General features: G+C 40.4%; 46 protein-coding genes and 1 tRNA gene (1 of these 47 running past the window's edge). 30 read left to right on the top strand and 17 right to left on the bottom strand.

Annotated elements, in window-relative coordinates; translation table 11 throughout:
• From H6G05_RS11280 to H6G05_RS11230, 11 genes are all read left to right on the top strand, one after another.
• On the top strand, nt 1-2,240 hold the 3' portion of the coding sequence (locus H6G05_RS11280; RefSeq protein WP_190578269.1) for a two-partner secretion domain-containing protein. 223 nt of this gene lie to the left of the window's left edge; the window shows 2,240 of its 2,463 coding nt (coding positions 224-2,463); the start codon falls outside the window, past its left edge; its stop codon occupies nt 2,238-2,240.
• A 15-nt stretch (nt 2,241-2,255) separates the two neighbouring features.
• Complete coding sequence (locus H6G05_RS11275; protein ID WP_190578268.1) at nt 2,256-4,898, top strand: CHAT domain-containing protein; 2,643 nt, start codon at nt 2,256-2,258, stop codon at nt 4,896-4,898.
• A gap of 543 nt (nt 4,899-5,441) precedes the next feature.
• The gene (locus tag H6G05_RS11270) at nt 5,442-6,110 is read left to right on the top strand and encodes a DUF928 domain-containing protein (RefSeq protein ID WP_190578267.1); all 669 of its coding nucleotides are present in this window, start codon (nt 5,442-5,444) and stop codon (nt 6,108-6,110) included.
• Nucleotides 6,100-7,806, top strand: a complete 1,707-nt coding sequence (locus H6G05_RS11265; RefSeq protein WP_190578266.1) for a CHASE2 domain-containing protein — start codon at nt 6,100-6,102, stop codon at nt 7,804-7,806. The genes H6G05_RS11270 and H6G05_RS11265 overlap by 11 nt, the downstream gene beginning before the upstream one ends.
• A 262-nt stretch (nt 7,807-8,068) precedes the next feature.
• Complete coding sequence (locus H6G05_RS11260; RefSeq protein WP_190578265.1) at nt 8,069-9,760, top strand: ABC1 kinase family protein; 1,692 nt, start codon at nt 8,069-8,071, stop codon at nt 9,758-9,760.
• Between the two features lie 414 nt (nt 9,761-10,174).
• Nucleotides 10,175-10,915, top strand: a complete 741-nt coding sequence (locus tag H6G05_RS11255) for a Stp1/IreP family PP2C-type Ser/Thr phosphatase (RefSeq protein ID WP_190578315.1) — start codon at nt 10,175-10,177, stop codon at nt 10,913-10,915.
• Nucleotides 10,916-10,977: 62 nt separating this feature from the next.
• A complete protein-coding gene (locus H6G05_RS11250; RefSeq protein WP_190578264.1) occupies nt 10,978-11,568 on the top strand; it encodes an eCIS core domain-containing protein in 591 nt (196 codons plus the stop codon).
• A gap of 195 nt (nt 11,569-11,763) precedes the next feature.
• Nucleotides 11,764-12,360, top strand: a complete 597-nt coding sequence (recR, locus tag H6G05_RS11245) for a recombination mediator RecR (protein WP_190578263.1) — start codon at nt 11,764-11,766, stop codon at nt 12,358-12,360.
• Nucleotides 12,361-12,497: 137 nt separating this feature from the next.
• A complete protein-coding gene (locus H6G05_RS11240) occupies nt 12,498-13,019 on the top strand; it encodes a YdcF family protein (protein WP_242025429.1) in 522 nt (173 codons plus the stop codon).
• A 199-nt stretch (nt 13,020-13,218) separates the two neighbouring features.
• Nucleotides 13,219-13,291: transfer RNA gene (locus H6G05_RS11235), tRNA-Phe, on the top strand.
• 238 nt (nt 13,292-13,529) lie between these two features.
• Nucleotides 13,530-14,048, top strand: coding sequence for an FKBP-type peptidyl-prolyl cis-trans isomerase (locus H6G05_RS11230; protein ID WP_190578262.1), 519 nt, complete (start codon nt 13,530-13,532; stop codon nt 14,046-14,048).
• Between the two features lie 86 nt (nt 14,049-14,134).
• Here H6G05_RS11230 and H6G05_RS11225 read toward each other — a convergent pair whose 3' ends face one another.
• The 6 genes from H6G05_RS11225 to H6G05_RS11200 form a co-directional block, all read right to left on the bottom strand.
• A complete protein-coding gene (locus tag H6G05_RS11225) occupies nt 14,135-14,863 on the bottom strand; it encodes a hypothetical protein (RefSeq protein ID WP_190578261.1) in 729 nt (242 codons plus the stop codon).
• Nucleotides 14,860-15,753: an ABC transporter permease gene (locus H6G05_RS11220; protein ID WP_190578260.1), complete on the bottom strand. Its 894-nt coding sequence runs from the start codon at nt 15,751-15,753 to the stop codon at nt 14,860-14,862. Before H6G05_RS11220 ends, H6G05_RS11225 begins: the two co-directional genes overlap by 4 nt.
• A 124-nt stretch (nt 15,754-15,877) precedes the next feature.
• Nucleotides 15,878-16,432: a hypothetical protein gene (locus tag H6G05_RS11215; RefSeq protein ID WP_190578259.1), complete on the bottom strand. Its 555-nt coding sequence runs from the start codon at nt 16,430-16,432 to the stop codon at nt 15,878-15,880.
• Nucleotides 16,433-16,450: 18 nt separating this feature from the next.
• On the bottom strand, nt 16,451-17,851 hold the full coding sequence (locus H6G05_RS11210; RefSeq protein ID WP_190578313.1) for an NAD(P)(+) transhydrogenase (Re/Si-specific) subunit beta: 1,401 nt from the start codon (nt 17,849-17,851) through the stop codon (nt 16,451-16,453).
• 18 nt (nt 17,852-17,869) lie between these two features.
• Entirely contained in the window at nt 17,870-18,160 is a 291-nt protein-coding gene (locus tag H6G05_RS11205) for an NAD(P) transhydrogenase subunit alpha (RefSeq protein ID WP_094533598.1), read from the bottom strand.
• Between the two features lie 100 nt (nt 18,161-18,260).
• Nucleotides 18,261-19,406, bottom strand: coding sequence for a Re/Si-specific NAD(P)(+) transhydrogenase subunit alpha (locus tag H6G05_RS11200; protein WP_190578258.1), 1,146 nt, complete (start codon nt 19,404-19,406; stop codon nt 18,261-18,263).
• Nucleotides 19,407-19,772: 366 nt separating this feature from the next.
• Here H6G05_RS11200 and cobT point away from each other — a divergent pair, with 366 nt between their 5' ends.
• Nucleotides 19,773-20,843, top strand: a complete 1,071-nt coding sequence (cobT, locus tag H6G05_RS11195) for a nicotinate mononucleotide-dependent phosphoribosyltransferase CobT (RefSeq protein ID WP_190578257.1) — start codon at nt 19,773-19,775, stop codon at nt 20,841-20,843.
• Here cobT and H6G05_RS11190 read toward each other — a convergent pair.
• On the bottom strand, nt 20,836-21,993 hold the full coding sequence (locus H6G05_RS11190) for a glycosyltransferase family 4 protein (protein WP_190578256.1): 1,158 nt from the start codon (nt 21,991-21,993) through the stop codon (nt 20,836-20,838). The two genes, cobT and H6G05_RS11190, sit on opposite strands and share 8 nt — an antisense overlap.
• 4 nt (nt 21,994-21,997) lie before the next feature.
• A complete protein-coding gene (locus H6G05_RS11185; protein WP_190578255.1) occupies nt 21,998-22,945 on the bottom strand; it encodes a GDP-mannose 4,6-dehydratase in 948 nt (315 codons plus the stop codon).
• A 51-nt stretch (nt 22,946-22,996) separates the two neighbouring features.
• Between H6G05_RS11185 and H6G05_RS11180 the strand changes: the two genes are divergently transcribed.
• The 14 genes from H6G05_RS11180 to H6G05_RS11115 all read left to right on the top strand — a co-directional run bounded on the left by H6G05_RS11180 (nt 22,997) and on the right by H6G05_RS11115 (nt 36,685).
• Nucleotides 22,997-23,821 carry an ABC transporter permease gene (locus H6G05_RS11180; RefSeq protein WP_190578254.1) on the top strand — a complete coding sequence of 275 codons (825 nt, stop codon included), beginning with the start codon at nt 22,997-22,999 and terminating at the stop codon, nt 23,819-23,821.
• Between the two features lie 149 nt (nt 23,822-23,970).
• The gene (locus H6G05_RS11175) at nt 23,971-24,741 is read left to right on the top strand and encodes a Uma2 family endonuclease (RefSeq protein WP_190578253.1); all 771 of its coding nucleotides are present in this window, start codon (nt 23,971-23,973) and stop codon (nt 24,739-24,741) included.
• A gap of 41 nt (nt 24,742-24,782) precedes the next feature.
• On the top strand, nt 24,783-25,205 hold the full coding sequence (locus H6G05_RS11170) for a DUF29 domain-containing protein (RefSeq protein WP_190578252.1): 423 nt from the start codon (nt 24,783-24,785) through the stop codon (nt 25,203-25,205).
• A gap of 19 nt (nt 25,206-25,224) precedes the next feature.
• On the top strand, nt 25,225-25,368 hold the full coding sequence (locus H6G05_RS11165; RefSeq protein WP_190578251.1) for a hypothetical protein: 144 nt from the start codon (nt 25,225-25,227) through the stop codon (nt 25,366-25,368).
• Nucleotides 25,369-25,407: 39 nt separating this feature from the next.
• Complete coding sequence (locus H6G05_RS11160; protein WP_190578250.1) at nt 25,408-26,676, top strand: ABC transporter ATP-binding protein; 1,269 nt, start codon at nt 25,408-25,410, stop codon at nt 26,674-26,676.
• An 87-nt stretch (nt 26,677-26,763) separates the two neighbouring features.
• The gene (locus H6G05_RS11155; RefSeq protein WP_190578249.1) at nt 26,764-27,996 is read left to right on the top strand and encodes a glycosyltransferase family A protein; all 1,233 of its coding nucleotides are present in this window, start codon (nt 26,764-26,766) and stop codon (nt 27,994-27,996) included.
• 25 nt (nt 27,997-28,021) lie between these two features.
• Entirely contained in the window at nt 28,022-29,245 is a 1,224-nt protein-coding gene (locus H6G05_RS11150; protein WP_190578248.1) for a glycosyltransferase, read from the top strand.
• 29 nt (nt 29,246-29,274) lie between these two features.
• Nucleotides 29,275-30,141 (top strand): dTDP-4-dehydrorhamnose reductase family protein, encoded by an 867-nt coding sequence (locus H6G05_RS11145; RefSeq protein ID WP_190578247.1) that lies wholly within the window; start codon nt 29,275-29,277, stop codon nt 30,139-30,141.
• 25 nt (nt 30,142-30,166) lie between these two features.
• On the top strand, nt 30,167-31,225 hold the full coding sequence (locus H6G05_RS11140; protein WP_190578246.1) for a polysaccharide biosynthesis protein: 1,059 nt from the start codon (nt 30,167-30,169) through the stop codon (nt 31,223-31,225).
• Between the two features lie 37 nt (nt 31,226-31,262).
• Nucleotides 31,263-32,234 (top strand): class I SAM-dependent methyltransferase, encoded by a 972-nt coding sequence (locus tag H6G05_RS11135; protein ID WP_190578245.1) that lies wholly within the window; start codon nt 31,263-31,265, stop codon nt 32,232-32,234.
• A 34-nt stretch (nt 32,235-32,268) separates the two neighbouring features.
• A complete protein-coding gene (gene wecB / locus H6G05_RS11130; RefSeq protein WP_190578244.1) occupies nt 32,269-33,348 on the top strand; it encodes a non-hydrolyzing UDP-N-acetylglucosamine 2-epimerase in 1,080 nt (359 codons plus the stop codon).
• A gap of 27 nt (nt 33,349-33,375) precedes the next feature.
• On the top strand, nt 33,376-34,860 hold the full coding sequence (locus H6G05_RS11125; RefSeq protein WP_190578243.1) for a glycosyltransferase family 2 protein: 1,485 nt from the start codon (nt 33,376-33,378) through the stop codon (nt 34,858-34,860).
• 5 nt (nt 34,861-34,865) lie between these two features.
• Nucleotides 34,866-35,801, top strand: a complete 936-nt coding sequence (locus tag H6G05_RS11120; protein ID WP_190578242.1) for a glycosyltransferase — start codon at nt 34,866-34,868, stop codon at nt 35,799-35,801.
• Nucleotides 35,756-36,685, top strand: coding sequence for a glycosyltransferase (locus tag H6G05_RS11115; protein WP_190578241.1), 930 nt, complete (start codon nt 35,756-35,758; stop codon nt 36,683-36,685). Before H6G05_RS11120 ends, H6G05_RS11115 begins: the two co-directional genes overlap by 46 nt.
• On the opposite strand, the gene H6G05_RS11110 is transcribed toward H6G05_RS11115, so the two are convergent.
• Entirely contained in the window at nt 36,671-36,829 is a 159-nt protein-coding gene (locus tag H6G05_RS11110) for a hypothetical protein (RefSeq protein ID WP_190578240.1), read from the bottom strand. The genes H6G05_RS11115 and H6G05_RS11110 overlap by 15 nt on opposite strands.
• Before the next feature lie 290 nt (nt 36,830-37,119).
• Between H6G05_RS11110 and H6G05_RS11105 the strand changes: the two genes are divergently transcribed.
• Entirely contained in the window at nt 37,120-38,277 is a 1,158-nt protein-coding gene (locus tag H6G05_RS11105; protein ID WP_190578239.1) for a coiled-coil domain-containing protein, read from the top strand.
• A 78-nt stretch (nt 38,278-38,355) separates the two neighbouring features.
• Here the strand turns inward: H6G05_RS11105 and H6G05_RS11100 are convergent, their stop codons facing one another.
• The gene (locus tag H6G05_RS11100) at nt 38,356-40,770 is read right to left on the bottom strand and encodes a PAS domain S-box protein (RefSeq protein ID WP_190578238.1); all 2,415 of its coding nucleotides are present in this window, start codon (nt 40,768-40,770) and stop codon (nt 38,356-38,358) included.
• Nucleotides 40,771-40,807: 37 nt separating this feature from the next.
• Between H6G05_RS11100 and H6G05_RS11095 the strand changes: the two genes are divergently transcribed.
• Nucleotides 40,808-42,088 (top strand): FAD-dependent oxidoreductase, encoded by a 1,281-nt coding sequence (locus H6G05_RS11095; RefSeq protein WP_190578237.1) that lies wholly within the window; start codon nt 40,808-40,810, stop codon nt 42,086-42,088.
• A gap of 117 nt (nt 42,089-42,205) precedes the next feature.
• Here H6G05_RS11095 and H6G05_RS11090 read toward each other — a convergent pair whose 3' ends face one another.
• The 3 genes from H6G05_RS11090 to H6G05_RS11080 form a co-directional block, all read right to left on the bottom strand.
• Nucleotides 42,206-43,414: an Era-like GTP-binding protein gene (locus H6G05_RS11090; RefSeq protein WP_190578236.1), complete on the bottom strand. Its 1,209-nt coding sequence runs from the start codon at nt 43,412-43,414 to the stop codon at nt 42,206-42,208.
• Between the two features lie 7 nt (nt 43,415-43,421).
• Nucleotides 43,422-44,003, bottom strand: coding sequence for a Uma2 family endonuclease (locus H6G05_RS11085; protein ID WP_190578235.1), 582 nt, complete (start codon nt 44,001-44,003; stop codon nt 43,422-43,424).
• Nucleotides 44,004-44,156: 153 nt separating this feature from the next.
• The gene (locus tag H6G05_RS11080; RefSeq protein ID WP_242025427.1) at nt 44,157-45,779 is read right to left on the bottom strand and encodes a photosystem II high light acclimation radical SAM protein; all 1,623 of its coding nucleotides are present in this window, start codon (nt 45,777-45,779) and stop codon (nt 44,157-44,159) included.
• A gap of 413 nt (nt 45,780-46,192) precedes the next feature.
• Between H6G05_RS11080 and H6G05_RS11075 the strand changes: the two genes are divergently transcribed.
• Complete coding sequence (locus H6G05_RS11075; protein ID WP_190578234.1) at nt 46,193-46,555, top strand: DUF1830 domain-containing protein; 363 nt, start codon at nt 46,193-46,195, stop codon at nt 46,553-46,555.
• 2 nt (nt 46,556-46,557) lie between these two features.
• Nucleotides 46,558-48,051: an MBOAT family O-acyltransferase gene (locus tag H6G05_RS11070; protein ID WP_199310475.1), complete on the top strand. Its 1,494-nt coding sequence runs from the start codon at nt 46,558-46,560 to the stop codon at nt 48,049-48,051.
• 27 nt (nt 48,052-48,078) lie between these two features.
• Here H6G05_RS11070 and H6G05_RS11065 read toward each other — a convergent pair whose 3' ends face one another.
• The 4 genes from H6G05_RS11065 to H6G05_RS11050 form a co-directional block, all read right to left on the bottom strand.
• Complete coding sequence (locus tag H6G05_RS11065) at nt 48,079-48,648, bottom strand: hypothetical protein (RefSeq protein ID WP_190578233.1); 570 nt, start codon at nt 48,646-48,648, stop codon at nt 48,079-48,081.
• Nucleotides 48,649-48,742: 94 nt separating this feature from the next.
• Nucleotides 48,743-54,439: a DEAD/DEAH box helicase gene (locus tag H6G05_RS11060; RefSeq protein WP_190578232.1), complete on the bottom strand. Its 5,697-nt coding sequence runs from the start codon at nt 54,437-54,439 to the stop codon at nt 48,743-48,745.
• 15 nt (nt 54,440-54,454) lie between these two features.
• Complete coding sequence (locus H6G05_RS11055; protein WP_190578231.1) at nt 54,455-55,450, bottom strand: hypothetical protein; 996 nt, start codon at nt 55,448-55,450, stop codon at nt 54,455-54,457.
• Nucleotides 55,443-57,443 carry a hypothetical protein gene (locus H6G05_RS11050; protein WP_190578230.1) on the bottom strand — a complete coding sequence of 667 codons (2,001 nt, stop codon included), beginning with the start codon at nt 57,441-57,443 and terminating at the stop codon, nt 55,443-55,445. Before H6G05_RS11050 ends, H6G05_RS11055 begins: the two co-directional genes overlap by 8 nt.
• Nucleotides 57,444-57,671: the final 228 nt, after the last annotated feature.

Genomic DNA, 57,671 nt, shown 5'->3' with positions numbered 1-57,671 from the left:
CCACAGGCACTGAAGCTTTTTTCGATAATCTTCCTGCTATCCAAAATATCCTAGTTCGTGTAACTGGGAATTCAATCTCAAGTATTGATGGTCTCATTAGTGCCAATAACACGGCAAATTTGTTTTTGATTAATCCCAATGGGATTATTTTTGGGCAAAATGCTAGTTTGAACATAGGCGGATCGTTCTTGGCGACTACGGCAAATAGTGTTCGATTTCTAGATGGAAGTGAATTTAGAGCCGAGGCAAATACACAAACCACATCACCTCTATTGCTAGTCAGTGCTCCAGTTGGCTTACAGTTTAATGGGCTAACTAATGGCGCGATCGCTGCTACCCAAGGTAGTCCATTAAGCGTACTGACTGGTAAGGCTTTGGCGCTGGTTGGAGGGGATGTAACACTGCAAGGAGCAAACTTATTCGCCGAAAGTGGACGCATCGAACTCGGTAGTGTTGCTGGTAATGGATTTGTGGCGATCGCGCAAACTGGTAATGGCTTGAGTTTAAATTATGATAATGCGCCTAGTCTTGGAAATATCCGACTAGATCAAGAATCCGTAGCGGATACAAGTGGGCTTAACGGTGGGGGCAGCATTCAGGTACAGGGCAGACAAGTAACTCTTGACGGTGGATCGGCACTGCAATCTTTTACTTTTGGCAATGGCAATAGCGGTGATGTATTTGTCCGCGCTACAGAACTCTTCGCAATAAACAGAGACTCTAGCAATACGCTACAAAGCGGTATATATACTGATACGGATTCTTCAGGAAAGGGTGGAAATATTATTGTTACCACCGACAAGCTACTAATTAATGAAAATGTAGTGCTGTCATCTGCGTCCACTGGTAGTGGCAATGCAGGTAACATCGACATCACCGCGAAAAACATCGACTTGATTATTAATAATCAAAATATTAACAATCTATTCTTTCCTATATTTATTGGCGTACTTGCCTATGATACGGGTAATGGAGGTAACTTAAAAATTACCACAGATAATCTGCGAATGACTGGCGGTTCGATTTTGGCGGCTAGTACGATTGGGATTGGCAATGCGGGTACGATTGATATCACTGCAAAAAGCATCTTTCTCGATGGGAGTAATTCGCGCTTTCCGTCAGCTATTTTCAGCGAATCAGTGGGAACTGGTAATGGAGGAAATGTAAGAATTACAGCAGATAGTATTTTACTGAAGAATGGAGCACAGATTTTAGTTGATACTCAAGACAATGGTAATGCGGGAAACTTATCGATCAATTCCAAACTAATCGATATCTCTGGACAGAATGGCAATAATCGGAGTGGTTTATTTGCCAATGCCACTTTTGGCGCAGGAAATGGAGGTAATATTCAAGTTAATAGCGATCGCTTGATCGTGCGCGATGGGGGGATTATCAGTGCAAGCAACTTTAATACTTCACTTACAGTCCCAGACTCTAGCAATGTTGGCAGTGGCTCAGTGGGTAACATCACGATTAACTCGCCATCAATTCTACTTGATCAGGGAAGCATAAACGTTGATTCTTTGAGTGGCAGTCGCGGCAATATCAACCTGAATTCAAACCTAATCCTTTTACGCAATCGTAGTACGATTTCCGCTAATGCCTTTGGAACTGCGACAGGTGGTAATATTACGATTAATACAGCCCTTCTGGTGGCAATTCCCACAGAAAATAGTGATATTACTGCGACTTCGATCAATAGTTTTGGAGGTCGGGTGGTTATCGCAGATCGAGGCGTGGTGATCGGTTTTCAGTTTGTCGATCGCTTGACTCCACTCAGTGACATCACCGCATCTTCATCTTTAGGTCCACAATTTAATGGGCTTGTCTCAGGTCGCACCGCCGATAAATTAATCGGTGACAATGAACTAACCGATGGCAATAAACAGCAAATCGTGGCGGCTTGCGATCGCATTCGTGGTAATGAGTTTATTGTGACTGGACGCGGCGGCGTTCCATCTGATGCCACAAAGGTGATTTCCAGTCAAGCGATTTGGCGAGATTTACGATTGACCGAGATCCCCTCATCGCAATCAAATCCCACGTCTCAAACCCCGTCCAATCAAGTTGCCACTCAGTCCAATCAACCAGTTGCCACGCAACCCATCCCCCAAATTGAAGCCCAAGGCTGGGAAAAAGATGCAAATGGAAACTTGAAACTATTAGCCTATGTGGACTCACCAACAGAGCCAGTGTGGCGATCCCCTGTCATTTGTCCTACAAATCCAAATAAATAGATAGAGATAAAAAACATGAAATTTGCGATCGCTACTGCTCGAAAGTTCTGGCAAATAATTAATAAAAAGAAACTGACATTCCTGTTGATGTTGGCGATCGCTACCTACTGCTCAATCACGATCATCCAACCTGCGATCGCCACCCGTAACCAAACTGCGGATAATCCCAACCTATCAACACAATTATCCCAGTCCAATCAGCCTTCATTGATAGAGCAAGGAAGCCGCCTCTATGCACAAGGCAACCTTACCGAAGCTGTAGCCACATGGCAAAAAGCTCTATTCACCTATCGTCTTCGCCAAAACACCATAACTGAAAAATTACGCGCTCAGTTAAATGAGGCGCTGTGCCTAAATTATCTCTCAATGGCGTATCAAGAACTTGGCGAGTGGGAACAAGCTCAAGAAACGATAGCCCAGAGTGCAAATTTACTGGATAGTCAGCTATTAGCGAGTAAAGAAGGACTAGCGATCGCGGCAAGAATCAGCAATACACAGGGTAGCCTCCAACTTGCAATGGGCAATCCCCAAGCCGCCCTAGACAATTGGAAAATAGCGGCGGAACGATACACCCAACTCGATGACGAAATTGGGCTATTAGGTAGTCAAACCAATCAAGCACAAGCTCTGCAAGCTTTAGGGCTATTTCGTCTAGCGAGCGAACAATTAGAAGCGATCGAATTACGACTCCAAAAGCAACCAGACTCACTCCTTAAATCTGTAGCCCTACATAGCCTCGGCACGACCTTACAGACCCTTGGCGATCTTGCAAAGTCTCAAAAAATCCTCGAACAAAGCTTAGCGATCTCTCAAAAACTAAACAATCCTGCCGAGAGCAGCGCCACATTAATCAGCATTGGTAATAACTTCAGGTTTATCAAAGATATTGATGGCGCTTTACAAAAATATGAACAAGCAGCAAAAACTTCTCCTGTAAGCATTCTGCGCTTAGAAGCACAGGCTTTGAGTTTAAGTTTGCTCGTTGAAAGCGATCGCTTGCAACAAGTTCAACCACTATGGCAACAGATCGAACCAGATCTGACGAAATTGCAGCCTAGCCGTCGCAGTGTTTATCTGAGCGTCAATTTGAGCGAAAGCTTGATGAAGATTAAAGATGCAAATGCTCGTCCCGTTACCCCATCAAGGATTGCCGAGTTATTAACGGTAGCGTTGCGGCAAGCCCAATCCATTCAAGACCGCAGGGCTGAGTCCTTTGCAATTGGTGCTTTAGGTGGACTTTACGAACAAAATCAACAACTCACGGAGGCCTATCAGCTTTCCCAACGGGCGCTCGTGCTTGCTCAATCAATAAGTGCCGATGACTTACTCTATCGTTGGAAATGGCTCTCAGGTCGCATCTTAAACAAACAGGGCAAATCTGACCTCGCCATCGAGGCGTATCGCCAAGCTGTGCAGAGTATCCAAAACCTTCGCCGAGAGTTAGTTGCGTCATCGCCAGAAGTTCAGTTTGCCTTTCGTGATCGCATCGAGCCAATTTATCGTGAACTCGTCTCTCTATTACTAAAAAGCGATAAACCATCTCAAGAAAACCTGATCCAAGCACGGCTTACCCTTGAGTCACTACAAGTCGTAGAACTAGAAAATTTCTTTCGAGCAGCTTGTCTCAATATCCAACCACAGCAAATTGATGCTGTTGACTCCAATTCCGCAGTGATCTATTCAGCAATCTTAAGCGATCGCCTAGCATTGATCCTCTCATTACCCAAAGAACCTCTCCAGTATTTTTCCTCGAATATATCGCAAACAGAATTAGAAGAAAGTGCAGATCAATTTCTTCAAGCCCTGAACCCAGCATTTTCTGAACGTATTCGCTTAAAAGTCTCACAAAAACTATACGACTTGATCATCCGTCCTTCAGAAACAGCCCTCGCTGAAAAGCAAATCAAAAATTTAGTATTTGTTCTGGATGGCTCATTGCGAAATCTGCCCATGTCCGCCCTACATGATGGCAAGCAATATGCGATCGAAAAATACAGTATGGCTTTAACCCCAGGATTACAAATATTAGGAGCAAAGCCGCTAGATCGGGGACAACTGAAAGTTTGGCTAGGCGGACTTTCAGAAGCAAGGCAAGGTTTTACTGAGCTACAAGGTGTGAAGTTTGAGGCTAGCCAAATCTCTAAGCAAATTCCCACTGAATTAGAACTAAATAGTGACTTTACTAAAACGAGCTTACAGAAAGGGCTATCGGAGGCAGGGACAGCTATAGTCCACCTAGCGACGCATGGACAGTTCAGCTCCGATCCAGACTCAACATTTATTCTGGCTTGGGATGATCGCGTCACTGTTCCAGATTTCTATAAGTTTTTGCGCGATCGCACCGACAATCGCAAACAACCTCTAGAGTTACTTGTTCTCAGTGCTTGTAAAACTGCCGAAGGTGATGTGAAAGCCATCTTGGGACTTGCTGGTATTGCTTTGCGATCGGGAGCGCGTAGCACGATTGGCAGTCTATGGGCAGTGAATGATGACTCAACCAGTCAGCTGATGTCAAACTTTTATGACATTCTCACCAAGCAACCTACTATCTCAAAAGCGGAAGCATTACAACAATCTCAACTTTCAGTACTTAAAGATCCTCAATACCGACATCCCTACTATTGGGCTGCTTTTGTATTAGTAGGTAGCTGGCTTTAAATTCCATCACTTAGGCAATCAAATAGCTAATAAAAGATTTTAATCTAAACTATCTAGCTGCTTTTATTCTATAGCTGTAGTCAAGTGTATTAGGAAAAATTAAAACCCAAATAGTGTGAGGCGGCGCGAAACGCCGCCTCACACTATTTGGGTTTTATGCCCTAACAAGAATGGCGACAGCTATAGTAAATATTTGGCTTTCTATCCGATCAATTATCTGGCAAAAAACAGCAATCCCAAAAAAACATATGATTATGATGGTAATTGACTCAAATGGCTAATAGCCTTATAAAGCTAGGGTTATATATATCTTTTGTATAACTTTTGGACATAGCAAAATCCTAGTTATTAGATTATGATTATTATTAGTTATTGTATCTAATACTACTTTTACTGGTATAAAAAAGCGAGAATAAAAGACAATATTTTTGTTGTTTTTTACTATTGAGTATTAGTTATAAATATTTTCTCCCACTTAAGGATATAAAGATGCACTCAAATCTATCGATGATACCTAAGATTTGCCTTTCGACATTAACAGCTATGTTACTGCCATTAGCCTTTACTCCTCAGATTGTGATGGCGCAAACCATTAATTTCAAGCCACCCAGTGGTGGAGCGCCTAAGACTACAACTGGCGCAGCAACTCGTGATCAAAGCTGTTTAGCCGATTCTTCCCAACCCAATAGGAAAACAATACCAATATTGCCCCAGTCAAACTATGGGTTAACAATCTCTAATCGCCCTGAATTTCTGATATTTAAGACCAAAAGCACAGCTAAACAAATATTTTTGAGTCTTGAAAGTGAAGACAGTGAACAGGTTTACCAAACTTTTTTACCTTTACCAGCGGATGCAGGTTTTGTGACAATTAACTATCCCAGTCAAGCTCCAGATCTTGTTGTAAACAAGAAATACAAATGGACTATGACCTTCATCTGCGGGAAAGCACTTCGACCAGATAGCCCTGCGATCGCAGGTTGGATTCAACGTACCCCTCAGACTCAAGCTCTTGCCACTAAGCTAAGCACAGCATCACCCATTAATCGAGTAGCTATATATGGTGAAAATGGCATTTGGTATGACATGATCAGTGAACTCTATCGATTGCAAAAGCAAACCCCTAACAATCCAACACTTTCTAAAGCTTGGGACAAGTTGCTCAAAGATCATGTCGTTCAAACATCTGAATCCGTTACGCTTGCTAAATAAAGGCATACTTAGAACCGTAAATAAACTTCGAGCAAGTATATTTACGATTCCTATTTTAATCGTGATTCTAATTTGCTCTTTACAAATACTTGGTTTATTTCAACTACTAGAGTTGAAGTTTTTCGATCAACTATTCCAACTAAGAGCATCTGAAGGTTTAGAATCTCGCATTGTTATGGTCACTTTTGATGATCGTGATATTGCAAAAGTTGGGAGATGGCCGTTTCCAGATAATGTAGTTGCAAAATTAATTGCGAAAATCAAATCAGGGAATCCACGAGTAATAGGTTTAGATGTATATCGTGATCTCCCAGTAGAACCAGGGTTTGAGGAGTTAAAACAGATTTTTCAGTCTACTCCTAACTTGATTGTCGCGGAAAAATTTGTTGCTCCCAGTGTTCTACCTCCCCCTTATATTGATTATAAAAAACAAGTTGGCTTTGTCGATAATGTAGTCGATCAAGATGGCTCTGTAAGACGAGGATTACTATCTATTGAGAAGCCTAATGGAGAGATGATTTATAGCTTCTCAATCAAAATCGCCTTAAATTATTTAGCTTCAGAAAATATAGTTCCACAGATATCTTCTGATAAAGATCGCACGGTTATTTTGGGGAAATCTAGATTTTCCCCATTAGGCTCTCTCCAAACGGGTTATGGACTTGTGGATAACGGTGGCTACCAAATTTTGCTCAATTATCGTTGTCAGAGGGAATGTTTTCAGGAAGTTTCCCTAACAAATGTTCTAGATGGTACGTACCCACAGAATCTATTTGAAAATCGAATTGTGTTAATTGGGTCTACCGCAGAAAGCCTCCGTGATTTCTTCTTTTCGCCATATGGCAAAATCCCAGGAGTACATATTCATGCCAACCTGATATCACAAATTATTAATGGAGCCATTGATAACCGTCCTTTTTTACAAACCTATCCAAAGTTTATTGAAGGAATATGGGTTCTTCTGTGGGCTTCTATTGGTGTCAGTGGAATTTCAGGATTTTTGAGAGGAGGCAATCTTGGAAAGTCCCAATTTATTACAGGCATCCTAACTTTTCTTTTAATCTCAATATTAGGATTGGTCTTAATTAGTTACCTCTCTTTTTTGTTCAGCTTTTGGCTATCCATATTTCCTGCTCTATTCTCATTTTTATTAAGTAGTTTGATTTCCATTATTCAACTTGGAGAAAAGTTCCGCTACGCCTCAAATATTGATGAACTAACACAGATAGCCAATCGACGTTATTTTGATCGTTTTCTAATGAAAAACTTTCAAACCAAACAAGATCTTTCTGTAATCATCTGTGATGTTGATCACTTTAAACTTTATAACGATAGCTATGGCCATCAATCTGGAGATAAATGCCTACAGCAAGTAGCACAAGCTATTAATAAATCTGTCCGCAGTGGTGAGCTGGCTGGTCGCTATGGAGGTGAAGAATTTGCAGTGATTCTTCCTCATACTGATTATGAATCCGCGTTAGCTGTAGCCGATAGAATAGTTACGAATGTGCGTAATCTGAATATTCCTCATAAAAGTTCAAAAACCAGTGATTTTGTGTCATTAAGCTGTGGAGTCGCAACCATGACAGATGAGGATAGTTCTAGCTTGGATTTATTGATTAAAGCCGATCGCGCTCTGTATCAAGCAAAAGAACAAGGACGAAATCGCGTAGTAGGCTATAGAAAGCAGGAGTAATACCAAAACATAAAACGGCTATGCCGTTTTATGTTTTGGTATTACTCCTGCTTTGTTTTTTAATTCACAAAAGTGTTTTCACGCTTTTGTGAATTAAAAAAAACAGAGCCAAAATCCGTGGCGCACGCTGTGCGTGCGCCACGGATTTTGGAGTTTTATATTTAATTGCGCCCAGCTACTTATTCCCAAAATGTAAGTATCCACGCTAAGATGTAAAGGTTTGTTACAATTTCTTAAAAAATCTTACCGTTGTTAGTGAGCCGTGCCAGCCTTATCCTCTGAACCCAATTATCGCTGGAGTCGTGACAACTACTCTGAACTCGCCCGCACCATAGACATTTGGCGAACAGTACTGACATTTTCTTGGATGATTTGGATCGATGGGAAGAAGTGGAGCTATGTCGGTGGCAAAACTGAATCCAAGGTCAAAAAACGTACTCGCAAACGAGCAATTTGGTTACGCGAGTCAATGCTCCAACTAGGACCTACGTTTATCAAAGTTGGTCAATTGCTTTCTACCCGTGCTGATATTTTGCCCGCCGAGTCAGTGGAGGAGCTATCAAAATTACAGGATAAAGTTCCAGCCTTCACGTCAACTAAAGCCCAACAGATCATTGAGTCAGATCTAGGTAAACCGATCGCGGAAATGTTTGGTTACTTTGATCCCGTTCCCCTTGCAGCAGCAAGTCTTGGTCAAGTGCATAAAGCTCAATTGCATACAGGCGAAGAAATCGTTGTCAAAGTCCAACGTCCAGGATTATTAAAATTATTTGCGATTGATTTAGGGATTCTCAAGCGCATTGCTCAATACTTTCAAAATCATCCTAAACATGGACGGGGGCGCGACTGGGTTGGCATTTATGAAGAATGTAGCAAGATCCTTTATGAAGAAGCAGATTATTTAAATGAAGGCAAGAATGCGGATACCTTTCGTCGCAATTTTCGGAGCGATCGCCGCATCATGGTTCCGCGTGTGTATTGGCGCTATGCGTCACGACGGGTGCTAACTCTCGAATATATGCCGGGGATCAAAGTTAGTAATTATGAAGCTTTAGAAGCGGCTGGAATTGATCGCAAAGCGATCGCCAGAGTTGGAGCCGAGGCGTATTTAGAACAATTACTCAATCATGGATTTTTTCATGCTGATCCCCACCCAGGAAATCTCGCAGTAACGGGGAAAGGGGAATTAATTTTCTATGATTTTGGAATGATGGGACAGATCCAATCGATCACCCGCGATAAGTTATTAAGAACGTTCTTTGGGATTGCCCAAAAAGACGCGGAGGCGGTGATTAATTCGTTAATCGAACTAGGCGCGTTGGAAGTTACTGGTGATACAGGGCCCATTAGGCGATCGGTGCAATATATGCTCGATAACTTCATGGGACAGCCGATGGAAAAACAATCGGTTGCCGCAATCAGTGATGATTTGTACGATATTGCCTATGATCAACCCTTTCGGTTCCCCGCTACATTTACCTTTGTCCTGAGAGCAATTTCTACACTTGAAGGACTAGGTAAAGGACTTGATCCCAGTTTTAACTTTATGGAAGTCGCCAAACCCTACGCAACAAATCTTATGGAAAATGGTAGTGCTAAAGAATCAGGAAATTTATCCACAGCTTTTCTGGGTGAACTAGGCAGACAAGCGGCACAGGTCAGTAATACAGCGATCGCCTTACCCCGTCGCATTGATGACACCCTCGCCAAACTTGATCGCGGTGATATTCGGGTCAGGGTCAAATCTCAAGAAACTGATCGCCTATTAAGGCGCTTAAGTAATGTCGGGATCGGTGCTATTTATGCCTTGTTGGGAGCAACTTGTTTATTGTGCGCCACCCTTTTATTTATTAATAGTTTGCAGATCCCAGCCATAATTGCGGCGATCGTCGCAGGGCTTTTTGTATCAGTTTTATTGAGACTGCTATCAAAAATTGATCGTCCCGAACGATAAGTAGCTAGAGGCACTTCCATTAGAACAAACCAAAACCCAAGAAGCGATTTGCGGCGCTTCGCGCCGCAAATCGCTTCTTGGGTTTTATGTCCTAAGCAAAACTTGCTTTGCTATAGATTTTTGGGGTTAGTGGAAGCGCACTCCGAAGGGGTGCGCTTCCACTAACCATTTAGGATTGCTATAGCAACGCAAGAAATAGCTAAGACAAATCAAAAACCACAAGATGAGAGGCGGCGCTTCGCGCCGCCTCTCATCTTGTGGTTTTGATGTCCTAAGCAAAACTTACATTGCTATAAGCCTAAATTGTAGAAAAACAAAAGATTAGGATTGCTGTAGTTTTTGCCCGTGAGCGTTAAACTAAAGATTGCTATAGCAGAACTGGTCAATTTAATACGTCGAGCTGAACCACCTAACATGAAGCGTCTATTTGCGGGAGCAACCGATACTGGCTGCGTCAGATCAGCCAACCAAGATTCTTACTATATCGACCCTGAGGGACGATTTTTTGTAGTTGCTGATGGGATGGGAGGACATGCAGGTGGCGAGGTGGCAAGTCAGATTGCCGTCGATTCCATTCGTTCATGTTTAGAAGCACTGTGGGATGTCGAGGCAACTCCTCAGAAGCTTATGCAAGATGCGATCGACAAAGCTAATCAAGCAATCATTAATGATCAGGCGGCTAATCCTGTGCGATCGGATATGGGAACAACTATCGTGGTGTTGCTATTTCGAGATGAACAGCCTTGGTTCTGTCATATTGGTGATTCGCGATTGTATCGTTTGCGCGGCAGTAAACTAGAACAGATCAGCGATGATCACACATGGATTGCCAGAGCTATTCAAACTGGCGTAGTTAACCCTGATGAAGCTAAAAGCCATCCTTGGCGGCATATGTTGTTGCAATGCCTAGGTCGGGAAGACGTTAAATCAATTACGGCGCGTGAAATCGAATGGCAACCAGGCGATCGCTTCTTGATCTGTAGTGATGGTTTGACTGAAGAATTAAGCGATGATAGGATTACCCATCATCTCAAAGGCATTCGTAACTGTCAGCAAGCAGCACAAGCCCTCATCGAGTCAGCCAAGTTGCGCGGCGGTCGCGATAACATCACTGTAGTGATTGTTTCTAACGAATTAAATCAAAACAATAACTAGCTTAACTAAGTTTCTGCATAAGCAAGGCTCTCTAGTTGCGCTTAAAAACTCTGTAAAGCATCATGAATAGCATTCGGAGAATAATTTTTTTAATTTTGCTGACTCTCGCCCTAGCTGCAACCATAGGGATGTCAGATGTGAGTTTTTTTGCTGACTCAGAAACAAAATCTAGTCTCGCGGAGGAAGCTTGGGGGCAAGCAGGCTCGATCGCCTATCAAGCAGCCGCAAAAACCATGCGTTCTAAAAACGGCGAAGGTCTACCTTTAGATAATGTCCAAAAGCGTTATCTAAGAAGATATTTCATCGACTATATTGATCGTGTGCATGTCATTTACAATTCCCAAATGATGGATCGTTGGGTGCTTGGGAATGTGGCTGTGCATTTTGGTCAAGTCGAGACGATCGCCCAAACCTATTGCGATCGCATTTATCTTCGCGACGCTTATAAGCCTGAAGATATCAAGCAGTTATCAGTTTTAGCTCACGAAATGGTGCATGTGCGCCAATGTTTTCAAAACGGAGGGTTAGATCAATTTGGCTATCAATATTTTGTGGAATATAAGCGCGGCAAACAAAAATACGAAGATAATCTAATGGAACGAGAAGCCTACGATTTACAAAATCGCTTCGCCAAAACCAACCAATTGAGTTAGTGCTTTGCTCTCAAACCCGAACCAAGAATTTTTGTAAAAGTGTTGTGAAGCGACACTTTTACAAAAATTCTTGGTTCGGTTGATCAGTAATTACTGTAAAAAGTATAAAGAGGCGCAAAGCGTCTCCTTTACTTTTTTTAATGAAGGCATGAAGTAACGTTAAAATCGTTAACGTTATTTCATGTCTTCGCTGTTTTGTATACTCGACCTCTAGCCAATCTGATTGAACAGTTGCAGCGCCTTCCCGGTGTGGGGGCAAAGACTGCTCAGCGTCTGTCACTGCATATTCTCAAACGCCCTACTGAAGAGGTGGAAGCCCTTGCTCAAGCATTAATTCAGGCAAAACAACAGGTGGGGCTTTGCACTATATGTGGGCATCTTTCGGCGGAGCCAATTTGTGAAATTTGCGCCCATCCTAGTCGCGATAATTCTGTAATTTGTGTAGTTGCTGACTCCCGCGATTTAATTGCGCTTGAAAAAACTCGCGAATATCGTGGTAAATATCACGTCCTTGGTGGTCTGATTTCGCCCATGGATGGTATTAGCCCTGATCAACTAAATATCCAAAGCCTAGTGAGGCGGGTCAGTGGCAACAAAGTCTCAGAGGTAATTATGGCGATCGCGCCCAGTGTCGAAGGCGAGACTACCACTCTATATGTGGGCGGATTATTAAAACCCTTTACAAAAGTTACGCGAATTGCCTTTGGTATTCCGATGGGTGGTGATTTAGAATATGCAGATGAGGTAACACTCGCCAAAGCGATCGAGGGCCGACGCGAACTAGACTTATAGCTTTTTAATAGTCTTTTACCTGAAGGGTGAGACTGTTAACAAAATCTTGTTGCATATTGTTCCATCATGCAGATAATATTTTGCTGATTCGCAACGCATTAGTGATGATGATTAACCCATTCCCTAGCAGAAGTACTATGACAGCTTTATCTGGGTTAATTGGCTCTGGTTGCATGATTTTTGGCGTACCATGCTTACCGCCAATTAGTACCAATCCTCCGTCGCCTAGAGAACCACAGGCGATATTAGTCTTGGGCGGCTCTCCCACCCGTGAAAAGTTTGCTGCTCAGTTTGCTTTACAACATCCACGGTTACCAATTTTTGTTTCGTCAGGCAGTCCAGAGGAATATGCTGAATATGTGTTTGACCGTGCAGGTGTTGAGCGCAAGCGCATTCATTTAGATTATCGTGCTGTCGATACGGTCACTAATTTTACGATTATGGTGACGGAGCTTCAGCAACGTAAAATTACGGATGTGTATGTGCTTACTTCCGATTTTCATATGCCTCGCGCACTCGTTATTGGCAAAATTGTTTTAGGCAGTCGTGGTATTGAGATGCATCCTGTGACGATTCCCTCAAGCATCAAGTCAGAGGATCCTACTAAAGCTTTGCGTGATGGGTTGCGATCGGTTTTCTGGGTAGTTACTGGCTCATAGGCGACACTTTACAAAGCTTTGCGGTCAAGTCCAAACCAAAAACTTTTTGAAAGTATTGATTATCAATACTTTCAAAAAGTTTTTGGTAGTTCATTTGCTCGAAATTTGATTTTGCCTAATTTCCAGAAATTTTTTAAAATTCTATTGATCGAAATTCCCCATCAGTGTTATCTTAGTAAAGCGCAAAAAAACGCACAGCGCCGGGATAGCTCAGTTGGTAGAGCAGTGGACTGAAAATCCACGTGTCACGAGTTCAAGTCTCGTTCCTGGCATGTTAAACAAAAAAGAGTTCGCTCAGCGAACTCTTTTTTTGTTTTTTGCGTAAGTAAAGTGTAGTCACACTTTACTTATACCAATTCCCAAAAGTGTGGCTACACTTTTGGGAATTAAAAACCAAACCCAGTAAGGGTTTTCAAATCACAAAATGGCGTAGCCATTTTGTGATTTGGTATTAATTGGTATAAGATTCCAAAAGCTAAGTCATCACGTAATTGATTGGAGAATATAGCCTTGAAAGGAATTTTGATTAGCTTTGGCATTATGGCAGTTGCTGTACTAGTCATTGTAGTTGCCCAAATTACAGGCGGACAGCCAGCAGTTGCCAGCACTGGTGCGCCATCTACAGGTGCACCAAATCAAACAGAAGTAAAAATAGCAGCAGCACCTTTAATTAGTATGAGTGATTCTGAAATCAAAGAAACTGGCACTGGTCTCAAATATAAAGTGATCACGGCTGGTACAGGTGCAACTCCTAAGAAGGGCGATACTGTCATCGTTCATTACACAGGTACGCTCGAAGATGGAACTAAGTTCGATAGTTCTCGCGATCGCAATAGTCCTTTTTCGTTCAAGCTTGGCGTTGGTCAAGTGATCAAGGGCTGGGATGAAGGTTTATCAAATATGCGTGTTGGCGATCGCTACACCTTGATTATTCCTCCCGATCTCGGTTATGGCGCTCGTGGAGCAGGTGGCGTAATTCCTCCGAATGCGACCTTGATTTTTGATGTTGAACTACTGCGTATTTCTTAGAAATATCCTGACGGCGATCGCTGATTAATTAATTTAATTTTTTCGGTAGTTCCAAAAAAGAAAGGATAGGCGGCGCAATGCGCCGCCTATCCTTTCTTTTTTATTTTGCTAGTTCTAGGTTTAGGAATAACTGATTCAATGGGCAAGTCTTCACTGAGCAGATAAGTAGCTGCTTTCTCACTAAGTAGCATCGCTTTGGCAAGAAACGATCGCGCTGTGCTATTTTCAGGCAAATAAAGCTGAATAATTTTGCGTTTAATCAATGGCGATGTTGCCGAGATCGTATTGCGAGCCTTGCGCCATTCACCATCGGAGCGACAAAAGAGACGCAGAGCCAAATCAACAGTAGGTTGTTTGCAATTGCTTTCATCGTTATTCAGGAAAGCGTAGAGTTTTTCATAGCGGCGGCTAATTTCAGGGGCAAGGCAGAGGATCAGTAAATCTCGCTCGAATTGACCCAGCTCTAGGCGATCGCATAAGGTCGGAATTGCTAGACGAATATTATTCTCACGACTCGCAGCAAGGCGATCGCCATAACGCCCAAGAGGATGTATAGCCTGAGGTAACTGATTGGGTGCGAGACTACCACCCTTAGATGGATCAATCGCAATGAATCCTTTCCACCAATGACTAGTGGAGCGATCAACGGCTGATTTTGCTACGCGATCAACTTCTTGATTAGTTTGACGCTGTTTAGCTAGCGATCGCATCAATACCCGATCCAGCCAAGCTACTTCTGCTTTGAGATATGACCAGTTATCGGCAAAGGGTTGGACTTCAGGCAAAGCGGGAACTTCACCCATTTCAGCAATCATGCTACGCCTCGTCGTAAAGTCCCTCGAATGAAAATACCGACAAATATACCAAAACTGAGTAGGGCGATCGCCGCATTAGCGATCGTCATATTTCCCCAAGGTGCGGTAAACACAACGCTATCCCATACCCATGTGCTGTGACTATACACATAACGGATTGGCTCGATCGCCCAAGATAGAGGGTTAAGACTAGCGATCCACTGCAACCAAGTTGGCATAAAAGCTAGAGGTGCAAGGGCGGTGCTAGAGAACATTAAGGGTAAATTTACCAAGAAAATAAAAGCTAACATCTCTTGGTGTCCTGGCATGGCAAAGGCAAGTCCTAAGCTCAACATCGTAAAATCGACGATCAGCAGCATCAAGATTAATGACATGACAGCTAAACCACTCAGGCTGGGTAAGCCTGCTCCCATCAAGCCACTGACTGAGACGATCGCCAAGGTTTGTACCATACTCAACGCAATGATAAAAATCGCGGAAGCGACAATAATCGAAAATCTCGATACTAAAGGTGCAACCAAGATGCGATTGAGAAAACCAAATTCGCGATCGAACAGCATCGGCAATCCCGAATTAAGCGCACTGCTAAAGGCTGTAAAGACAATGATCCCCGCCGCTAAAAACTGTACATAGGTCTGACCATCACCAACTAAACCTTTGGGCAACCCACTAAACAATGCTCCAAACAAGAGTAACCACATTAAAGGCTGTAATACTCCTGCGATCAGTGTTGTCGGACGACGACGTAGTTGGATAAACAGTCGCGTCGTCAAAGCTGTCACTTCTTGCTGAAAATCTGATGACCATAGGCTTGGCTGGGGACTTTCTGGTTGCGCGATTGGCTGGCTTTGTGGTTCTTGAGCTAGAGGTGGAAGGGAGGTTTGAGTCATATCGTTATCTGTACAGATGAGCCACAATATCTATCATAATCCACACACAGCCGAGCGCTCGGTAAAACAAAAAGAGAGTGGTGGTGCTTTGCACCACCACTCTCTTTAAAAAAATTAGAGATGGCTAGTTCTCCTTTGTTTTGGTCGGTCTGCGTAACCGACTACCGATCGCGATAAGCGCTACCCCAGCGATGAGGTAATAAGTTGCAATACCAGTAAATGCAATATTTGTCCCGTAGATAGACATAATCCAAATCGGAAAAAGCACAGATCCAGCACCAGATGTAAGGAAAAATCCACTGATCATCCTTCGAGCGATACTAATGAGAAATTTGGGTTTAAGCAATGTCCAGCCCAAAGTCCCCGACGTTAATCCTAGTATGCCAAACTGGATGATCATCTCAGGGGCACTTCCCATCAATATTGCCAACAGGAAAATTACAATCTGGGGTATACCTGCCAAGATCAGTAGCCAAGAGACAATAGTGCGAATTACTTCTAGAAAGCTAGTTGATCGATAGACTAGAACTGCGATCGCGATGATTGCCAAACCGCCGATTCCGAGCATTAGAGCCGCAAAGGAAGTATAGGGAACGTAATTGAATACCCAGATGGCAAAAATCACTGATGTAATTCCGATTGTCCCAAGAATGATTGTCGAGATGCGGCGTAAACTCATTGTTTAACTTTAAGTCTATTAAATTTGCTTTAACTCATTAGCAAGCTTACCAACCATGTCTTTAGCACCACCAAATAACATCATCGTTTTTTGTTGATAAAACAGGTCATTGTCGACACCCGCAAAACCAGCGCTCATACCGCGCTTAATCACGATCGCATTTTTTGCTTTATCTACTTCTAGAATCGGCATTCCATAAATCGGGCTAGCTTGATTAGTGCGTGCCGCAGGGTTGACCACATCATTCGCACCGATAATCAATACCACATCAGTATTTTCAAACTGGGTATTGATATCGTCCATGTCATAGAGTTGCGAATAAGGCACATTTGCCTCAGCAAGTAATACATTCATATGCCCAGGCATCCGACCCGCGACAGGATGAATCGCAAACTTCACTTCCACACCTTTACGTTCCAACATATCCGATAACTCACGGACGGCGTGTTGTGCTTGGGCCACTGCCATACCGTAACCAGGGACGATTACCACCGATCGCGCATAGCCCAACATCATCGCGCATTCTTCGGGATCAATAGTTTTCACCGTTTTGTTGCTGCTGTCGCCTGCGTCACCATCTGTGACTAAAGTTGTGCCAAAGCCGCTAAATAGCACATTGGGAAGAGTACGGTTCATTGCCTTACACATAATCTGTGTGAGGATCAAGCCTGAAGCGCCAACCAATGCACCTGAAATAATTAACACATTATTCATCACCACAAAGCCTGCGGCGCTAGCGGCAACACCCGACAGGGAGTTCAGCAGCGAGATCACCACAGGCATGTCACCGCCACCAATGGGGATCACAAACAATACGCCGACTAGTAGCGAAATGATATTAATACCAATGAAAGCGACCAGATCAGCAGGATTGACAATCAACATGGCAGAACCAACGGCAAAAGTGGCTAGCAGCAGAATATTAATTGTTTGCTGATAGGCGAAACGAATTGGTGCGCCTTTCATGATCCCCTGCAATTTTGCAAAGGCGATCATACTGCCCGTAAAGGTGATATTGCCTATGAGGACACTGGCGATAATTGACAGGTTATCGACTAGCGGCAAGGTGAGTCCATGACTAATTACGCGCCAATATTCGCCCACCGCAACTAACGAAGAAGCCAAACCACCCAAACCATTGAGTAAGCCCACCATTTGAGGCATGTCGGTCATGGCGACTTTATAAGCAATCAGAGAACCGATCGCCGAGCCAATTGCGATCGCCACTAAAATCAATCCATAACTCAATACTTGCTTGTCGAGCAATGTTGCTACGACCGCTAACAACATTGCCACAGCGCCTAGCAAATTCCCCTGACGAGCTGTAGCAGGTGATCCCATCTGTTTGAGCCCAACCATAAATAAGGATGCGGCAACCAAATAGGTAAGCTGAATCCCTGTCGGGACATAATCCAAAATATTTTCTAGCATGGTGCTTTACGCCTCTTTCTTTTTGAACATTTGCAACATGCGATCGGTAACTAGGAATCCGCCAACAACGTTAATTGTGGCGCAGACAACCGAGATTAGTCCCAGAATTACTGAGAGATTGGGATTGACATCGCTACCCGCCACAATCAAAGCCCCAATTACCGATATTCCTGAAATGGCATTTGAGCCAGACATTAGTGGTGTATGTAATGTCGGTGGAACTTTGTTAATTACTTCAAACCCTGCAAATGAAGCCAGTACAAAGACAAATAGAGCGCTGATTAATGATTCGTTCATAGTGATATTTATTGAAATTGCAATTTGACATTGTTTCTGTCATTGCAAACAGTAGGGGTAATTCATGAATTACCCCTACTGTTTGCGGGAGGATAGCGAACTATACCGAGACAACTAATTGAGAAAGTGCGTCTTTAACTCGCTGATTGCGAATCTCGCCAGCATGAGTAATACAGGTGCTGCTAATAATGTCATCGTCAAAATCAAGGTTTAGTTCACCCTTTTTGATCAGGTGATTGAGTAAATTGAGTAGATTTTTGGCATATTTTTGCGAAGCATGGATGGGCATGGATGCAGGCAAATTAATTGGCGAAATAATTGTTGCCCCGTGACAAATTACATCTTTTCCTGCAACTGTTCCTTCGCAATTACCTCCCTGCTCTCCAGCCAGATCAACGATGATCGAGCCACGCTTCATCTGAGCAATCATTGCATCGGTAACCATCACAGGCGCTTTGCGTCCAGGCACTTGGGCTGTGGTAATCACAATGTCCGCATCTTTAATATGCTTAGCGAGGATTACTTGAGCATGTTGTTTGGCGGCATCCGAAATCTCTTTTGCATAGCCACCTGCGGCGGTTGTATCTTCTTCCAAAGTGACATCAATGAATTTTGCGCCAAGGCTCTGCACTTCTTCGCGCACCGCAGGACGGATATCATAGGCTTCCACCTGTGCGCCCAGACGACGCGCCGTGGCGATCGCCTGAAGCCCTGCCACCCCAGCACCGAGTACCACCACTTTTGCTGGCGGGATCGTGCCTGCTGCCGTGGTCAACATCGGCAAATACTTAGGCAAAGCTGCTGCTGCAATCAATACGGCTTTGTAACCAGCGATCGAGGCTTGCGAAGAGAGCGCATCCATACTTTGCGCTCGACTACTGCGCGGAATCATCTCCATGCTCATCGCCGTTACGCCCTGATGGGCAAGACGGCGAATTAGTTCGGGTCTACCCAAAGGATTGAGAAAACCAATGGTGATTTGTCCTTGCTTGAACATACTCACTTCCTCTTCACGGGGCGCACCGACCTTGAGCAAAATCTCTGCTTCATTAATCAGAGTGCTTTTGTCAGTGATAATTTTGGCTCCTGCTTCCACATAGGTGGAGTCCGCAAAAAAGGACAATTCGCCCGCATGACTTTCAATTAAGATTTCCAATCCACTTTTAGTTAAACGGCTAACAACTTCAGGAATTAGCGCTACTCTACGTTCACCAAATTCTATTTCCTTGATAACGCCTATCTTCATTCATGCACCTTATTCAATTATCTTCACTTACCCAAATTTGTGATCTCGCAACCATTAATTAAGAGCAATTCATCACTGCTCTTATTCCACAAATCAAATAAGTAGGAAGGTTCAATTATTTGTAGGATGCGCTAGTTCAAGGATGAACTGCAACGTAACGCATCAATTAGTTATCAATTATGGGTTACGCTATCGCTAACCCATCCTACATTTAATTCAACAACTTACTTAGGATTGCTGTATGGGTTACGTTCATTGTAAGAACCTAAATGTGACCTTTTGGCTACTTCTTCAGATAATCTTTAACTGTCTTAACGAAAGCACCTTACAAATATTTACTTTCAATAACTTTTGCAAATAAGTTTAATGATTACGACCTACACACAACGTAAAAAAGCGAAAGCTTGGCTCAAAAACTATCGTGGTAAACGTCCAGTATTTGCTTGTGTGTTGGGCTTTACGGAAACAGGATTAATACCTAATATCTCTGCTGCTGGAGCAACGCCTGAAGATCGCAAATATACCGCGATCGCCGATGCCGAATTTCTTGCTACGGGATCAAATACCAACTTCCCTTTGCCACCCCTTGTTGCAGGCGCTTCCCCCGTCTTAATTTCCCGGGCTGTTGTTGCCGCGCAAGAGTTACCACTTTTTATCTTTGATGTAGGCTTAGCGATTGCCCCAACAGATGAAACCAAGGCGATCGCCCTCGGTGGATTACCAGCCAAGTGTCTGAGTACGGGGAAAGCTTTGCCCATTGAAACAGTGCTGCAATTATTTGTACAGGGCTTAGTGTGGGGAGAGAAGTTAGCCCAAGCGGGAGCCTATGTAATCTTGAGTGAATGTGTAGTTGGTGGCACGACTACAGCTCTTGCCGTGCTGACTGCGTTAGGAATAGATGCAAAAGATAAAGTCAATAGCTCTCATCCCACCTGTAACCATGCTCAAAAATGGGAAATTGTCCAAGCAGGATTGCAGCATCTGGAGCAACCAGCCACGCCCTTTGAAATAGTGGCGGTAGTAGGTGATCCCATGCAAATTGCGGTGGCTGGAATGGCGATCGCGGCAAGTCGTCATGGAGGTGTATTGCTTGCAGGCGGGACTCAAATGTTAGCCGTTTATGCCCTCGCAAGGGCGATCGCTAATGATCAACATTTAGTCTGGAATCCTGAGGCGATCGCGATCGGCACAACCCGATGGGTTGCCGAAGATCCCACAGGTCACACCGTTGATCTAGCTTTAGCTGTGCGTGATGTACCATTGCTCGCTACCCAGCTAAGTTTTGCAAAATCTAAGTTTCCACAGTTACGAGCCTATGAACAAGGCTTTGTTAAAGAAGGTGTTGGCGCTGGTGCGGCAGCGATCGCTGCTCATTTATATCTAAATTGGACACAAGAAAAATTGCTGAGTGCGATCGAGAAACTAATTGTCATGTAGAGCGAAATAGATCAACATATTTTTTTGCGATCGCAACAGGATCATAAGTTTGGCGAATTGTTTGAATCAGCAATTGATCAGGTAGATACTGATCTCGATGATTGAGCATATCGGTGAGGCGCTCGCACCATTCATCTACATCCAAGGGATTTTCCACATAAACTGCTCTCTGCATCGTTACTTCAGGAATAGCGGTACAGCGTGTTGTCAGCACAGGTAAACCCATTCCCATAGCTTCCACAGGAGGCATTCCAAACCCTTCAAATAATGATGGGAATGCAAATAGGTAAGCATGGTGATAGTACCAAGCTAATTCGCGATCGCTAATATAGCCAGTGATATAAACCCGACTTTCTAAACCTAGTTCCTTCACTAATTGACGAATATCATCACAGCGATCGCGCCGCATCCCCACAAGTGAATCAGGTAACTGCCCTACTAAAACTAATTTAACTTGATTGAAGGAAGCAGGTATCTTTGCAAAAGCTTTTACTAAAGTTGCTAAATTTTTATGTTGATAATGATTGGCAACCGCAAGGATAAAGCATTGATCAACTAATTCATTACCTTGAAAAGTTTGATCGACCACTATATCTTGCTGATCACATACTTGGCTATCTAATCTATCCCACAAAATCGGTGTATAAATAACTTTAATATTGCATTTAGATCGGTAAGATTCTTTAATATCTTGCCTAACAAAATCAGAAATTGTCACAGTATGATTGGCATTAGCTAGGGTTAATTTATGCATCCAATACAACCATAATTTTTTCTGCCAAGAGAATAAATCTGGAAAATGTAAATAGTTAAGATCATAAATGATCGTCACAGAATTTGTTTTAAGTAATAGTCGCCAAGGCGTAAAGTAATTAGTATTAATTAATCCATCAAGCTTAAATTGATTAACTACATGTGGTAACTGAAAGGCTTCACTAATAAAGCGATTACCCCATATTTTAATCGGTACTACCTTAACTGATTTACCTAGATTTAAGTCGTTAAGCCATTGTATTAAGTCTTGATTAATAAATACATATAAATCTACATCAGGTGTTTGTGCTAGCCCAATCAATAATCCTCTCAATACAAACTCTGCTCCCCCTACCTGTTGAGGTTTTAGAAATAAGCTATTAACACCAATTCGCATTATTTTACTTTGCCTGAATCATCATTTTTATAATATCTTGCATTTCGTACTTCGCCTGCCACCCCAGTTTTTCTCTAGCTTTTTGTGGATCACCACAACTTCTCATGATCTCCGAAGGACGAAATAAGCTTTGATCGATCACAAGGCGATCGCTTGACTCTATCCCCAAATAATCAAAACCAGTTTCAACAAATTTCTGAAGACTATTACTTTTACCTGTAGCAATTACATAGTCATCTGGCTCCGACTGCTGGAGCATAAGATACATTGCTTCAACATAGTCCGCCGCCCAGCCCCAGTCCCTTTGAATATTAGTATTGCCTAGGATTAATTTCTCAGGACTTCCATTCGCAATTCTACAAATAGCCGAGATGATTTTTTGGGTAACAAATCGCTCTGGTCTCAAGGGGGAATCGTGGTTAAACAAAATTCCTGAGCAAGCAAAGATATTGTAGGCTTCTCGATAATTAGCTACCTCCCAAAAAGCAGCAGCCTTAGCCACCGCATAGGGGCTACGAGGACGAAAAGGAGTCAATTCATGTGCGGCTTTATCTCCTGTATCGCCAAAGCATTCACTAGAGCCAGCATTATAGAAGCGAATAGGAGCCTTAGTAAAACGAATTGCTTCTAATAGGTTTAAAGTGCCTGTTGCAATACTTTCTAAGGTTTCTACTGGTTGAGCAAAGGATAACCCCACGGAAGTTTGCCCCGCCAAGTTATAAATTTCATCGGGTTCCACTTTCATTAAGACTTGTAAAACGCTCCGAAAGTCGTTTAGAGACATGGACTCTAATTGCACTTTATGTCTAATTCCTAGCCTTTCTAAATTCTTAAAGGATGAAACTTCAGCATCCCTAGAAGTGCCGTATACAATATGACCTTTTTGCAATAATAATGAAGCTAGATAAGCTCCATCCTGCCCAGATATACCGCAAATCAATGATTTTTTCATGGTGCTATCAATCTAAAAGTTTCGCAACTTAACCGAGAATCAGATTTTTTTATGACTTCTAAAGTAACTGTTATCCGCTCGCAAAATAAATCTTTAGGGGAAGGAGTTCGGGAGTTTTGGGAATATCGTGAATTACTATACATGCTGATGCTGCGGCGAATCACGGTACGCTATAAACAAACGGTGATTGGGATTGCGTGGGTTCTCATTCAGCCCCTAGTGTCGATGACTATTTTTAGCATCATTTTTGGCAATTTGGTCAAAATACCATCCGATGGAGTCCCCTATCCTATTTTTGTTTACTCGGCACTAGTTTTATGGGGATTATTTTCCGAAGGCGTGACCCGTTCGGGTTCCAGTTTGCTCACAGAAGCTCAGCTAATTACAAAGGTTTATTTTCCTCGATTAATCATTCCTTTAGCGGCTGTTGGTTCCGCATGGATTGATTTTGTTGTTTCTTTATTTTTGTTGTTACCCCTTGCCTTTATTTATGGAATGCGTCCAAATTGGGGGTTATTGCTAATTCCACCAGTGATGATCGTGACAATGGTATTAGCTACAGGGATAGGTATGATCTTAGCTTCGCTCAATGTACGTTATCGCGACTTTCAGTATATTATTCCGTTTTTAATTCAGGTCTGGCTTTATGCTTCGCCAGTGGTTTATTCTGTGCAGATTGTACCTAAGCGTTTTTTGTTTTGGTATTATCTCAACCCTATGGCTGGTTTTTTAGATGTATTTCGGTATGCGGTGACGGGACAAACGACATTTAGCTGGCTGGGATTTGGCTGGTCGGTGGGCTGCGCGATCGCTGTTTTTAGTCTCGGAACTTGGATATTTCGCTCAGTGGAAGAAGGTTTTGCGGATTATATTTAGGACTCAGTAGGTAATCAAAATAAAACCAAAACAAGCTAATTTGCCTACTTTGCGGGCAAATTAGCTTGTTTTGGTTTTTGGTCTTACTAAGCCGATGCTTAGGCGCAGTATGTTAAATTAGCTTTGTCGGGCTTGTAGGATTTCTAGCGATGACGACTTTACCCATACGCACAGACAAAAAAATTATCTACCCTGATAGTGATGGACAACCAATGGCGGATAATACGCAACAATTTCGCTGGATTGTACTGATCAAGGAGAATTTGGAATTAATTTTTGCTGACGCTGCTGATGTATTTGTGGCGGGTGATCTTTTGTGGTATCCCGTGGAGGGACATCCAGAGATTCGGGTGGCTCCTGATGTGCTGGTTGCGTTTGGTCGAGCTAAAGGCGATCGCGGTTCTTATCAGCAATGGCGAGAGAACAATATTGCACCCCAAGTCGTATTTGAAATCCTTTCTCCTGGCAATCGATTAAAGGAAATGACTAAAAAGTTGCAGTTCTATGATCGCTATGGGGTCGAAGAATATTACATTTATGATCCTGAAACCAATGAATTGAATGGATTGTACAAAAAAGACAATCGACTGAATGTAATCGAAGATATCGAAGATTGGGTTAGTCCGCGCTTGCAGATTCGATTTAAAGTTTCTGAAGATAGTCTGGACATCTATCGTCCTGATGGTCAAAAATTTCTGACAACTCTTGAATTAAATCAATATGCTGAGCAAGAGCGTCAACGGGCTAATCAAGAGAGTCAACGTGCTGAGCAAGAGAGCCTACGGGCTGAGCAAGAGCGTCAACGAGCTGAGCAAGAAAGCCAACGTGCCGACCAAGAAAGCCAACGTGCTGACCAAGAATATGAGAGAGCCGAACGTTTGCTAGCACAACTAAGGGCTATGGGTATTCAACCTGCTTAGTTTGTTTTATCAACATTAAGAGCAATTTTTGGGTTTCAACTATGACAACTCTATATGAACAAGATTATGGACTCTGGGCGGAACAGATGGCAGATCTGATCGCGGCGGGTCGGTTTGATGAGCTAGATATTGAAAATTTGGTGGAGGAAGTACGCGATTTGTCTAAACGGGAGCGCGATCGCCTATTAAGTAGCTTGCGTTTGATTGTGCATCATTTGCTAAAGTGGGACTACCAACCCAAAAAAAGATCACGGAGTTGGCTCGGAACTATTCGGAGAGAGAGATCGAATATTTTGCTTTATTTAGAGGATAGCCCTAGTTTAAAGAGCTATTTAGCAAATGAGTGGCTACATAAAATGTATGGGGTAGCCTGTGCGGATGCTTTTAAAGAAACAGGTTTAGAGTTCCCAGAGGTTTGCCCTTATGGGATTAACGATGTCTTAAATCGAGATATTAATTTTTGAAGAACAGGAAGAGGTTGATGTGATCTTGTCGAGAAAGGAATATCAAGGAATTTTGTCAAATAATGTTCAGGATTTTCAATATTTTTGCGATCGCGTTGGACAAAAGTATGAAGAGAATGGTTTAACGGAGGAAAAACTCTTAGAGATCTTAGCGGATATCTAAAATGTTACTTAATCTCAAGATATGGGTAGCATAAAATTTATGACGCAACCAGTAATTCAGGTTAAAGACTTAAGTAAGTGTTATCAGATTCGGTCAACTACGCCGAAGCCATACCATAGTTTGCGGGAAGATTTGGTCGATGGGTTTAAGGGGTTGTTGCGTGGGCAATGGGAGCGATCGCAGTCTGAGGATTTTTGGGCTTTGAAGGATGTCAGCTTTGATGTAAATCAGGGCGAGGTAGTGGGGATTATTGGGCGCAATGGGGCGGGGAAAAGTACTTTATTAAAAATCTTGTCGCGGATTGTGCGCCCTACTTCGGGTGAGGTGGTTATACGGGGGCGTGTGGGTTCGTTGTTGGAGGTGGGGACTGGGTTTCATCCAGAGTTAACTGGGCGGGAGAATATTTTTATGAATGGTGCGGTTTTGGGGATGAAGCGATCAGAAATTGTACGTAAGTTTGATGAGATTGTGGCGTTTGCGGAGGTGGAGAAATTTTTGGATACGCCTGTTAAGTTCTATTCGTCGGGGATGTATGTGAGGTTGGCGTTTGCGGTAGCCGCGCATTTAGAGCCTGAGATTTTGATTGTGGATGAGGTTTTGGCAGTGGGGGATGCACAGTTTCAGAAGAAGTGTTTGGGGAAGATGCAGAATGTTAGTGATGAAGGAAGAACTGTAATCTTCGTTAGTCATAGTATGCCGACTATTACTTCTCTTTGCCAAAAATGTATTTTGTTGAATAAGGGGGAAATCAAGCAAATAGGAAACTCATCTACAGCAATTATGGAATATTACACAACTAGTCAAGATTCTCCTGCATCTATAGAATTTAGTGAACATGATCGTAAAATTGGGGACGAATTTGTTCAGCTTTTATCTGGTCAAGTCAAAAATAGTATGGGCAAAATTACGCCAGAAATTTTTATTAATGAAAATTTCAAGGTGTTAATAAAATATAAAGTTTTACAGGATTGTCACTACAGATTTCTACCAAACTTTCACTTTTATACAGTCGATGGAGTCTGCGTATTTGTCTCTTCAATGGAAGTTTCTACTATATTGTCTGTGGGAGAATATACATCAGAGTGTAATTTACCTCAGGACTTTCTAAATGAAGGCGCTTACTTCGTTGGTCTAGCTATTAGCTCTTTTGAATTCGGAACTAAAGTTCATTTTTTTGAACAAAATATTATTTCTTTTAATATTAAAGATCCCTTAGAGGGATCAGTGGGAAGACAGCATGGATATATCGGTAGAGTACCCGGTATTATTCGCCCTCAACTAAAATGGAATTTGGTGAAATCTTCATAATTTGTTAGAAAAAACAAGCTTTGATTACAACCTCCCTTTAATCACAAATTAAATTTTATAATTTGATTAGTCCCTATAGGCTTTACTATGAATAGCTTCAAAAATGCACCTAAATATAGCATTATACTGCCAACTAGAGGCAGAAGTTTTTATGTAGGCAACACCATAAAAAGTGTTTTATATCAAGATCATGAAAATTATGAACTAATAATTGTTGACAACAATGAAGATGATCAAACTTTTCTGGAAATCCAAAAGTATAAATCAAATAAGATTCGTTACTTTAAGACTGGTAATCTTCCAATGTGGGAAAACTGGAATTTTGGTTATAAGCAATCTATTGGAGAATTTATAATGATATTGACAGACCGCTCCCTTTTATATTCTCGTGACGCTCTTTCTTACCTTAATGATATTATCAGCCAAGTAAATTATGACGTATTTACTTGGCCTTTAATAGTAGCTACAGAATCAGAAGATTTCCGAGTAGAGACTCAAGTGTTATGGGGGCTTGGGAATGATCAAAATATAGTTTTGACAAAACATGATTATAAGAAATTCATAACAATTGGACAATGGGATAAGTATGGAATGTCAGCTCCAAAGGGATTCAATTCGTGTATTTCAAGAGATCTTTGTTCAAAGATAGTAAATACATATGGCTCGCTATATATGCCATTAAGTCCTGATTATAGCCACAGCTTTATGGTGCTAAGCTCGTGTGAACAGGTTTTGCATTTATCCCAGCCTCTAATTATATCTGCAAACTTAAAAGATTCCTATGAATCCAAAGTGAAAGCAATTCAAAGCAATGAAAATTTTTATAAACAATACGGTGTATCCAAAGAACAATCAACCGAATTCTGTCCAATAAAATCAGATGTGACTATTGGATGGAATACGGTTTATAACGACTTATACAAGGTTATGTTAATCCAAGAAGGATTAATTGAAAAGGATAGAATATTCAGGGATGCTTTTTTAATGTCTACTTTAAAGTATTACGATACAAATACATATAATGAAGATTCAGTTCAAGTGATACACAAGGCAATTAGTATGTATTTGGATTTTATGTGTCCTACTATTGATCCTGTGATTAGGCAAGAATTATCTGTAACAATAGGATATATCTTTTATAAGAACAATGAGTTGTGTGTTGAAGAAATTATAAAAGATGATATTTTATCTAAATCGAAAAAAATATTCAAAATCTTTGCAAAAAGATCTATTCATTTTTTGTTTTCCCATTTAAAGAAAAAGGAAGAAGAAAAGAAACAAGATATTTTCTCCATTTTTGTTCAAAATTCTATTCTATAGAAATATAAGGTATCCTAATAAATAGATGAAAATATTACAGATAACAGCTTGGGATAACTTAGGTCAGCAGTTCAATGGATATCAAATTCATCAAGCATTATTGAAGTCTGGTCAAACTTCACATATGGCAGTCAATAATCGTGGATTTTCTGAGCCGTATATTCATCAATTGGGAAACTCTTTGACAAGAAAAATTGATCGAGGTTTAAGAGCGATTGAAAAAAAGTTGTCTCTTCATGCAATTCTACCTATATCAGCCTACAAATTATACTTTTCCGATTATTACAAACAAGCTGATTTAGTTCACTTGCAACTTGTACAATCTGAATCTTTTTTTAGTTTGTTTAACTTACCAATTATAAGTAAACAGAAAAAAACGGTTTGGACTTTACATGACCCTTGGTTATTATCAGGTCATTGTGTACATTCACTAGAATGCGAGCGCTGGTTATCGGGATGTGGAAAATGTCCTGATCTAACACTTTTTTTTCCTATCAAACACGATACAACTGCCTTGACATGGAAACTCAAACATTGGATTATGCATCATTCTCAAATAAATTTAGTAGTAGCCTCCCAGTGGATGTATGAAAGAGTAAAAAAAAGTCCTATTCTTTCTCACTTACCTTGTCATATTATTCCCCTCGGATTAGATACAAATATATTTCAACCTCGCGAAAAGACAAAATGTCGCAATCGCTTAGGTATTCCTTTAGACGCGCAGGTATTAGCCTTTCGATACCAAAGTGCAGCAGAATCTTTTAAAGGTTGGCAATGGCTAGAGCCAGCTTTAATTGATTTAGAAATTGAAAAACCAACTTATTTAATTAGTTTTGACCAAAAAGGAGGAATGGAAAAATTAAAAGATAAATATCAAGTCATCGAATTAGGATGGGTTCACGATCAAAACTTGCTTTGTGACGCACTGAATGCCACAGACATATTTTTGATGCCATCGATAGCAGAAGCATTTGGCATGATGGCAGTAGAGGCAATGGCTTGTGGTACGCCAGTAATTTCTTTTGAAAATACAGCTCTATGCGATGTGATCCAAGCTCCAAAAGCAGGAATTGCCGTCCCCTATAAAAATGCTCAAGCCTTAACAGAAGCGATCTCCAATTTATTAAAAGATGTAGACCTAAGAAAAAAACTATCAACCGAAGCTGTCAAACTAGTTAGAGCTAAATATGATATAGAGCTTTATATAAACCGACATATTAGTTTATACGAAAGCATAATAAATAATTAAACAATTATATTAGCGAGGCAATCTAATAAATGCGAGTTTTAATTCTTGGCGGGACAGGAATGTTAGGACATCAACTCTGGCAAGCATGGCAAGAAAAGTTTGTTGTCTATGTATCTCATCGGGGAGGAAGTGTACTCTTAAAAAAAAATCCTCAATCTACTCTACTTAATAATAGAGAGCGCCTAATAAACTATGTTTCTACAGAGAACTTTGAAACCATAGTTAAAGCATTAGAATTAGCTAGTCCGTCAATAGTTATTAACTGCATTGGCATTATTAAACAATTACCAACCGCCAAAGATCCGATTCCTTCCATTACAGTCAATGCTTTATTTCCCCATCAACTCGCTCAGCTTTGCCAAAAACATGATGCCAAACTAATCCAGATCAGTACTGATTGTGTTTTTTCTGGTAACAAAGGCAACTATACCGAACAAGACAACCCCGATCCTACCGATCTCTATGGCAGAACTAAATTACTGGGTGAAGTGATCGCCCCTAACTGCCTCAACATTCGTACTTCCATCATTGGACGTGAATTAAATAGCCAAAACAGCCTAGTTGAATGGTTTCTCTCCCAAAAAGGCAAGACGGTTAAAGGCTTTGATCGCGCTATTTACACAGGATTCACCACCCAAGCTTTAGCCCAAATCATTGAAAAAATTATTTTAGAACACCCAAACCTTTTAGGTCTCTGGCATATTTCATCAGATCCGATTACAAAGTATCAATTACTTAGCATGATGAATCAAGCCTTCAATTTGGGTATTACTATTGAAAAGGACGAAAGTTTTATTTGCGATCGCAGCTTAAACAGCCAAAAATTTCGCAACTTTGCTGGCTACACTCCACCAACATGGGAAGAAATGATCGCCCAACTTGCCGCATCCCAATGACTTAGACAAAACATCAGGAAATCAAATGCTAACAGGCAAAAAAATTGTCATCACAGGTGGAACAGGATCGCTTGGGCAAGTCCTTATTAGAAGATTGCTCTCAGGAGAAATGGGGCAACCCGCCAAAATTATCGTCTTCTCTCGTGACGAAGCAAAACAGCATAATATGCGCGTTGAGTACATGCAAAAGAAAGTTGTTACCGATGAAGTCATCTATCGCAATTTTCAGCAACTTCTAGAATTTCGTATCGGTGATGTTAGAGATTTTCATAGTGTTAGCTCCTGTCTACGCAATGCCGATGTAGTCTTTAATGCTGCTGCGCTCAAACAAGTTCCTACCTGTGAATACTTCCCCTTTGAAGCAGTTCAAACAAATATCGAAGGTCCTCAAAACATAGTCAGGGCTATTCGTGAACTTAATTTACCCATTGAATTAGTCGTTGGGGTATCCACAGACAAAGCCTGTAAACCCGTCAACGTTATGGGCATGACCAAAGCTATTCAAGAACGTTTATTCATTCGTGCCAATCTAGATTGTCCCAACACCAAGTTCATTTGCGTTCGCTATGGCAATGTCCTTGCATCACGCGGCTCTGTCATCCCCTTATTTCATGAACAGATTCGTCAAGGTGGTCCAATCACCATTACTACCGAAGACATGACTCGATTCCTGTTGAGCCTAGATCAAGCTGTTGATACCATCTTTGCTGCCATCAAAGACGGTTATAGAGGCGAAACTTATATCCCAAACGTGCCTTCCGCAAAAATGACAGACCTCGCTAAAGTCATGATCGGTGATCGCCCTATCGAAACCCAAATTACAGGCATCCGCCCAGGAGAGAAAACCCACGAAATTCTGGTTTCCGAAGAAGAAGCTTATCGTACTATTCCGAGAAATGGTTACTACGTCATTTTGCCCATCCTACCCGAATTAAGGAGAGCAGAAGAAAAAAGCAACTACCTTATCAAAGAATATAGTTCTGCTGATTATCTAATGTCCGAGAATGAACTGAAAGAACTATTATATAACTATCAATTATTACAACTACAACAAATAGACTCATCAACCGAATTGTTAAGGTAGACATATATTTTTTATCTTTAACTATACTTTACAAAAAATGAAACTAATCTCTATTGATAAAGCCGTGAATAAATTAAAATCAAAGATAAAAAATGCATTCGGAATTTTGAAAAATAAAATTATTGGTCTACTGAAGACCTTGGCTAGAAAGAAAGGATACTTCTTAATCAGAGATCATTATTACTCTGCCATACCGACAAAAGCAGATCTTAAACAAGATTACTGGCAGTATCAATCAGACTTAGTAGGTATTGATATAAATTACGAAAATGCACTTAACCTTCTAGCACAAATAGATTTTTATATCAATGAATTTAGACAATCTATTCCAACATACCAAAGCAAAGACAAGAATAAAGAAGATAACCAAATCTATTTAATAAATTCGTCTTTCATGGCTGTTGATGCTCATATTTACTATAGTTTTATTAGACATTTTAAACCTAGACAAATAATAGAAATTGGTTCAGGCTTTTCGACATTATTTGCTAATCACGCAATTTGTCGAAACCCTGAAAAGTCTCAGCTAACTTGTATTGAACCATACCCATCATCATATTTAGAAGAACTTAACTCTAAAAATGAAAATATTCAAATCATCCCCAAAAAGCTGCAAGATATTGATATTAGCTTTTTCTCTGACTTAAAAGCAAATGATATTCTCTTTATTGACTCAACACATATGTTGAGAACAGGAAGTGACGTACAAATTGAATACTGTGAAATAATGCCCAGACTAGCTTCTGGCGTTTTAATTCATGTTCATGATATTAGTTTGCCCAAGCATTACCCTTCAGTGTATTTTGACAATGAGCTTTTTTGGAATGAACAATACCTACTGCAAGCATTTTTAACTTTCAATTCTAGATTTGAAATAATCTGGGCAGGGAATTATATGATGCTAAACTATCCAGATTTATTGATCAGTAAGTTTCCAGAGTTTTTAACAATGCGTAAACATTTCCCAATGTCAGAACCAACAAGTTTCTGGATTAGAGTAAAAGATTAATAACTGATTTGACTATTTTTGCAGATGGAAAGTTATGAAAATTATTACAATCTTAGGTACTAGACCAGAAATAATTCGCCTTAGTCGCATCATTAATAAGCTCGATCAATTTTGTGATCATGTTCTAGTTCATACAGGACAGAACTTTGACAAAAATCTTAGTGATGTTTTCTTTGAGCAATTGCAAATAAGAAAGCCAGATTATTTCTTAGGAATTCGTGGAGATACTTTTGGTGAACAAATAGGCAAAATTATTATTGAATGCGAAAAAGTTTTTAATCAAGAACGACCAGATAAACTCTTAATCCTTGGTGATACTAACAGTAGCCTTGCCGCGATCGTGGCAAAACGCATGGGCATCCCCGTATATCACATGGAAGCAGGGAATCGCTGTTATGACGATCGCGTACCAGAAGAGATCAACCGCCGCATCATTGATCATAGTAGTGACATCCTATTACCTTACACAGAAAGAAGTAGGGCGAATCTGATCAAAGAAGGTATTCAAAGCAATAAAATATACGTTACAGGGAATCCTATCTTTGAAGTTATTCAACATCATCAACCTACTATTGATACATCGACAATTCTCCAAAATTTAGGAATCAAAAAACAAAATTATTTTTTAGTGACAATGCATCGCCAAGAAAATGTTGATATTCAAGAACGATTAATTGGAATATTGACCAGTTTAGAGCAACTACAAACAAAGTATCAAGTTCCTGTTGTATGTAGCTTACATCCACGCACAAAACATTGGATGAATCATTACAATCTAACAATTAAAAATCAAGAAATATATCTTTGTGAGCCATTTAATTTTTTTGATTTCATTAATTTAGAACAAAACGCCCTTTGTGTTTTAAGTGATAGCGGAACAGTGCAAGAAGAATGCTGTATTTTTAAAGTTCCTAACGTTACTATTCGCGACGTAACCGAAAGACCAGAAACCCTCGAATCTGGTAGCAACATCCTAAGCGGAGCTTTTCCAGAGGATATAAATCGTTGTGTGCAAGTTGTCCTTAATCAATCCACTCATTGGGATATCCCACAAGAATATATCACCCCTATCGTTAGCGAAAAAATTATTAAAATCCTTACTAGTAATCTATAAAAAACAAAATCACATAAAAATATTCCAATGAATAATCTTCCATTCTTTAGCATATTAGTTCCCACTTATAACCAATGTCAGTATTTAGGTGAAGCTCTTGATAGCTTAATAAACCAAACTGATAATGATTGGGAAGCGATTATTGTGAATGATGGCTCAACAGATAATACAGCCAATGTTCTAGAAATATATGCTCAAAAAGATTCTCGTTTTAAAGTGATTAACAAAGAAAATGGCGGCACTGGATCTGCCTTGAATCTGGCTTTAAATCATGCCAAAGGAGAATGGGTTTGTTGGTTAAGTTCAGATGATCTATTTGAGATAGATAAGTTAGCAATACATCGCGAATGGATTTACAAAAAAACCACACATAAGTTTTTCTTCTCTAATTTTCAGCAACTAGTAGGAACAACTGGCAAAATCATTAACCTAAATCCTAATTTTGGTAAATCTATACCACCTATTGAGTTTCAAATCATTGAAATGCTAAGAAGAAATTATGTTGCTGGCAATAGTATTTGTATTAATAGAGAAGCATGGCTAAATACTGGATACTTCAATGAAGAGCTGAAATACGCTCAAGATTATGATATGTGGCTTAGATTAATGATTAAATATCGAGCATTATTTATTCCAGAATTTACCTATTTGCAGAGGATTTACCCAGAACAAGAATCGCAAAGATTTAGTGATTTTTGTTTGTATGATTCAGCCAGATCTTCTATCCAAGTTTTAAATAATCATGATATTGAAGATCTAATTCCAGCAGTAAATTTAGACAACAATATTTTATTGGAGAAAGCAATAAATATAGCTTGTGAAGTGATGTTTGATCCTAGCGCATTTACCTATCGAATAGGATTTCATCCTCTTTTGATATTGAAAATCCAACAGTTTATCAATAAATTTAGCATCGACAACAACAATATAAATACTATTTTTAGTAAAAAATTAGACAAAAGTAATCAGAAATTTAAAAATACTCTACAAGAGTTTTGGGGCAAACTTTTCAAAAAATCAACTTATGACGATATTTCATTTATTTCAGATAAAAAGTTAATTTTATCCTTTGTGAAACTAGCTGAAAATTATTACTGGTGGCTTCAATATATAGAGCCTGATTTACAAAAACCTGTATTCACTTATATTCAAAGATTTTGCAATTATGATATTCCCATCTATATAAATAATGATGGATTTCAGTCAACTCTTCAACAATTAGTTGAGTTTAATGAATTGAAAAATCAGCGTAGATATATGGATTTAATCAAAAAAAATTGCTTAACTCCCCTAACTTATTCTTTTACGGAAAAAATCTTTTTCTTGGAAAAGTGTAATGTTTCTTTAGATTATATTTCAAAAAAAATAATTTGTAATTATGGAAAGTCTAAGGGAAGTATGTTTATTGCTTGGGTCTATTTCTTTAGATTTGTAAGATTATTTAAACAAGGTAGTTTATATTATAGATTTCAAGGATATCTCAACTATCGCATTCACTTGAATAAACGTTAAAAAATATGATTCAATTTAATGACCTTGTTACGATCATTATTAGGACTAGTCAAGAAAAAAGACTACCTTTACTTAAAAATGCTCTTTTAAGTGTCGTTGCTAATGATTATCGTCCTATTGAAATTATTATTGTTATTCAATCAGAGAAACAAGACTTTATCGATTATCTCCAAAATATGAGCAATGAATATAGTGATAAACAAGTTCAAGTCAGGATATTTATCAATTATACATCTAAAGATCAAAGGGCTAAAAATTTAAACATAGGAGTTAATAATGCAAATGGCAGATATATAGGCTTCTTGGATGATGATGATGTTTTTTATAAACACCATATAGCCAGTTTAGTTGAAAAGCTTAATAATTCTGAATCAGTCGCTTGGGCATACAGTCAAGTAGCGATGTCTATTTGCACCTTAGATAAAGAAAAAGTTAATATTGTGTCTCTAAATTATCCTTTTCAAAAAGATAAATTTACTGTCAAAGAAATGCTAAAAGATAATTTCATTCCAATTCACAGCTATTTAATCGATAGAAATAAATGCAATCTTGATTGTATTTATTTTGATGAATCATTTCCTGTGATGGAAGACTATGAATTTTTACTTCGATTACTTCATCGTGGTTATCCTACATTTATTAATGAAGTAACTTGTGAATATCGTTTTTATATCAAGCCTTCTAACTCTAGTTCTAATCTTGATGCTTATTCAATTTTAGATCATAGAGAAATTGAAAATGCCAAGATTTGGCTAGAAACAGGGGAAAGAATTGAAAAAACAAAGAAGAAACTTTATCCCGAATATACTTCAGGTTTAATATCTACTAACAAACGTAAATTCTTATTATCTAATTTTTCGTTTTTAAATATTATCAAGAAAAAACTTCCTAACTTATGGAAATTAATAAAATATCTAGCATCAGTTATTCAGTTAATTTGAAAAACATTCTCAATCTAAAATTAATCATGATATATTTCATAACTGTTAATTATTATTCAACTGAACTGATTAAGAAACTCATTCAATCCATTCAACTGAATATTAAATCAAATTATAAACTTATTATTGTTAATAATTCTTGTCTAGATATTTCTATTAATCAGCTTAAAGATTATTCAAATGTTGTAATTTTTAATTCTGAAGAAAATTTAGGTTTCGGCAGGGGGTGTAATTTTGGTATAGATTATATCTATGGTATTGATTCTAAAGCTCTAGTTTGGTTAATTAATCCTGACGCAACTATTCATAAAAATTCCAAAGAATATATCTTTGAATGTCTTGAAAAAGACCCGTCAATCGCAATCTTAGGAACTAAAATACAAGATGCAAATGAACGCATATGGTTTAGCTCAGGTGCTTTTAATCATTGGACAGGAAATATTAAACATAAAGCTGATTACACAGAAAACAAAAAGACAAGAATTGGTACAGTAAAAAGTCGTTGGGTATGTGGGTGTAGTCTGATTATTAATCTCGATAGATTTGAGCATTGTCCAAATTTTGATCCCAAATATTTTCTGTATTGTGAAGACACTGATTTGTGTGAACGATATTATCAAAGAGGTTATCATATTGCTATTACCAATCATATTTTAGTCACACATCAAGTATCTAGTATTATTGGTAAAGATCAAAAGAATATGTACAGTCACTATACATTTAGTCGCTTATATTTTTTACAGCAACATAGTACACGATTAGGATTATTAATTTATATAACTTATACTTTGATTAAAATTTGTCTACTTTTGCCGATTAACTTACCGATCGCATTGGGAAGATGGAACGGCTTTAAAAACTGGCTCTGGTTAGTTAAGGTGTGAGGGATGAAATATAGAGGCATAGTCAAGGAGAAAGGTATCGCGCACAAGCATTATTGAGGTGGGAGCAAAAATTGGTAGCCCAGTCCCATAAATTGCTAAGTCCGTAACCTTCGCCGTAACACCAGTTTCCGAAAGTGGAGCCATATTTTTGGGAACTATAGCAATACAAAAGATAGCTAGGACCAATCAAACCCAAAAAGATGAGTGGCGGCGCGAAGCGCCGCCACTCATCTTTTTGGGTTTATGTCCTAAGCAAAACTTACATTGCTATAAAAACCAAACTCAGTAAGGGGTTTAAAAGCATAAAATGGTGTAGCCATTTTGTGCTTTGGTATAGGACATAAGAATAACTAAGAAAAAAACTTGCAAACTTGACAAAGTCTGTTAATGTTTGTCTTGTAAAAATACCTCGGTATTGTTCGGTGAGGTTGTCCGTGAGTGATTTGAAACGCGAAGCAGCACTACGAGAAGTTTTGGTTAGAGGCGTACCCGTTAATGATGACGATGATCTTGATGCGCTCTTAGGTGGAGAAGCGCTTGAAGAAAAAACAATCACTGAAATTACGAATATATTAAAAGATTCTGTGGATCTATTTTCAGATGATTGGTCGTTAGATGATGACGATAGCCATAATAATGAAAATTTCGGAAACACTGAGTTGATCTCTGAGTGCGATCGCCTTCAGAAAGAGTTGGAAAATCTGCGATCGCAACACCAATTTGAATGTGAATATGTTGATCAGTTAGAACAAGAAATTACTAGCATCACCACTGATCGCGATCGCCAAGTCACGGAACTAACCACCCAACTCGAACAGTTACAAAAGCAAGTCACTAATTTGCAAACGCATCCACCAATCTCCGATGACAGAGATTTAAGCGATCGCCTAGCGATCCATGTTTTACAACTAGAGGAGGAATTCAAACATCGCTTAGCGATCGCCCTAGAAATTGAATCTCAGAAAATTCATCAGCAATATGTGCAGGAGATGAATGACAAAAATGAAGCAATTCATCAACTGCAATGTCAGAATACAGCTTTAGATATTTCTCAAGAAACTTTGACTACAGAGCTAGAGGCTACTCAAGTTCTGCTCAAAGACTCCACTAAAACTCTTGAGATAGCCCAAACCAAGCTATCAGAAGTCACCACTCAACGGGATCAGATGGAAGAAGAATTAATTCAACATCTTTCCAATCAGGCGAAACTGCATCAATCCTTGCGCGGGCTTGAAAATGAATATGTTAGCGATCTCACCAGAGTTCAAGAATTAGAGCAGCAGATCGAAGAACTACAAAATCAAGTGCTGCACCAAGCCTCTAAAGCATCTGAATATGAAGCAGCGATCCAGCATTGGAAGGAGCAATCAGTCCGCCATCAGCACCACGCTCTCCAACTGAGCGGCGCGTTAGATCGGTTGTTAGCTGAAAAACCTGTTAGACATCTGACTCCACCATCTCACCATGGTAGCGAGTCTACGTATGAGCAAGAATATCGATCGCCTGAGTCTTTATCAGAATCAACGCCAGTACGATCGCAGCGTCCAAATTCCAAGGTGGATTTACCATCTTTTCTAGTCAGACATCGCTAATCATCCCAAAACAGTAAAGGGGCGCAAAAAGCGCCCCTTTACTGTTTTGAAAGCCCATAGAGCATGGCGGCGCTTGCTCTATGGGCTTTTATAGGGCAACCTCACAGTAAAGCAACTACCTTCACCGACCTTACTTTCAACACTTACTTGTCCCCCGTGAAGTTCGGCGAGTTTCTTGACCAAATTTAAACCTAGCCCCGTACCTGCATACTGCCGACTGAGGCTACTGTCAATCTGCATAAAAGGTTGAAATAGTTTATTGATATCATCTAGAGAAATACCAATTCCCGTGTCAGACACCAAAAAATGAAGCTCATCTTTAAACTGGGCTTCACAATGTCCTTTGGTATTAGCGTCTGCATCATTGATCGCAACATGAACTAATTTGGCTTCTAGAGTAACATTCCCATTTCTAGGTGTAAATTTTACGGCATTACTCAACAAGTTAATTAGTAGCTGCCGTATTCGGCGTTCATCGATTTCGATCACCTTTGGCATATTGGCATGAATTACCAGATCTAACTGAATATTCTTTTGGGCAGCTTGGTGTTTAACAAAGCTAAGGCTACTGTCACAGAGATATCGTAGCGAAACTGATGTTAGTTCCAGCGTGAACATTCCTGCTTCAATCTTGGCAACATCCAGAATATCGTTAATTAGTTCTAGAAGATGCTGCCCACTTTTTTGAATTGTCTTTAATGAGTTTTGTTGACGCTGGTTAAGTTCACCAAAAACTTGCTCCAGTAAACCTTCGGAAATCCCTAAAATGGCATTGAGTGGAGTTCGTAGCTCATGACTCATCGTGGCAAGAAATTCATCCTTAAGGCGGGTAACTCGTTCTAGTTCTTTATTTGTGGCGAGAAGCTTTTCATTGCTTAACTGGAGTGCGGCTTCGGCACGCTTGCGATCGCTGATATTTCTTACCAGTACTAAAACCTCATCCTCACTACAGGGACTGATCCGCATTTCCTCATAAACCCATTCGCCATACTTTTGTAACTTATGTTCATAGATTTGCACCTCACCTGTGGCGATCGCCTTATTAAATACAGCCAATTGTTCAGCGAGAACTGACGGCGATAGAACTTCAGCAATATTCTGCTTGACTGGAATGAAAGCTTCCTTATCAGAAATAGTTGGCATCATACAATCTAGACAAGTTCCATCTAGTTTCAGCCGCAGTAACAAATCGGGAATCGCGTTGAGTATCTGTTGTTTGCGAGTTTCACTTTCGGCAAGATCGAGGGTTCTTTGTTCAATTCTAATTTCTAATTCTTGATTGAGTTTAGATAGTTCCTGCTGTGTATTTTTCAGTTCATTAATATTTTGAATTAGCGCAATATCATACATCGGTTGACTTTGAGGAGCTCGAACCATAGAAACACTCATTAATCCCCAAATAAATTGCCCATTTTTATGACGAAAGCGTTTCTCGATATGAAAACTATCAATCTCATTGTTAAGTAGTTTCTGAGAGTGATAAAGATCGAGATCGAGATCATCAGGATGGGTGATTTCCTGAAACGTCAACACTTGTAGTTCCGTCTCTGTATATCCCAACATGTGACATAAAGATTGGTTTACAGCAATATGTTTTCCATCAGGCGCAGCTAATGATATTCCTACCGCCGCATTGTCAAATACACTTCTAAATCGCATTTCTGATTCGCGTAAAGCTTCTTCGGAGCGCTTGCGATCGCTAATATTCCGAATAATTGTCAAGACTTCTTGTTCATTGACTTTGACTATTTGCACCTCTTCATATTGTATTTCCCCCTTAATATTCCATTGTTGCTCAAAGGACTGAATCTCTCCAGTAGCGATCGCTTGTCTGAGTAAGTGCAATTTGCGATCGGCTAATTCTTTAGGCAAAACATCGGAAAGACGCTTGCTAATCGGATCAAGATCAGATGGTAGTAAATCCGTAACATAACTACTGGAGAAGCATTCCAAATAAATACCATCAATACTCAAGCGATAGATTAGATCGGGAATTGCGGTTAAAACTGCGCGTTTTTGGGCTTTTACATACGCTAAAGTGTCTTCGGTTAGCCTGTTTTTGGCAAAGAGAATACTTTCCTGCGTCGCTACTCCGATGATGTTGCCAGAGTCATCAATTACAGATAGATGGCGACTTCGAGACTGTTGCAAGATCTGGAGCATTGAATCCAAATCTTGAATTTGCGATCGCTTAATCACCATTGGGTGATCTGAAATAGCATTAATCACCTGTAAAGATGGCAGATCTACCTGCTTTTGCACTAGCTGCAATACGTCCCGTTCAGAAAAAATTCCAATGAACCTTTGCTCATCAACCACCACAACACAGCTTGCCCTAGCCTCTAGCAATATACGGTCACAGTGCTGTATAGATTCAGCCTCAATCCTTTGATTCATCAAATTAATTGCGTCCAATACAGATTTGTTTGGCGCAATCATGAGGGGGCAATGATCGATTGCTAAGTCCAGATAAATGCTGTTTTGTACTAGCATTGGTTTAGTCGTTAATTTATTTAAGAGCTTGTTTAGAATGTCGGTCGATTATGACCTTGTTGTAATTGGGATGGGCGCGTCTGCTCATAAATTAGTTAACCTTGCGGCTCAGCGTAAAGCTAGAGTTGCGTGGGTCTGGAATCAAGTAAATGACTCTTATCTAAATATTGCTCAGATTAATTATATTTTACAGTTATTAAAAACTAAGGTAGGCGATCGCCCAAAATCTGAGCGTTTAAAACTGTCTGCACAGCAAATCCCTTCAATTCTCCATAATTTTTGTCACGAGGAAATGCAAGAGATACTGCAAAAAAATGGGGTTGATGTGATTGTTGGGGCATGTCAGTTTCAGAACCAAGAAAAAAATTCATATATTTTAGAAGTTAGTGAAACTTCCCTTTCAGCATTATCCCACGAGACTTCTCAGCGCAGCCTCAGTTCACGAGCCTATGCGATCGCCAACGACACCCCAACACCATTACGGAAAATCTTTGGACTTGCTGACCATAATTACATAACCGCACATCAGCTATTACATTTACAAGATTTACCAAATTCGATCGCCGTTTTAGGTGACGACCCCGATACTTGTGCGATCGCCCAATCCCTAAACTTTCTGGGCGTAAAGACAAGCTTAATCACTAATAGCAGCCATGTTTTGCCAAATATTGATGTGGCGATCGCCCGTACTTTACAAGCCCAACTAGAAGCGGAAGGGGTGGAAGTATATACGTCAACGCAAGTAACGGCGGTAAGCAAAATTGAGCAAGATCGTTCCAGAATTTGGCTCAATAACACAACTATAGATTGCGATCGCCTTTTAGTGACCTCAGATCCAAAAGAGTTTGACTATCCAAGCGATCGCCATATTTATCAGTGTCGTAATGATCAAGATATCGCCAAGATTGTCCACCAGACCCTACAAACTAGTCTTTGGCAATCCGCAGCTAGCGCCAAAGTTCCTGAAATCACCTATGTATCCACAACGCCACCACTCGCTCAGATAGGCACGACCGAAGTATTAGCAAGACTGAAGTATAAGCAAGTTTACGTTTTGGACAGCGATGTTGAGAATGGTTTATGTAAGATTATTTGCGATCGCCAAGGACAAATTCTTGGCGCAAGTATGTTTGGTAATCGCGCTCAGTTAGTGATAGAGGCAATCGCGATCGCTATGCAAGGCAAAGTCAAAATTCAAGATATTGGCGTTTTACAGGAGTTACGGATTACTGAACAATGGACTGAGATTCATCGCAATCATGCCCAAACAGCCAAACTCAAAGACTGGTTTACTTTTCGTCGTGATTGGAATCTGTAATACCAAAATACAAAATGGCTACGCCATTTTGTATTTTGGTATTATTCGGTGCAAAGCGAACCAGATTTTTGATGGCGCGGCGCAGCCGCGCCATCAAAAATTTTTAGGGCGCAGCCCTCACATGTTCTGTAATCTTTGCAGTATGGAGCCTTCAGGCACAGCCTGAATAATCGCAGTAATGAGCGTTTTTGCACCAAGCTTTCCAGAAGCGCAACTCTGTTCAATATCAGTAGTGAGGCTCTTAAATAGAAACAACAAACTTAAGCCTAAACCAATAATTTGAACATAGCGTGTAACTTCGTTATTGATTCCCAAACCTCCTGACACACAGGCGATCGCTATAGTCAAAAATAACCATAAATACTTCTTCTGACTCGGATATCTACCAATCGCCCAAATCACAAATAAGCCCGTAATCCCACCACTAATCAAACCATCAACCCATCGCAAAGGAGATATTAGTACACCAATCGCCTCTGTGATAAATACTAGAGAGGCGATCGCTGTTGATGCTTGTAATCTTTGGACATATCTCTCTGTAACTGTGTTTTGAATTTCTAACAGCGATCGCAACACATTTACTGCTAGCAGTTCTTTCCCTTCTGTATTCAGCAAATCCAGAATTCTCTCTTTTAAAGCTTGGATATCAGGTTTTGGTTGTTCCCAAATCTCTTGACTATCGCGCCCATCACTATATTGGATGCGTACCTTAACGGGCTTTGGTTCTACCGATGTTAAGACAATCTCTTGGGGTGAGATCAGTTTACGCATTTCAGTATTCTGCAATGCTTGATGAATAGCAAGGCGATCGCACTCAGGATAAAGGTCAGTTTTATTGAAAACTAGCAAAATCGGCTTATAGGCTTTTTGCAGATTGGCGATCGCCTCCTGCTCTAGTCGCGCCATATCCCCCGCAATCACAAACAAGATTAAATCCGCTTGTTTAGCTGCTTCTAGAGCTATTGCTTCTCTTACTTCACCGCCAACCTCATCAATACCCTGAGTATCAATTAATCGCAATTGAATTTTATTTCTCCCCTCTCCCAAAGGGAGAGGGGTTGGGGGAATATCCCACGTATACACAGCAATATCTTTAGTTGTGCCATGGGTAGCGCCAGTCTCGCCTAGCTTCTGCCCAAGTAAAGCATTAATTAACGATGATTTCCCCCGTGACACCATCCCAAAAACTGCGATCGCGATCGTGCATTTATCCAGCTTCTCTTCAAGGAATGATATCTCTGCTAGCTCAGATTCTGTTAATTCTTTATTGAATAAATTGCGATAGTTGATGAGGCGATCGCGCACCTGTTGGAGATAATCTTGCATGAAAAATCTAACCCAGAATGTCACTCAAGTTAATCTCAATTTCTGGAATCACCCCACTTTTAATCACCATATCCCCAGTATAGATAGACTCATCATAAAAACCTTCAACCCAAGCCAGCAGCGTAATCTGGCTACGCACAGGATCAACAATCCAATATTCTGCTATTCCTCGCGCTGCATACTCAGATCTCTTAAAACGATAGTCCCTTGCTTCATTTTCATGTCCAGCCGACACGACCTCAATTACCACTAATGGCGGTGGCATATCATGGGTAATTGTTCCTCTTTTCGTAGTTTCTAGAGCCGCCCGACATTCTTCGCCCAAAATGATCAGATCAGGGATTCTGACTCTAGCGCGACGACCACTTACCTCAATCGAAACTTCTTTGTATCTCAATAAATGGGCAGGGATAAATTTACCTAATGCGAACAATAGACGCATTGATACATCAGAGTTAAAAATTGATTCTGGTGGCAAAGCAACTAATTCTCCATCCTCTAGCTCATAGCAAATGTCACTGCCGTCATCATAGGCATAGTATTCTTCGTAGGATAGATACTTGACTTGGGGACTTGCGGCTTGAACCATAAATGTTATTCCATTCGCTGATTACATATTATAGCTGTCGCCATTCTTGTTAGGACATAAAACCCAAATAGTGTGAGGCGGCGCTTCGCGCCGCCTCACACTATTTGGGTTTTATGTCCTAACAAGAAGATTCGCATTGCGAATCTTCTTGTTTTAGACGTTAACTAGTTCCTTCATTGGTGCAGCGAGAGCTTCTTCTAATGGTGCGCGTCCGAGACGTTCCTCTAGAATATCCATCACTGTGCGCCCAAAGTCGTCATCATCACGCTTCCATGCTTCTAAACAAACTTCACCAAAGAAAGAACCGAGCGGCTCAGGATTCCAGAGTAGTTTCTTGGCTGTCCAAGGCATCATGCTCATAGGGTTATAGTCGGGTTTGAGAATGTTATTTTTGAAGGCGTAGTCTTCCAAATGTGTGTGTGGTTGCAAGCCAATGAAGAAGATGGCAGGTTCCACTTTGTCGGCTCCGAAAATTGCTTCCAGTTCTCGGTGATAGGCGATCGTCTGGCGAATTGTCTCTAGGGTTTCATCGATAACATTAAAGGAATAGTTAACCGATACCAACTCATTAAAACCTGCGGCTTTGAGATCGCGACAATTTTGTAAAACAGACTTGAGGTTATAGCCCATTCGCATTTTACGAACCAGCTCCTGCGAACCGCTAGTGATACCGATCTCAAAATAGCTCATGCCTGTCTCCACCATTAACTGACAGAGGTAAGGCGTAAGATTGTCCGCACGGATATAGGCTGCCCAATGGATATCGGTCATACCTGACGCTTTGACTTTTTCTAATAATTCAACGGCATCATCAATGAATTTTTTGGCAGGAATAAACTGAGCATCGGTAAACCAGAAATTGCGAACACCGCGATCGTAAAGTGTTCGCATTTCCTTGATCACTTCATCGGTGGGATTGATGCGAACCTGTTTGCCTTCGATCACCGTGTAAATGCAGTAGCAACAGTTATGGGGACAGCCACGCTTAGTTTGCACACCAATATAAAAGTCGCGATCGCGGAAATAGTAATTAAAATCTTCCCAAATCGATTCGATATATTCGTAATCGCAAGCGCTTTTTTCGATAGGTGCAGGTTGCTCATGGATTAATCTAGCGCGAGGCTTCGTTTCGCCGACTACATAGCAGCGATCGCTTTCGATTTCTCGCCCTTGCACCAAACGCTCTAGTAATGATTCACCTTCACCAACCGAAATAATCGTGCCTTTGGGTAAGACATTACCTAGCTGTTCATAAAAAACGCTGACCGCACCGCCACCGATCACGGCTTTAGCCTCAGGGTGATAGCGTCTAGCACGAGCTAATCCGCGTCTGATTAACTGTGAATTGCGCCAAAGTTCAGTGTAGTAAGAGGTAAATAGACGTAATCCATTCACAGCCCCACGTAATTTCTTAAAAGGATTTTTGGCGTAGTAAAACTCAAAGGCATTTTGCAGAGGATTACCACCGCGTCCGCCCACAGGCGCATAAATCTGAATATCGCGCCATGAAAAAACTAATAAGTTGGGTTGAAACTTGTCGATCGCCCGATCTAGAGCTGCATAAAAATCAAGGGGTGGCACTGTACCTAAGTCAAAAATGTTTTGCTGCACATGGGGCGCAACCTTATGAATATGATCGGATAAATACACCACGCCAATGGGGAAAATCGGGTTGCATGGTAGGCGAATGTAGAGAATGCGATCGCAACCTACGGATGCACCAGATAGATCACTCGCTAAATTATGGGCATTTGTTATGAAATCAGTGGTGGACATAGGATTTTATCTCTGATCTAAATTTTTTCTTATTGCTTTTATTATTTTTGGAGATTTCACAACAATTTCTAACTTGGGAAATTGTGGAATATTCACTGCTAAGTCTTTACATATCTTAATTATATTCACTTTACAGCCAGTTCGGTAATCATGGGGATCAACAAAGTGGGGATCAAATTAGCAAGCGCCGAATTAGTAGTTGGTAGTAGTGTTTACAATCGCTAATTAGTCTTGAGTGTTAGTTTTATGTACGAGCAAAATGGCAAGATTAGTATTCGGGTTAATTTCAAACAGATCGGCAGGGTCTATTTGTCTTCATTGGGAATATTTTTGGATTTATGACTAATCTAGGTTGGTTTGATTTTCAAAAATCTTGTTAATTTTTGCTTAAATAACTTTATATAAAAAATACTATGTCCATATTTGATCCTTTACCTGCTAACTTACAAGACAAAATAATTGTCTGCTCCTATGTAAATGCCACCAGCAAAATCCAAATTGCAAGGATTACCGATGTCCCCCAGTGGTATTTTGAGCGGGTTGTGTTCCCTGGTCAAAATCTTATTTTTGAAGCGATCGCCTCCGCTCATGTTGAGATTCATACAGGCATGATGGCAAGCTCCATACTTTCGGATACAATTCCCTGTGTCCAATTACAGGTAGAAGAAGCTAGCTCCACCTTACCAAGCTGGGTTCCGATCAAGTCACTTGACGACAACCCCCTTGAGGATCCATCGGTGCTGCTTAACCTGCCTGAACCTGAAGTAGTCTCCTAACGATGGATTTTCTATCCCTCCAGTTTTCTCAGTTTTTGCTTGGCATAAAAATGGATTTTTTATCCCTTGATTATGCTCAATTCCTGATTATCACAACGATTGTTTATTGGCTCTTACCAAATGTACAAGCACGCTTGTTAGTTATCTTGACAGCAAGCTTAATGTTTTATTCATTTATCCAGAGACAATATGTCTGGCTATTGCTAGTGATGTTGGCAGTTAATTTCTGGCTAGGAGGAGAAATTCGCAAAGGAGATAAATTCCTGAAGCAGTGGCTGCTGTTTGTGGGGATATTTTTTAATGTGCTGCTGCTATTTGGTTTTAAGTACATTCCTTTTGTAGCGACGGCGATCGGCAATATTACGGGTTTACCAGTGGGGAGTTCGCTAGCAATCTGGGCGAAGGCAAACATCGTACCGCCGATCACCCTTAGTTTTTTTGTGTTTGAGTTAATTGCCTATCTCATCGATATCTATCGCGGCAACAGCCCTGCTAAGAATTTTTTAAATTTTGCAGCTTACAAACTATTTTTTGCCAAACTTCTATCTGGCCCCATTACCCGTTATCAAGAATTTGCGCCGCAACTAGTCACGCGATCGCGTCCTGTTTTGCCAGACATTGCTGAAGGTGTATGGTTATTTGCCTGTGGAGCCGTCAAAAAAGGGATCATCGCCGACAATATGGCGCGATTGGTCGATCTCACTTTTCGGAATACTGAACGCGCTGGCAGTGTTGATCTATGGCTAGCTTTATTTGCCTATGGTATTCAGATTTATTGTGACTTTAGCGGCTATATCGACATGGCGAGGGGTAGCGCTTTGTTATTAGGGTTTAAGCTGCCTCAAAATTTTGATTTCCCCTATTTTTCGGCAAGCATCTCCGATTTTTGGCGACGTTGGCACATGACCCTCGGCGCATGGATGCGAAATTATCTCTATATCCCTCTCGGTGGTTCTAGGGGTGGGCTTTGGCGCACTTGCCTAAACTTAATGATCATCATGCTCGTCGTTGGCATTTGGCATGGTGCAAACTGGGGCTTCATTATTTGGGGTGTCTGGCACGGTGCGGCGCTAGTAGTCCATCGCCTCTGGATGGAAGTTTGCAGCGTATTTGAAGGGTTACATAAAATCTGGAAACCTATACCAATGCAGATTTTAGCAATTGTGATCACGCAGTTAGTGGTCTTTTTAGGCTGGATTCCTTTCCGCTTGCCCAATTTAGCCGACACCAATATGTTTTTACAAAGACTTTGGGGCTACGAGAGCGATCCTCAGTTTGGCGTAAAAATCTATGTGGAGTCCCTTGGGATTACGGTGGGACAAATCTCGTTATTAATGTTCGCTATCGTTCTTTTGTCACTAATTGCCTATCGATGCGATCGCTCCAAGTGGCAGTTAAATTGGCAAGTGAAATTATTTCTAGTCCCCGTGAGCCTATTCCTAGTCAGCATCCTCAGTCCCGACAAGAAACTCCCCTTCATCTACTTTGATTTTTAGATTGCCGAGAAGAATGGATTTTGGATATTAGCGATCGCTATTTGGCAACTTATAAGGCTCGATCCCATTTTGTTTGAGCAAAGACTCGAAATAATCCCGCTCACGGCGTATTTCATCATTAATTGCAAATCCTTCTCCCAAATTAGCAAGAGCTTTTTCGAGAGCTTGGATTTTTGCTGAAGTTTTCTCATTTCGCTCCTGCTCAGTGCGAATTACACCAAAAGCATTATCAAACCTGCGTTCTAGAGATTCAGACAGTAATGACCAAACTAGCGCTAGAGCGTGTTGATTGCCCTGACTACTTTGATAAAGCCAATAAGCAGTTACTACGTCTAAAGGTAGAGCATTAAATCGGGTTTGTCCTCTTTTATCAGAGGGTGACTCAACCTCAATACTGTCGGGCGTATAACCTTCTCCTCGTATGGCATTGATGCTCTTTGAGGACAAAAAGCGTCGGGCGTTAATTTCATCTTTTCCTACAGTTTCCGCAGCCTGAGTTTGCGACATCCGATAACTGCCATCGGGTAACATGAATCCATCAACGATTAATGCCCCGATCGCTACGGTGGCACGGGTTGCTTTAATTGATTCACTCATAAATTTTAGCTTAGGTTATCTTTAGGGTGAGAGATTGCTAGGTTTACATCCAAGTAGAGCATTTTCTATTATAAAAAAGCGATCGCAAAGTTTTTCAGCTTAACGATTGATAACACCAACTGGGGCGGCGTAGCAGGTTAAATGTGTCGAGATATCTAACAACTTGGCTAGGATCTTCAACTTTAGCAACCGCAACCGCATCAGCCAATAGACCAACAGGTTTATACAAATCCCATAAAGGATGTACGACAATCACTTTCTTATCACCTAATGTAAACCCAACCAGTTCTCCAAATTGCTGTGGTGAACAACTGCTAAATGATGAACAAAAAGTATCACGCAGGTTACTTGCTGTTTGGAGCCAACCTTCGAGATCTGGCGTGTCAAACTTGCCATCTAGTCCACAAGAGCCATTATCATTAGCTAAAACTCGTAACAAGGAAAGTCCTAAGCGCCAATCTAGCAAGCCGTGATAGTTCATATTGCGATATTGCTGCAAGCAGTCATAGCAGGATGAGTCACATTTTTGGCGATGCTCATCTGACATTATTGCCGCCGCAAAGCTGTTTTTAGAATTTAGGATTTGTTCTTTAAGGATATCTTCCCAGTGTTTAGCTAACCAATCAGTAAATCCTGAGCCATTGGCTAGACGATCGCTAATTACAAGTTCTCCAACTTTTGCACCGTTTAGATCGACTTGACGTAAACCACTGACATCTAATTCTTCGGGATCAATATCTAGTTCTTGTGCAGTGACAGATCGAACAATAAATGCAGCAGAGTAGAAAGCGGCTTTTATTGCTGAACCGTGGGTAATGGGATCAAGGCATAAGCCTTCTGGGACATTCACGGGTTGGATACGCAGAACGCCTGTAGTTTTTGGGGCGACAATAGCGATCTTTTCAGTTTCACCCGTCTTTGTAAACTTTACACCATTAGCCTTGTTATGAAATCTCTCATCAATCCACTGATTCGACAACATTTTTTTATCTTCTTTTCCAAAGAAAGCCTTACCTACTGCACCTTCAAATAGCTTGCCACGATTATCGTTTACACGGAAAACACGACCTGATTCAGAAAAAGCAATCTGAGTATTCGTATTACTTACTAAATTAAAATCTTGAGGCTCAGACTCAGCTACACTGCCAGCACCTGAAATTAAAATGTCATATTCAGCTTTGGCATCAACACCTGCGTTAAGGCTAGTACGGAAAGCCAAAGGTACAGCCCATTGAAAAATACGCAATCCTTGTTCTTCTGTTGCATGGCAATTTGGACATTCTGTATGTGTAATCGGACTTTCAGATGTTTCTGTACATTGGCAGCGTTGACACCTCAACATCCATTTACGGCTAGAAAGTGGTTGTTCGGCAGCAGGTCTTAATCCACTTTCTTTATCTGGTAATAATGGTGCAGTAAAACCGATTGAGGTATAGATGCGTTTATCCTTAGTCTTTTCAGCACTAGGAGAAAATTCAGTAATGGCTAAGTCTAAGTCTCTGTCTATGGTTGCAACTTTCTGTTTTCTCGATGGATCATGATGATATAAATCTCTCACTCTTGAAGGCATACCATACATGGGCAGAACACCACCTTCAGCTAAACGTTCTGCGACACCATCACCTGTTAGTTCTAGGTTATTAATACATTCTGTAACCTTCTTGAATAGATCTTGACGTATATAATTCTCTAGCTGGGCTATATCAACATTTTGAACACCGATCAACAAAGCATTTGCGATCGCAGTCACCTCCAGAGAAGTTTCTAGCCACTCCTGAACTTTTTGGCGGCGATTGTCTTGTTCATGCCAATCTTTAACTGTGCCAAATTCTCCATGACTATCTGGCGGTTTGGGACTGTCCCACCAGCGAACATCAGCAGCAATAAAAGCACGTCTCAGACATTCTTTTGCTAATAAGCGCTGGATAATTTCAACTTGTGACATTGAAAGAAATGGAACTGGTGGCGGATCGCCTGTAATTTTTTCTGGATGTCGATAATAAAATTCATCATGAGAGCGACCTCGGCAAAGGGTTAGTGAAATTGCAAAAGGCTGTCCACGCCGACCCGCCCGACCTGCACGTTGTTGATAGTTAAAACGCATTGGTGGCATATTAGCCATAACTACAGCCATCAAGCTACCAATATCAATCCCAACTTCCATCGTTGTCGTAACACTCAGGAGATCAATAGTGTCTACTTGAGGAATGAAATTTCTTGATTGTGTATCGACATCAACAACAATGTTGCGAAAATGTCTCTGCCTCTCAGCTTGATCGTCTGTTTGCCCCGTTAGCTCTTCGCAGTGCAATCTGATCGGTTGGCGTTTATTAACAGCTTCTGTAGCGTAATAATTGCGCTCATATAAATCTGCACAGGTTTTGTTACTTGTACTTGGCAAATCTGCTAGACAATTAGTACAAACCCCACCAGAAATATGTAAATGTGGACATTGGCATATTTCACATTGCCATACAGGATCATCTTGTATAGCTACTCTTACAGACAAATGGCGAGGATCAAGTTTTAAGTAATAGTGCTTACCTTCAGAACAAATAGCTGACCATAGCGACTCTTTTAATTTTTGCGGTGAAATACCACATACATCAGCGCATTTATCAATGTATTTTCGCAATTTTGCTCGTGCGTCTTTCCAATCCGCCCAGTCATCAATCGGATACTCTTGAGGAATTTGAGGATACCTATATAATTCGCCTAAAACTCGCAAACAACCATTAACTATACTTTCAAATATTGGTGTTGATAGTCCACATCGATTAGATAAAATTTCAAGCTGATTTTTCGATAAGTTCAACAGGATATACCCTAATCCTGATGCTTCAACTCCAAAATAGAGACGGCTGAAAAGCACTTTACATAATTCAGACTTAACCTTTGCGCGAAGTGTACTTTCTCTCCGTATTTTGGCTTCAGGAGATAATTTTGCATCCCATCCACCAGATTGAAAGTCAAATAGTTTAGTCCAATGATGATATCCATTATCATAATGAAATTCCTGATATAAGACATCATTACCCGCAGGGTTGACACCTAGATGTACTAAGCGCTGAATTAACAAACCAGTATCTTCAACATTGTCAATTCCTTCAAACAAAACTCGCAGTGGTACAGTTCGGCTTATACCTCTTTCTTGAACTTTATTGAGTAAACTTTGAGCGCTATCTTTTCTGTTTTGAAATAGTTCTAGATCTTCTGGGTCTAGAACTTGTGGAATAGGTTTATTAGAATTTTTAATCGCCTTGCGTATTTCTTCAACTACATTTGGATTATGTTGAGCAAATAATCTAGCTTCAGTAGCAGTAGGCTGATCATAGTTTTGAAGATCTTCTAGTAAAGATAATTCACCTATTGCTAATTGTCCAAGTTCATCAAATATTGCTTCTCTTACTAAATCTCCATAGTGAGACCGCTCGATACCATTAGATATGGAAGCAGCATCTTCTCGACTATCAGAAAATACAACCAATTTGCGAGAGTCTACATCTTCAGGCAACTGATAAAAAATTTCTTTGGAAAGCAGTTGACTAATTTTAGAAAAGCCAGTCCTAAACCCTCGAATGGGAGATTTACGGTTTAATTTATTGCTGTAATCAGTAGCACAACAAGGGCAAACAGAAGGTAATGCTCCAATAAATTCTTGTTGTTGTGAAACCTCAAATATGTGACCTCTAACCCAATCTTGAACTTCCCCATCTGGAGAATCTTGAACTTTGCCACTACGAGTATCCAGCCAAGATTTCTTCCAACTAGCCTTCTCGGTTTCTCTAGCTTGTCTTAACGGCTGTCTCCAACCTTTTTTGCTAACCTCCTTATCTATATTTTGAGAAGGATAAAACACAACAAATTCAGAATATTTGCGGCGATCAAGAGCTACAGATGTTTTTCTATCAGGAATACCTTCTATATCTGGCTCTGTGGGTAGAATTTCACAACCTGTATCATTTTCGAGTTTGAGTCGATTACCACCGAAAAAGACTGTGCCACATTGTTCACAGTAAAGCATCTCTAAAACGCGATATTTGTCATAGAGAATAGGAGGATTATCTACAAAAAGCTTGCCTACGGGTCTGTCTTTACTCTTATCTCCTTCCTCACACTCATAATTTGGCTTAGTGCAAGCCCAAAGCCCTTCAATATTTCTGAAAAACCAGTGCATTCTAAAAGATGGTAATGAGGTTTTTGTACTAAAACCACGAGTAATTAGTAGTCCTCTTAATGCAAGATTAAGTTCTTCTTTGGTTAAATTACTACCGAAAACCTTTTTGGCAAAATCAGCGATCGCCACAGCACGAGTTTTTTGATCAATCTCACAAGCCTTGATCATCCTAGAGCCAACAGCAAGACTTTCAGACTCCATAATCTGCTGACATTTTTCGTATATAGGAGTTTGCTGCAAATCCTCTATATTGCTTTTTTTATCTAGCGATTTAGCTAAATCAATAAACGGCTGGCTATCAATAATTTCTCCTGTGTCAAAACTAGGAATTGGCTCAGACTTACCTTCTATAATCTGTTCAGATATCCATTCTGTACCAAAAAACTGATTTAGAAACTCTAGGCTATCTAGATCTTTTGGTTCTAAAGAAGCACTAGAAGCAAGAATTCTGAGCTTAGGATGATTAGGATGAAGTCCTAACCTCTCTAGCAATAATCGCAAAAGATAAGCAACTTCTGTCCCCGTTGTCCCCCGATACAAGTGCAATTCATCAACAATTAAATGAAAGACACTATCTTCTTTCTCTAACCATGCCTTAGTTTTATCAAAAATATTCTTATCCACATCTCGCATCAACATAATGCTGAGCATGGAATAGTTGGTAATCAAAATGTCTGGTGGAGCATCTTGCATATCCCAACGACAGCGCATTTCTGAGCCATCCAAACGCGGGAAAAAATATCTTACATCATTGTCCCCAGTTTTATTAAAGTGTTCAATAGAAGCATCAACAGATGATTGCATCTGCTTCATCGCTTTTAACAACTCTTCAATTTTTTCACCATTAGGTTTACCCGTCTTTTTTTGCTCACGACCAGCTACAGGTGTGACACCGTTATAGCGACCAAAATAAATTCTGTTGCCCTTTCTATTCTCGCTAAACCACTCCCTTGCTTCGTCAGAATCTAAAGCTCGCCGTAACCTTGTAAGCTGGTCTTCAACTAAGGCATTCATCGGATATAAAATTAAAGCTCGTACCGCAGCATCACGGTTTTCATGTCCTCTTTGTGAAACTCGATAAGATTGCTTAAAACTACGTTTTGTCTTGACAAGAGGATTACATTGATTCTGCCAATCCTCATTTTCCCACCAGTCGTTTAGACGAGGATGTTCAGCATTAGGGGCTTGCCAGTTTCTTGATTCTTTTGCAAGGTAAGCAAATAGAGGTAATAGAAAAGATTCAGTTTTTCCAGAACCAGTACCAGCAGTTACAACCATATTTTGCCCTGCTAATGCTTTATTCAGCATCGTGACTTGATGGCTGTAAAGTTCATATTTCCCAACTAGTCCACAGGCAGCAAGACTCTTAAAATCTTGCAAAGCTGCTTCATCTAAATTAGGGACATCAGTAAGCTGAATATTGTCAATCGACTTCCCAGATTTTAAATAACGTGGCAGAGGCTCAATCCAAGGCTCTTGATAGAATGCACCAGTTTCTCGCAAGAGCCTTTCGCGTTCTTGCTCAATCTCAGGAAACCGAGTGCCAAAGGCAGTCTTGATATATAAAATCAAGCTGTCACGAATTTTTTCAAAAGCACCAATAGGATCTTGCATAGATGATCTCTACTATTAGATATCTAAAGATTGAATGATAAGGTTTTGGCTTAACTTAGAGGCAGCCATTTCAGCAATTTGAGGTGGAATTGATTGAAATAGATTAAATCCTTTAACTTTTGGCAATAATTTTGCTAAAGAATCAATTTTGTCTCTATATTCTGGCACATACCCAGAGCAAAGCGTTAAAGCTCGTTTTAGCAAGCATGGTAATTCTGCACCAATAGGCACAGCCATCATAAACTTACGTTTATCGTAAAACAGAATATTTATGTGCATCGCACTCAAAACTGCATAGCGTCCCCAATCACGATCTATTTCTGTACTCTGACCATCTCGCCAAAAATAATAAGCTTGGGTATTGCGTTTGAGATTTTTATACTGGCTAAGACGGATATTCTTTTCAGGATCTTGATGAGAATGAAACTGCAAAAAATTAGTGTTAAATGTCTGACGTTGCCAATTGAGTTCAGGAGCATCAGACCATGTGCGTGTTGCTAAGTAATCCTGAAGACTGCCAGAGAAATTTAATATTTCCCAAGCGGCGGGATTTTCTTTAAAATGTATCTTGAGCGAGTCTGCAATTTTTCTCAACTCTTCAGCATCTTCTACTTGAACAGTAATCCGTCTTGGTACTAGTGACAGATCATCGTCTGGCTGAATTTCGACATTAATATGCTTGCCCAAAGAATTACAAATATCTTTGATTTGTTCAAGGGTTTGAGGCGATCGCGCACCTGCTAAAACCGCTTGAGGAAACCCAGCACAGGGCAACCTCACCAACGCAGGAGGAGCTACATAAACACTGTTGCCTGTGAAATCAAAATCACAATGCCCCAAAGCATCAAGCGATCGCAACACTTCCAGTCTTTTATTTTTGATGCTCTGTTTTTCTAAGTCACTAACACTGGCGATCGATGGATACAAAGCGGCAAATACCGATTTAAAGGCTGTCCAACTAAGATCTTGTTTAGCTGACAAAATATAAAGCAACCTGTCACTATTAAACACGCTCTGCCTCCTTTTCAAACTTTTTCCATAGGCTTCGTAAATCTGGATGAGTAGGCAGATAAACTGTTTTACGTTCTCCCCAAAGCAACTTTTTCCAATCTTTCAATCTTTTTCTATCTTTGCAGGTTACTGAAATAGGTTCAGATTCAGCTAAATTGCCACCACAGAAAAAGACTTGACTACGGCGACCTTTTGAAACAAGCCAAACAGGTATCCAGTCTTCAGGTACTGAGCTTGAAATTTGACCAGTTTTTCTACCCACAAAGACAACTCTTTGCTTTCCTTGAATAGGCAACAAGGTGTTGAAGTTAAAACTAGGGCAATCAAAGTCTGTTACTAACGCCCCAGTAACGCCATTCGCATCAGTAAGTTCTGTTAAACCATTGCCAAAGCGATCGCATCTGCAATTAATATCTTCAAATTGCCAAGAAATATCTTCAACTAATGATAGAGAGGCAGTTTTAACCGTATTTTCTCCACGTTTTGCTTTAATTAGCATTTCCAATGAATCTAGAGGCAATTCATAGATGCCCGTATCATCAGACTTTAGCGGGATATCATTGCAAAAAATTTCAATAGAATCTGTGTTACCTTGTAAAACCAATTTAGGTGGCGCAAATCTGAAAAACTTATTGCCTCGATTAACACGAATCCCACCCACAAGTTCTAATCGCAATGTAGTCGGGAACGACATTACAGAATATGTATATTTAATTGGCTCATCGCTACAAGCCAAACCTACTTTAAAAAAATGCCATCTATTGGGTAGACCTTGAGCGATCGATAATTTTTCAAAGCCTTGACAGCTAGATTCGCCCCACTGCGTAAGTAAATTTAGGCAATCTTCATGGGCAGCCAAGTAAAACTGTCTCTGTACAGGTAATTGATGCACTTCGACCAAACCTGATAAACCCTCACTATTTCCATCAACAAGTATCCGAATTGGAGATGCTGGCAATCTAAAGCACCATTTTGAATCATGCGATCGTACCTGCACACCCTGCACCCAATCTAAGCGAGAAGCATCCAACATTTGACCATTAGTCGTTGTAATCGGAGAAGACCAACCATCACCATACTCTTCACAAGAATAAGACTGATTATTATCTGACTTTAATGTCAACCCATCTTCAGGAAATTCCCGTTTAGTCATACAACGCAACGAGAAATCAGTACGTCCAGCAATTTGATCGATACGGCAACACAACCTCAAAGAGCCATATACCTGTCCCGTCTTGTTTAATGAATCTTCAACATATCCATCCCAGTCATGCAGCTCATCAATAATAATTTCGAGCAAAGCCTGCCTTATATCGTTTGTATTACTGTTAGTTTCTTTGAGTAGCCGTAAAGTTCGATTGAGTAAGTAGTTACGCCCATTTTTGCTTACTAATGCCCCAATCTCCTCTTGTTCTCGCGGAGTCATTGGATCTAAGTTAGCTTCAGCAAAAATGTAGGGAAGCGATCGCCGTTCTTCTTCACTCAAAAGCGCTTGCGCTAGAGGTAATCCAATATGTATTTGATTGCCAACACTTCTATAAGTAAATATTCCTAGTTCGCCAGACCTCTCCTCATTTGCCCATTTACTTAGGTCTTTCCATAGTTGCCACATTTCGCCAAAATTAGGATATGTTCCTGTAGCGCTGGGGTCACCAAATAATTCTCTCAACCTTGGATAATATGCATGAGTTGCAAATTCCCCATCAACACCAGCAGCAAGGACAAATAATGCCAGATAAGCAATGTACAAAGGATATGGTTGATTAATTCTTAGCCTCATACTCCATAGCGCATCTTTGCAAATTCCTTCAGATTGCCGCTTAGTCCTAAAACCAGTCTTCACAGCATTGATAAAATCCGCAAACCCCACTCCTTTATCTTGCCCCAAATCACTTATTAGCTCTTGAGTAACATACAGATAAACATTCTTCCCAGCCATATCAGGATGGAAAAAATGAGCAGCAATTTGATTATTCCAGTCTCTATAATTCATGTAAAAAATCTATTCCCCCCATTCTAGATCAATGCATCATGCTATTTTCGTGTTTAAACTAAATATACGCTGTAACACGTTAGACAGCAAAATAGAAATTTAGATATCTATTTAATGATTTTATGATCAATACTGCGGACAGAATTAGGAGTTATAGATAAAAAAGCCATTCATCGTATAAGGTGCGGATATTGAACACCAGCACCAAAAATGAATAGCATAAATTTC

The sequence above is a fragment of the Phormidium tenue FACHB-1050 genome, from assembly GCF_014696925.1.
Taxonomy (GTDB): Bacteria; Cyanobacteriota; Cyanobacteriia; order Pseudanabaenales; family Pseudanabaenaceae; genus Pseudanabaena.
The sequence above is the reverse complement of the archived record's forward strand: the minus strand, read 5'-3'. Positions and strand labels throughout refer to the sequence as shown.

Bases quoted from the DNA above. Each gene is read 5' to 3' on its own strand.
- H6G05_RS11115 (WP_190578241.1), top strand. From the start codon at position 35,756: ATGGAAATTAATAAAATATCTAGCATCAGTTATTCAGTTAATTTGAAA.
- H6G05_RS11090 (WP_190578236.1), bottom strand. From the start codon at position 43,414: ATGCAAGATTATCTCCAACAGGTGCGCGATCGCCTCATCAACTATCGC.
- H6G05_RS11215 (WP_190578259.1), bottom strand. From the start codon at position 16,432: ATGAGTTTACGCCGCATCTCGACAATCATTCTTGGGACAATCGGAATT.
- H6G05_RS11225 (WP_190578261.1), bottom strand. From the start codon at position 14,863: ATGATTGCTGAAATGGGTGAAGTTCCCGCTTTGCCTGAAGTCCAACCC.
- H6G05_RS11145 (WP_190578247.1), top strand. From the start codon at position 29,275: ATGCGAGTTTTAATTCTTGGCGGGACAGGAATGTTAGGACATCAACTC.
- H6G05_RS11160 (WP_190578250.1), top strand. From the start codon at position 25,408: ATGACGCAACCAGTAATTCAGGTTAAAGACTTAAGTAAGTGTTATCAG.
- H6G05_RS11250 (WP_190578264.1), top strand. From the start codon at position 10,978: ATGAATAGCATTCGGAGAATAATTTTTTTAATTTTGCTGACTCTCGCC.
- H6G05_RS11060 (WP_190578232.1), bottom strand. From the start codon at position 54,439: ATGCAAGATCCTATTGGTGCTTTTGAAAAAATTCGTGACAGCTTGATT.
- wecB (WP_190578244.1), top strand. From the start codon at position 32,269: ATGAAAATTATTACAATCTTAGGTACTAGACCAGAAATAATTCGCCTT.
- H6G05_RS11175 (WP_190578253.1), top strand. From the start codon at position 23,971: ATGACGACTTTACCCATACGCACAGACAAAAAAATTATCTACCCTGAT.
- H6G05_RS11190 (WP_190578256.1), bottom strand. From the start codon at position 21,993: ATGCGAATTGGTGTTAATAGCTTATTTCTAAAACCTCAACAGGTAGGG.
- H6G05_RS11095 (WP_190578237.1), top strand. From the start codon at position 40,808: ATGTCGGTCGATTATGACCTTGTTGTAATTGGGATGGGCGCGTCTGCT.
- H6G05_RS11170 (WP_190578252.1), top strand. From the start codon at position 24,783: ATGACAACTCTATATGAACAAGATTATGGACTCTGGGCGGAACAGATG.
- H6G05_RS11075 (WP_190578234.1), top strand. From the start codon at position 46,193: ATGTCCATATTTGATCCTTTACCTGCTAACTTACAAGACAAAATAATT.
- H6G05_RS11200 (WP_190578258.1), bottom strand. From the start codon at position 19,406: ATGAAGATAGGCGTTATCAAGGAAATAGAATTTGGTGAACGTAGAGTA.
- H6G05_RS11220 (WP_190578260.1), bottom strand. From the start codon at position 15,753: ATGACTCAAACCTCCCTTCCACCTCTAGCTCAAGAACCACAAAGCCAG.
- H6G05_RS11255 (WP_190578315.1), top strand. From the start codon at position 10,175: ATGAAGCGTCTATTTGCGGGAGCAACCGATACTGGCTGCGTCAGATCA.
- cobT (WP_190578257.1), top strand. From the start codon at position 19,773: ATGATTACGACCTACACACAACGTAAAAAAGCGAAAGCTTGGCTCAAA.
- H6G05_RS11155 (WP_190578249.1), top strand. From the start codon at position 26,764: ATGAATAGCTTCAAAAATGCACCTAAATATAGCATTATACTGCCAACT.
- H6G05_RS11125 (WP_190578243.1), top strand. From the start codon at position 33,376: ATGAATAATCTTCCATTCTTTAGCATATTAGTTCCCACTTATAACCAA.
- H6G05_RS11135 (WP_190578245.1), top strand. From the start codon at position 31,263: ATGAAACTAATCTCTATTGATAAAGCCGTGAATAAATTAAAATCAAAG.
- H6G05_RS11070 (WP_199310475.1), top strand. From the start codon at position 46,558: ATGGATTTTCTATCCCTCCAGTTTTCTCAGTTTTTGCTTGGCATAAAA.
- H6G05_RS11110 (WP_190578240.1), bottom strand. From the start codon at position 36,829: ATGGCTCCACTTTCGGAAACTGGTGTTACGGCGAAGGTTACGGACTTA.
- H6G05_RS11120 (WP_190578242.1), top strand. From the start codon at position 34,866: ATGATTCAATTTAATGACCTTGTTACGATCATTATTAGGACTAGTCAA.
- H6G05_RS11140 (WP_190578246.1), top strand. From the start codon at position 30,167: ATGCTAACAGGCAAAAAAATTGTCATCACAGGTGGAACAGGATCGCTT.
- H6G05_RS11240 (WP_242025429.1), top strand. From the start codon at position 12,498: ATGACAGCTTTATCTGGGTTAATTGGCTCTGGTTGCATGATTTTTGGC.
- H6G05_RS11085 (WP_190578235.1), bottom strand. From the start codon at position 44,003: ATGGTTCAAGCCGCAAGTCCCCAAGTCAAGTATCTATCCTACGAAGAA.
- H6G05_RS11205 (WP_094533598.1), bottom strand. From the start codon at position 18,160: ATGAACGAATCATTAATCAGCGCTCTATTTGTCTTTGTACTGGCTTCA.
- H6G05_RS11050 (WP_190578230.1), bottom strand. From the start codon at position 57,443: ATGAATTATAGAGACTGGAATAATCAAATTGCTGCTCATTTTTTCCAT.
- H6G05_RS11185 (WP_190578255.1), bottom strand. From the start codon at position 22,945: ATGAAAAAATCATTGATTTGCGGTATATCTGGGCAGGATGGAGCTTAT.
- H6G05_RS11080 (WP_242025427.1), bottom strand. From the start codon at position 45,779: ATGTCCACCACTGATTTCATAACAAATGCCCATAATTTAGCGAGTGAT.
- H6G05_RS11100 (WP_190578238.1), bottom strand. From the start codon at position 40,770: ATGCTAGTACAAAACAGCATTTATCTGGACTTAGCAATCGATCATTGC.
- H6G05_RS11270 (WP_190578267.1), top strand. From the start codon at position 5,442: ATGTTACTGCCATTAGCCTTTACTCCTCAGATTGTGATGGCGCAAACC.
- H6G05_RS11150 (WP_190578248.1), top strand. From the start codon at position 28,022: ATGAAAATATTACAGATAACAGCTTGGGATAACTTAGGTCAGCAGTTC.
- H6G05_RS11180 (WP_190578254.1), top strand. From the start codon at position 22,997: ATGACTTCTAAAGTAACTGTTATCCGCTCGCAAAATAAATCTTTAGGG.
- H6G05_RS11275 (WP_190578268.1), top strand. From the start codon at position 2,256: ATGAAATTTGCGATCGCTACTGCTCGAAAGTTCTGGCAAATAATTAAT.
- H6G05_RS11065 (WP_190578233.1), bottom strand. From the start codon at position 48,648: ATGAGTGAATCAATTAAAGCAACCCGTGCCACCGTAGCGATCGGGGCA.